This window comes from Cellulomonas sp. P24, from assembly GCF_024704385.1.
Classification (GTDB): Bacteria; Actinomycetota; Actinomycetes; order Actinomycetales; family Cellulomonadaceae; genus JAJDFX01.
Window position 1 is genome coordinate 2,694,585 of record NZ_JAJDFX010000002.1, and the last position, 56,656, is coordinate 2,751,240.

At 71.8% G+C, this 56,656-nt stretch carries 53 protein-coding genes, 1 tRNA gene and 1 pseudogene (2 of these 55 only partly in view); 31 read left to right on the top strand and 24 right to left on the bottom strand.

Features of this window, described 5'->3' with window-relative positions; all coding sequences use genetic code 11:
- The 4 genes from LJB74_RS12555 to LJB74_RS12570 form a co-directional block, all read left to right on the top strand.
- Positions 1-1,664, top strand: the 3' portion of a protein-coding gene (locus LJB74_RS12555; RefSeq protein WP_259308854.1) for a ribonucleoside triphosphate reductase. Its footprint begins 478 nt before the window's first position; only the last 1,664 of its 2,142 coding nucleotides appear in the window; its start codon lies off the left edge, out of view; the stop codon is at positions 1,662-1,664.
- Positions 1,661-2,416: an anaerobic ribonucleoside-triphosphate reductase activating protein gene (locus LJB74_RS12560; RefSeq protein WP_259308855.1), complete on the top strand. Its 756-nt coding sequence runs from the start codon at positions 1,661-1,663 to the stop codon at positions 2,414-2,416. The genes LJB74_RS12555 and LJB74_RS12560 overlap by 4 nt, the downstream gene beginning before the upstream one ends.
- 117 nt (positions 2,417-2,533) lie before the next feature.
- Positions 2,534-2,869, top strand: coding sequence for an STAS domain-containing protein (locus tag LJB74_RS12565; protein ID WP_259308856.1), 336 nt, complete (start codon positions 2,534-2,536; stop codon positions 2,867-2,869).
- Between the two features lie 233 nt (positions 2,870-3,102).
- Positions 3,103-5,394 carry a sodium-translocating pyrophosphatase gene (locus LJB74_RS12570; protein WP_259308857.1) on the top strand — a complete coding sequence of 764 codons (2,292 nt, stop codon included), beginning with the start codon at positions 3,103-3,105 and terminating at the stop codon, positions 5,392-5,394.
- A gap of 217 nt (positions 5,395-5,611) precedes the next feature.
- Here the strand turns inward: LJB74_RS12570 and LJB74_RS12575 are convergent, their stop codons facing one another.
- Complete coding sequence (locus LJB74_RS12575; protein WP_259308858.1) at positions 5,612-6,433, bottom strand: hypothetical protein; 822 nt, start codon at positions 6,431-6,433, stop codon at positions 5,612-5,614.
- A 146-nt stretch (positions 6,434-6,579) separates the two neighbouring features.
- On the opposite strand from LJB74_RS12575, the gene LJB74_RS12580 reads away from it, so the two are divergent.
- From LJB74_RS12580 to LJB74_RS12625, 10 genes are all read left to right on the top strand, one after another.
- Positions 6,580-8,136, top strand: a complete 1,557-nt coding sequence (locus LJB74_RS12580; RefSeq protein WP_396125164.1) for a methyltransferase — start codon at positions 6,580-6,582, stop codon at positions 8,134-8,136.
- Between the two features lie 86 nt (positions 8,137-8,222).
- Complete coding sequence (locus tag LJB74_RS12585; protein WP_259308860.1) at positions 8,223-9,377, top strand: efflux RND transporter periplasmic adaptor subunit; 1,155 nt, start codon at positions 8,223-8,225, stop codon at positions 9,375-9,377.
- Positions 9,367-9,552: a hypothetical protein gene (locus tag LJB74_RS12590; RefSeq protein ID WP_259308861.1), complete on the top strand. Its 186-nt coding sequence runs from the start codon at positions 9,367-9,369 to the stop codon at positions 9,550-9,552. Before LJB74_RS12585 ends, LJB74_RS12590 begins: the two co-directional genes overlap by 11 nt.
- Entirely contained in the window at positions 9,549-10,271 is a 723-nt protein-coding gene (locus LJB74_RS12595; RefSeq protein ID WP_259308862.1) for an ABC transporter ATP-binding protein, read from the top strand. Before LJB74_RS12590 ends, LJB74_RS12595 begins: the two co-directional genes overlap by 4 nt.
- On the top strand, positions 10,268-11,464 hold the full coding sequence (locus tag LJB74_RS12600) for an ABC transporter permease (RefSeq protein ID WP_259308863.1): 1,197 nt from the start codon (positions 10,268-10,270) through the stop codon (positions 11,462-11,464). Before LJB74_RS12595 ends, LJB74_RS12600 begins: the two co-directional genes overlap by 4 nt.
- A 115-nt stretch (positions 11,465-11,579) precedes the next feature.
- Positions 11,580-12,140, top strand: a complete 561-nt coding sequence (locus LJB74_RS12605) for a DUF5666 domain-containing protein (RefSeq protein ID WP_259308864.1) — start codon at positions 11,580-11,582, stop codon at positions 12,138-12,140.
- A 231-nt stretch (positions 12,141-12,371) separates the two neighbouring features.
- On the top strand, positions 12,372-13,691 hold the full coding sequence (locus tag LJB74_RS12610; RefSeq protein ID WP_259308865.1) for an efflux RND transporter periplasmic adaptor subunit: 1,320 nt from the start codon (positions 12,372-12,374) through the stop codon (positions 13,689-13,691).
- Entirely contained in the window at positions 13,688-14,410 is a 723-nt protein-coding gene (locus tag LJB74_RS12615) for an ABC transporter ATP-binding protein (RefSeq protein ID WP_259308862.1), read from the top strand. Before LJB74_RS12610 ends, LJB74_RS12615 begins: the two co-directional genes overlap by 4 nt.
- The gene (locus LJB74_RS12620; RefSeq protein WP_259308866.1) at positions 14,407-15,612 is read left to right on the top strand and encodes an ABC transporter permease; all 1,206 of its coding nucleotides are present in this window, start codon (positions 14,407-14,409) and stop codon (positions 15,610-15,612) included. The genes LJB74_RS12615 and LJB74_RS12620 overlap by 4 nt, the downstream gene beginning before the upstream one ends.
- Before the next feature lie 183 nt (positions 15,613-15,795).
- Entirely contained in the window at positions 15,796-16,371 is a 576-nt protein-coding gene (locus tag LJB74_RS12625) for a DUF5666 domain-containing protein (RefSeq protein WP_259308867.1), read from the top strand.
- A gap of 253 nt (positions 16,372-16,624) precedes the next feature.
- Here LJB74_RS12625 and LJB74_RS12630 read toward each other — a convergent pair whose 3' ends face one another.
- From LJB74_RS12630 to LJB74_RS12645, 5 genes are all read right to left on the bottom strand, one after another.
- A complete protein-coding gene (locus LJB74_RS12630) occupies positions 16,625-17,941 on the bottom strand; it encodes a hypothetical protein (RefSeq protein WP_310650845.1) in 1,317 nt (438 codons plus the stop codon).
- Positions 17,860-18,720: a glycosyltransferase family 39 protein gene (locus LJB74_RS20640; RefSeq protein WP_310650846.1), complete on the bottom strand. Its 861-nt coding sequence runs from the start codon at positions 18,718-18,720 to the stop codon at positions 17,860-17,862. Before LJB74_RS20640 ends, LJB74_RS12630 begins: the two co-directional genes overlap by 82 nt.
- Positions 18,717-20,021, bottom strand: coding sequence for a bifunctional glycosyltransferase family 2/GtrA family protein (locus tag LJB74_RS12635; RefSeq protein WP_259308868.1), 1,305 nt, complete (start codon positions 20,019-20,021; stop codon positions 18,717-18,719). The genes LJB74_RS20640 and LJB74_RS12635 overlap by 4 nt, the downstream gene beginning before the upstream one ends.
- Before the next feature lie 106 nt (positions 20,022-20,127).
- A complete protein-coding gene (locus tag LJB74_RS12640; protein ID WP_259308869.1) occupies positions 20,128-21,759 on the bottom strand; it encodes a cell wall metabolism sensor histidine kinase WalK in 1,632 nt (543 codons plus the stop codon).
- A complete protein-coding gene (locus tag LJB74_RS12645) occupies positions 21,756-22,541 on the bottom strand; it encodes a response regulator transcription factor (protein WP_259308870.1) in 786 nt (261 codons plus the stop codon). The genes LJB74_RS12640 and LJB74_RS12645 overlap by 4 nt, the downstream gene beginning before the upstream one ends.
- Before the next feature lie 226 nt (positions 22,542-22,767).
- Here LJB74_RS12645 and LJB74_RS12650 point away from each other — a divergent pair, with 226 nt between their 5' ends.
- The 3 genes from LJB74_RS12650 to topA all read left to right on the top strand — a co-directional run bounded on the left by LJB74_RS12650 (position 22,768) and on the right by topA (position 27,074).
- Entirely contained in the window at positions 22,768-23,184 is a 417-nt protein-coding gene (locus tag LJB74_RS12650; protein ID WP_259308871.1) for a hypothetical protein, read from the top strand.
- Complete coding sequence (locus tag LJB74_RS12655; protein ID WP_259308872.1) at positions 23,181-24,149, top strand: phosphatase PAP2 family protein; 969 nt, start codon at positions 23,181-23,183, stop codon at positions 24,147-24,149. Before LJB74_RS12650 ends, LJB74_RS12655 begins: the two co-directional genes overlap by 4 nt.
- A 159-nt stretch (positions 24,150-24,308) precedes the next feature.
- Complete coding sequence (gene topA, locus LJB74_RS12660; RefSeq protein WP_259308873.1) at positions 24,309-27,074, top strand: type I DNA topoisomerase; 2,766 nt, start codon at positions 24,309-24,311, stop codon at positions 27,072-27,074.
- 83 nt (positions 27,075-27,157) lie between these two features.
- Here topA and LJB74_RS12665 read toward each other — a convergent pair whose 3' ends face one another.
- Both LJB74_RS12665 and LJB74_RS12670 read right to left on the bottom strand, forming a co-directional pair.
- Positions 27,158-28,126, bottom strand: a complete 969-nt coding sequence (locus tag LJB74_RS12665; RefSeq protein ID WP_259308874.1) for a PKD domain-containing protein — start codon at positions 28,124-28,126, stop codon at positions 27,158-27,160.
- Positions 28,123-28,548: pseudogene (locus LJB74_RS12670) on the bottom strand (DUF6318 family protein); the annotation flags it as partial. The gene LJB74_RS12665 and the pseudogene LJB74_RS12670, both read right to left, overlap by 4 nt.
- Positions 28,549-29,022: 474 nt before the next feature.
- Here LJB74_RS12670 and LJB74_RS12675 point away from each other — a divergent pair.
- The 3 genes from LJB74_RS12675 to LJB74_RS12685 are packed head-to-tail and all read left to right on the top strand — an operon-like array spanning position 29,023 to position 31,865.
- Complete coding sequence (locus LJB74_RS12675) at positions 29,023-30,027, top strand: Gfo/Idh/MocA family protein (protein WP_259308876.1); 1,005 nt, start codon at positions 29,023-29,025, stop codon at positions 30,025-30,027.
- A 36-nt stretch (positions 30,028-30,063) separates the two neighbouring features.
- Complete coding sequence (gene tmk / locus LJB74_RS12680; protein WP_396125229.1) at positions 30,064-30,729, top strand: dTMP kinase; 666 nt, start codon at positions 30,064-30,066, stop codon at positions 30,727-30,729.
- Complete coding sequence (locus LJB74_RS12685; protein ID WP_259308878.1) at positions 30,726-31,865, top strand: DNA polymerase III subunit delta'; 1,140 nt, start codon at positions 30,726-30,728, stop codon at positions 31,863-31,865. Before tmk ends, LJB74_RS12685 begins: the two co-directional genes overlap by 4 nt.
- Before the next feature lie 76 nt (positions 31,866-31,941).
- Here LJB74_RS12685 and LJB74_RS12690 read toward each other — a convergent pair whose 3' ends face one another.
- Genes LJB74_RS12690 through LJB74_RS12705 form a run of 4 tightly spaced genes read right to left on the bottom strand, consistent with a single transcriptional unit; the run spans position 31,942 to position 34,695 of the window.
- Positions 31,942-33,120: a HAMP domain-containing sensor histidine kinase gene (locus LJB74_RS12690; RefSeq protein ID WP_259308879.1), complete on the bottom strand. Its 1,179-nt coding sequence runs from the start codon at positions 33,118-33,120 to the stop codon at positions 31,942-31,944.
- Entirely contained in the window at positions 33,117-33,812 is a 696-nt protein-coding gene (locus tag LJB74_RS12695) for a response regulator transcription factor (protein ID WP_259308880.1), read from the bottom strand. The genes LJB74_RS12690 and LJB74_RS12695 overlap by 4 nt, the downstream gene beginning before the upstream one ends.
- Positions 33,809-34,144 (bottom strand): hypothetical protein, encoded by a 336-nt coding sequence (locus tag LJB74_RS12700; protein WP_259308881.1) that lies wholly within the window; start codon positions 34,142-34,144, stop codon positions 33,809-33,811. The genes LJB74_RS12695 and LJB74_RS12700 overlap by 4 nt, the downstream gene beginning before the upstream one ends.
- Positions 34,141-34,695: a hypothetical protein gene (locus LJB74_RS12705; protein WP_259308882.1), complete on the bottom strand. Its 555-nt coding sequence runs from the start codon at positions 34,693-34,695 to the stop codon at positions 34,141-34,143. The genes LJB74_RS12700 and LJB74_RS12705 overlap by 4 nt, the downstream gene beginning before the upstream one ends.
- Positions 34,696-34,902: 207 nt before the next feature.
- Here LJB74_RS12705 and LJB74_RS12710 point away from each other — a divergent pair, with 207 nt between their 5' ends.
- A complete protein-coding gene (locus LJB74_RS12710) occupies positions 34,903-36,456 on the top strand; it encodes an alpha/beta hydrolase (RefSeq protein ID WP_259308883.1) in 1,554 nt (517 codons plus the stop codon).
- Between the two features lie 106 nt (positions 36,457-36,562).
- Here LJB74_RS12710 and LJB74_RS12715 read toward each other — a convergent pair whose 3' ends face one another.
- Entirely contained in the window at positions 36,563-37,363 is an 801-nt protein-coding gene (locus LJB74_RS12715) for a VOC family protein (RefSeq protein WP_259308884.1), read from the bottom strand.
- A 159-nt stretch (positions 37,364-37,522) separates the two neighbouring features.
- On the opposite strand from LJB74_RS12715, the gene LJB74_RS12720 reads away from it, so the two are divergent.
- The 4 genes from LJB74_RS12720 (at position 37,523) to LJB74_RS12735 (ending at position 39,414) form a co-directional block, all read left to right on the top strand.
- Positions 37,523-37,595 (top strand) — tRNA-Thr (locus LJB74_RS12720).
- Between the two features lie 192 nt (positions 37,596-37,787).
- Positions 37,788-38,279: a hypothetical protein gene (locus LJB74_RS12725; RefSeq protein WP_259308885.1), complete on the top strand. Its 492-nt coding sequence runs from the start codon at positions 37,788-37,790 to the stop codon at positions 38,277-38,279.
- Between the two features lie 56 nt (positions 38,280-38,335).
- Complete coding sequence (locus LJB74_RS12730) at positions 38,336-39,037, top strand: maleylpyruvate isomerase family mycothiol-dependent enzyme (protein WP_259308886.1); 702 nt, start codon at positions 38,336-38,338, stop codon at positions 39,035-39,037.
- Positions 39,038-39,159: 122 nt separating this feature from the next.
- Positions 39,160-39,414 (top strand): hypothetical protein, encoded by a 255-nt coding sequence (locus LJB74_RS12735; protein ID WP_259308887.1) that lies wholly within the window; start codon positions 39,160-39,162, stop codon positions 39,412-39,414.
- 98 nt (positions 39,415-39,512) lie between these two features.
- Here the strand turns inward: LJB74_RS12735 and LJB74_RS12740 are convergent, their stop codons facing one another.
- From LJB74_RS12740 to LJB74_RS12750, 3 genes are all read right to left on the bottom strand, one after another.
- The gene (locus tag LJB74_RS12740; RefSeq protein ID WP_259308888.1) at positions 39,513-39,884 is read right to left on the bottom strand and encodes a hypothetical protein; all 372 of its coding nucleotides are present in this window, start codon (positions 39,882-39,884) and stop codon (positions 39,513-39,515) included.
- A 163-nt stretch (positions 39,885-40,047) separates the two neighbouring features.
- The gene (locus tag LJB74_RS12745) at positions 40,048-41,148 is read right to left on the bottom strand and encodes a Gfo/Idh/MocA family protein (RefSeq protein ID WP_259308889.1); all 1,101 of its coding nucleotides are present in this window, start codon (positions 41,146-41,148) and stop codon (positions 40,048-40,050) included.
- A complete protein-coding gene (locus tag LJB74_RS12750) occupies positions 41,133-41,819 on the bottom strand; it encodes a ThuA domain-containing protein (RefSeq protein WP_259308890.1) in 687 nt (228 codons plus the stop codon). The genes LJB74_RS12745 and LJB74_RS12750 overlap by 16 nt, the downstream gene beginning before the upstream one ends.
- Positions 41,820-42,103: 284 nt before the next feature.
- Between LJB74_RS12750 and LJB74_RS12755 the strand changes: the two genes are divergently transcribed.
- Positions 42,104-44,812, top strand: coding sequence for a bifunctional FO biosynthesis protein CofGH (locus tag LJB74_RS12755; protein ID WP_259308891.1), 2,709 nt, complete (start codon positions 42,104-42,106; stop codon positions 44,810-44,812).
- Between the two features lie 116 nt (positions 44,813-44,928).
- Here the strand turns inward: LJB74_RS12755 and LJB74_RS12760 are convergent, their stop codons facing one another.
- A complete protein-coding gene (locus tag LJB74_RS12760) occupies positions 44,929-46,095 on the bottom strand; it encodes a MarP family serine protease (RefSeq protein WP_259308892.1) in 1,167 nt (388 codons plus the stop codon).
- A gap of 500 nt (positions 46,096-46,595) precedes the next feature.
- Between LJB74_RS12760 and LJB74_RS12765 the strand changes: the two genes are divergently transcribed.
- Both LJB74_RS12765 and LJB74_RS12770 read left to right on the top strand, forming a co-directional pair.
- Positions 46,596-47,549, top strand: coding sequence for an ice-binding family protein (locus tag LJB74_RS12765; RefSeq protein ID WP_259308893.1), 954 nt, complete (start codon positions 46,596-46,598; stop codon positions 47,547-47,549).
- Positions 47,516-48,235, top strand: a complete 720-nt coding sequence (locus LJB74_RS12770; RefSeq protein ID WP_259308894.1) for a class F sortase — start codon at positions 47,516-47,518, stop codon at positions 48,233-48,235. The genes LJB74_RS12765 and LJB74_RS12770 overlap by 34 nt, the downstream gene beginning before the upstream one ends.
- 72 nt (positions 48,236-48,307) lie before the next feature.
- On the opposite strand, the gene LJB74_RS12775 is transcribed toward LJB74_RS12770, so the two are convergent.
- Both LJB74_RS12775 and LJB74_RS12780 read right to left on the bottom strand, forming a co-directional pair.
- Entirely contained in the window at positions 48,308-49,324 is a 1,017-nt protein-coding gene (locus LJB74_RS12775; RefSeq protein WP_259308895.1) for a class I fructose-bisphosphate aldolase, read from the bottom strand.
- A gap of 93 nt (positions 49,325-49,417) precedes the next feature.
- Entirely contained in the window at positions 49,418-50,293 is an 876-nt protein-coding gene (locus tag LJB74_RS12780; protein ID WP_259308896.1) for an NAD(P)-dependent oxidoreductase, read from the bottom strand.
- 145 nt (positions 50,294-50,438) lie between these two features.
- Between LJB74_RS12780 and LJB74_RS12785 the strand changes: the two genes are divergently transcribed.
- The gene (locus LJB74_RS12785) at positions 50,439-50,720 is read left to right on the top strand and encodes a DUF1876 domain-containing protein (RefSeq protein ID WP_259308897.1); all 282 of its coding nucleotides are present in this window, start codon (positions 50,439-50,441) and stop codon (positions 50,718-50,720) included.
- 69 nt (positions 50,721-50,789) lie between these two features.
- Positions 50,790-51,008, top strand: coding sequence for a hypothetical protein (locus tag LJB74_RS12790; protein ID WP_259308898.1), 219 nt, complete (start codon positions 50,790-50,792; stop codon positions 51,006-51,008).
- Positions 51,009-51,245: 237 nt separating this feature from the next.
- Here the strand turns inward: LJB74_RS12790 and LJB74_RS12795 are convergent, their stop codons facing one another.
- The 4 genes from LJB74_RS12795 to LJB74_RS12810 all read right to left on the bottom strand — a co-directional run bounded on the left by LJB74_RS12795 (position 51,246) and on the right by LJB74_RS12810 (position 55,888).
- Entirely contained in the window at positions 51,246-52,481 is a 1,236-nt protein-coding gene (locus LJB74_RS12795) for a bifunctional diguanylate cyclase/phosphodiesterase (RefSeq protein WP_259308899.1), read from the bottom strand.
- A 119-nt stretch (positions 52,482-52,600) separates the two neighbouring features.
- Positions 52,601-53,458, bottom strand: a complete 858-nt coding sequence (locus LJB74_RS12800) for an NAD(P)-dependent oxidoreductase (protein ID WP_259308900.1) — start codon at positions 53,456-53,458, stop codon at positions 52,601-52,603.
- Positions 53,459-53,630: 172 nt separating this feature from the next.
- Complete coding sequence (locus LJB74_RS12805) at positions 53,631-54,671, bottom strand: alcohol dehydrogenase catalytic domain-containing protein (RefSeq protein ID WP_259308901.1); 1,041 nt, start codon at positions 54,669-54,671, stop codon at positions 53,631-53,633.
- Between the two features lie 101 nt (positions 54,672-54,772).
- Positions 54,773-55,888, bottom strand: coding sequence for an FAD-dependent oxidoreductase (locus LJB74_RS12810; protein ID WP_259308902.1), 1,116 nt, complete (start codon positions 55,886-55,888; stop codon positions 54,773-54,775).
- A gap of 231 nt (positions 55,889-56,119) precedes the next feature.
- On the opposite strand from LJB74_RS12810, the gene LJB74_RS12815 reads away from it, so the two are divergent.
- Complete coding sequence (locus LJB74_RS12815) at positions 56,120-56,329, top strand: PspC domain-containing protein (RefSeq protein WP_259308903.1); 210 nt, start codon at positions 56,120-56,122, stop codon at positions 56,327-56,329.
- Between the two features lie 172 nt (positions 56,330-56,501).
- On the opposite strand, the gene LJB74_RS12820 is transcribed toward LJB74_RS12815, so the two are convergent.
- Positions 56,502-56,656, bottom strand: partial view of an ABC transporter permease gene (locus LJB74_RS12820; protein ID WP_259308904.1) — the 3' portion only. Its footprint extends 2,401 nt past the window's final position; 155 of the gene's 2,556 nt are visible here — the last part of the coding sequence; its start codon lies beyond the right edge, outside the window; the stop codon is at positions 56,502-56,504.

Sequence of the window (56,656 nt, forward strand, 5' to 3'; positions counted from 1 at the left end):
GCGCCCACCGCGAGGGCGACCTCCACATCCACGACCTCGACATGCTGGCCGGCTACTGCGCCGGGTGGTCGCTGCGCACGCTGCTCGAGCAGGGCCTCAACGGCGTCCCCGGCAAGGTCGAGGCGCGGGCCCCGAAGCACTTCAGCTCGGCGGTCGGGCAGATCGTGAACTTCCTCGGCACGATGCAGAACGAGTGGGCCGGCGCGCAGGCCTTCAGCTCGTTCGACACGTACATGGCGCCGTTCGTGCGGCTCGACAAGCTCAGCTACACGGAGGTGCTGCAGGGGATCCAGGAACTCGTCTACAACCTCAACGTCCCCTCGCGCTGGGGCACCCAGACGCCGTTCACGAACCTCACGTTCGACTGGAGCTGCCCGGAGGACCTCCGCGCGGACGTCCCGGTGATCAACGGCCAGGAGGTCGACTTCACCTACGGCGACCTCCAGGTCGAGATGGACATGATCAACAAGGCGTACATCGAGGTGATGACCGCGGGCGACGCGTCCGGGCGTGTCTTCACCTTCCCGATCCCGACGTACAACATCACCGAGGACTTCCCCTGGGAGTCCGAGAACGCGAATCTGCTCTTCGAGATGACCGCCAAGTACGGCCTGCCGTACTTCCAGAACTTCATCAACTCCGAGCTCAAGCCGAACCAGATCCGCTCGATGTGCTGCCGTCTGCAGCTCGACCTGCGCGAGCTGCTCAGGCGCGGCAACGGGCTGTTCGGGTCGGCGGAGCAGACCGGGTCCCTCGGCGTCGTGACGATCAACTGCGCGCGGCTCGGCTACACCCACCGAGGCGACGAGGTCGGCATGCTCGACGCGCTGGACCGCCTGATGGTCCTCGCGAAGGAGTCCTTGGAGCTCAAGCGCAAGGTGATCCAGCGGTACATGGACGAGGGCCTGTTCCCGTACACCAAGCGCTACCTGGGCTCCCTGCGGAACCACTTCTCGACGATCGGCGTCAACGGCATCAACGAGATGATCCGGAACTTCACCGCCGACCGCGAGGACATCTCGACCGACGAGGGGCACGCGCTCGCCGTCCGGCTCCTCGACCACGTCCGCGGGCGCATGGTCGAGTTCCAGGAGGCCACCGGCCACATGTACAACCTCGAGGCCACGCCGGCCGAGGGCACCACGTACCGGTTCGCCAAGGAGGACCTCAAGCGGTACCCGGACATCCTGCAGGCCGGGTCGCAGGAGAACCCGTACTACACGAACTCCTCGCAGCTCCCGGTCGGCTTCACCGAGGACCCGTTCGAGGCGCTCGAGCGCCAGGACGACCTGCAGACCAAGTACACCGGCGGCACGGTGCTGCACCTGTACATGGCCGAGAAGGTCTCGTCCGCCGAGGCCTGCCGTGAGCTCGTCAAGCGGTCGCTGTCGACGTTCCGCCTCCCCTACATCACGGTCACCCCGACGTTCTCGATCTGCCCGAACCACGGGTACCTCGCGGGCGAGCAGATGACGTGCCCGCGCTGTGCGGAGGAGCACCCGGACGCGGAGCCGGTGGTGTGCGAGGTCTGGACCCGGGTGATGGGCTACCACCGCCCCGTGAGCTCGTTCAACGTCGGCAAGAAGGGCGAGCACGCCGAGCGCGTCCACTTCACCGAGGCAGCCGTCGCCCGTTCTGCGCCCGCATCGGTCCCCGTCGCATGACCACAAACGACTCGTCCGACCTGGCGCGGGTGGCCGCTCGCGCCAGGTCGGGGGCGCTCGGTCCCGGGCGCGCGCCGTCGAGCGCCGGACGCGGGGGTGCCGTCCTGAGCGATGACCCGGAGGGGCTCCAGATCGCCGGCCTCACGAGCCTGTCGACGTGCGACTGGCCCGGACGGCTCGTCGCCACCGTGTTCCTCCAGGGGTGCCCGTGGTCGTGCACGTACTGCCACAACCCTGAGCTGATCGACCCGCGTGTCCCGGGCGAGGTCCCGTGGGCCCAGGTGCGCAGCCTGCTCGCGCGTCGCGTCGGGCTGCTCGACGGTCTGGTGTTCTCGGGCGGGGAGCCCACCCGCCAGCCGATGCTCGGAGCGGCGATGCGGGAGGTCAAGGAGGCCGGCTTCGGCGTCGGCCTCCACACCTCGGGTGCCTACCCGCGGCGGCTCGCGTCGGTGCTCGGGCTCGTCGACTGGGTCGGCCTGGACATCAAGGCCCCGGCGGAGCTGTACGAGGCGATCACCGGTGTGGGCCGTAGCGCGCACGCCGCGTTCGAGAGCCTGCGCCTGGTGCTCGACTCCGGGGTCCCGGTGCAGGTCCGGACCACGGTGGACCCGACCGTCCTCGACGAGGAGGACGTGGCTCGCCTCGTCCGGGTGCTCCGGCACCTCGGCGTCCAGGACCACGTGCGCCAGGAGGTCCGGACCCTCGGGACGCGGCAGGAGTACCAGGACGCGCTCGCGGCGGTGCGCGCCTGAGCTGTCTCCGGACCGGGGCATTTCGGACTCGTCACACTGCCTGGCCCGGTGCGCCCTCGGTGCACGTCGTGCCCCTGGTTGAATGGCCTCCTCGGCGCGAGTGGAAAGAGGGCAGTCGTGGACGTGCAAGTGACCAGCCGCGACGTCGGCGACCGGACGGTCGTCTCTGTCTCCGGTGAGATCGACGTCTACACGGCGGCCGTCCTCAGGGAGCAGATCGGCACCTTGATCGAGGACGGGCACCACGACGTGGTCGTGGACCTGACCGAGGTCCGGTTCATGGACTCGACCGGCCTCGGCGTGCTCGTGGGTGCCCTGAAGAAGGTGCGGGGTTTCGGCGGACGCCTCCAGCTCGTGATCGACTCCGAACGCCTGCTCAAGGTCTTCCGCATCACCGCGCTCACCCAGGTCTTCACGATCCACGAGACCCTCGACGAGGCCCTCGCCACCTGACCCCTCTCCGCGAGATCGTGACTGCGCGCCGAGATCGCACAGTCCGATGTGCGATCTCGGCGCGCAGTCACGATCTCGGCGGGGTGTGGGGGCGGGAGTGATACCCGTTGGGGTATTTCGGGGCGGGGGCCGACACCGACACGTCTGCTGCGTAGACTTCGGCGGACCGGGCGGCAACGGAGCCTCCCGGGGTGGCGTGCTCGGGGGTCCGCAGCCGTCGTCGAGGAGGATGCATGCTCACGCTCGGGACCACGAGCCTCACCATCGTCGGCGTGATCGCCGCCGTCGCCGTCGCCGCACTCGTGTTCGCGGTCGTGCTGCGCCGGCAGGTGCTCGCAGCAGGCGAGGGCACAGCGAAGATGCAGGAGATCGCCACAGCGGTCCAGGAAGGCGCCGCGGCGTACCTCAACCGTCAGTTCCGTACTCTCGTCCTGTTCGCCGTCGTCGTGTGCGGGCTGTTGTTCCTGCTCCCGGGAGACGGCGCCATCAAGCTCGGACGCTCCCTGTTCTTCCTGATCGGCGCGGGTTTCTCGGCCTCGATCGGGTACCTCGGCATGTGGCTCGCGACCCGCGCGAACGTGCGCGTCGCAGCAGCGGCGACCCGGCCGAACGGGCGCGCGGAGGGAGCGCGCATCGCGTTCCGGACCGGCGGTGTCGTCGGCATGAGCGTGGTCGGACTGGGTCTTCTCGGTGCCGCGACCGTCGTGCTCGTGTACCGGGCCGACGCGCCGGCTGTGCTCGAGGGCTTCGGCTTCGGCGCCGCGCTGCTGGCGATGTTCATGCGCGTCGGCGGCGGGATCTTCACCAAGGCCGCCGACGTCGGGGCCGACCTGGTCGGCAAGGTCGAGCAGGGCATCCCCGAGGACGACGCGCGCAACGCGGCGACGATCGCCGACAACGTCGGGGACAACGTCGGTGACTGCGCCGGCATGGCGGCGGACCTGTTCGAGTCCTACGCGGTCACGCTGGTCGCCGCACTCATCCTCGGCAAGGCGGCCTTCGGCGAGCGCGGTCTCGTGTTCCCGCTCATCGTCACCGCCATCGGCGCGGTGGTCGCCGTGCTCGGCGTCGTCATCACGAAGGTCCGCGGGACGGAGAGCGGGCTCGCGGCGATCAACCGGGGGTTCTACATCTCGGCGCTGGTCGGGGTGCTCCTCGCCGCCGTCGCGGCGTTCATCTACCTGCCGTCGAGCTTCGCCGACCTGACCAACTCGACCGCCGGCCTCGCAACCCACTCCGGCGACCCGCGCTTCGTCGCCGCCGCCGCCGTGGCGATCGGCGTCCTGCTCGCCGGCGTGATCCTCTGGGTGACCGGGTACTTCACCGGGACGACGTCCAAGCCGACGCTGCACGTCGCACGGACGTCGCTGACGGGCGCGGCCACCGTGGTGCTGTCCGGCATCGGTGTCGGGTTCGAGTCCGCGGTCTACACCGCGGGCATCATCGCCGCGGCGATCTGCGGGGTGTTCCTCATCGCGGGTGGCTCGGTGTGGCTCACGCTCTTCCTCATCGCCCTCGCCGGCTGCGGGCTCCTCACGACCGTCGGCGTGATCGTCGCGATGGACACGTTCGGACCGGTGAGCGACAACGCGCAGGGCATCGCCGAGATGTCCGGGGACGTCGACGAGGCAGGTGCGCGGATCCTCACGGACCTCGACGCTGTGGGCAACACCACCAAGGCCATCACCAAGGGCATCGCGATCGCGACGGCCGTGCTTGCGGCGACCGCGCTGTTCGGCTCCTACGCCGACGCCGTCCGCACGGCACTCAGCGCCGCCGGCGGAAGCGCCGTCGGGGACATCCAGTCCGCGATGACCAGCTACGAGATCATCTCGCCCATCACCCTGGTCGGCGTGATCCTCGGCGGCGCCACCGTGTTCCTGTTCTCCGGTCTCGCGATCGACGCGGTGACCCGCGCGGCCGGCGCGATCGTGTTCGAGGTGCGGCGCCAGTTCCGCGAGAACCCCGGGATCATGACGGGTGAGACGCGGCCGGAGTACGGGCGGGTCGTCGACATCTGCACGCGGGACTCGCTGCGCGAGCTCGCGACGCCCGGGCTCCTCGCGGCGTTCGCGCCGATCGCGGTCGGGTTCGGGCTCGGCGTCGGCCCGCTGGCCGGGTTCCTTGCCGGTGCGATCGCCACCGGGGTCCTGATGGCCGTGTTCCTCGCGAACTCCGGCGGTACCTGGGACAACGCGAAGAAGATCGTCGAGGACGGCAACCACGGCGGCAAGTACTCCGACGCCCACGCGGCCGTCGTCATCGGTGACACCGTCGGTGACCCGTTCAAGGACACCGCCGGACCGGCGATCAACCCGCTCATCAAGGTGATGAACCTCGTCGCCGTCCTGGTGGCACCGGCGGTCGTGCAGGTGAGCATCGGCACGGGGGCGAACGTATGGGTGCGGCTCTCGATCGCGACCGGTGCGGCGGCGATCGCGTTCGGCGCGGTGATCGTCTCGCGCTTCCGGGCCGCCAAGGTCGACCGGGAGAGCCAGCTCGAGCGCGAGCTGGAGCTGGTCTGACCGACCAGGACGTCTGGTACCTGGCTCCCCGGACAGCCCGGGCGACGTGCACGACGCGTCGCCCGGGCTGTCCCGTGTCCGGGGGGCGAACGAGATCCGACGCCTGGCGTCGTGTCGCGTCGGCAGGCGGTCGCGTCAGACGGTGCGCTCGCGTGGACTGGCAGTCGTGCCGGCCGGCGGTCGAGTCAACCGGCGGCCGGCACGACCGCGGGTCCTGTCAGAGCCCGAGCTGCGAGGCGGGGACGACGTCCGCGGGCGCCGGTGCGGTGATCGGCTCCTGGGTGCCGAAGCCGCTGTAGTGCAGCTCCTGCGTCATGAACGTGCCCATGGTGATCGTCGTGCTGATCGGGCGGTCGTTCGCGTCCAGGTAGTACACGACGTCCATCGAGGTGGTGCCGGCGGTGGCCTTGAACTGGTCGAGCTCCTCAGAGGTCATCTCCCGCCCGAGGACCTGCGTCATCGCCGCCAGGTCCATCGTGAGCCTGTAGGCGGTCGCCTCGGTGCCGTCGACGGTCGTGGTGTCGCCCTTCGTGACGGTGAGGGCGTCACCGCTGAGCCCGGCGAACATCGCCGACGGCTCGATCGAGTCCTTCATCTGCGTCACGACGTCGGTGAGGCCGGAGCTGGTCGCGTCGGTGAGGTCGATCCACGTGCCGGTGGCGCCGACGAGCGCGCCGTCCATGTAGGCGTGACCGTCGGCCACGAGCATCCGCACGATCGAGCCGCCCGTGTCGACCGAGAAGTCCATGCCGAGATCGGCTGCCGAGGTCCCGACGAACCGGCCCGACCCGTTGACGGTGACCCCTGAGGTCGTCGCGGTGTACGTGAAGGCGTAGGAGCCGGCGGCCAGCAAGGCCGCACTGGTGCGGCTGATGAACGACGCGCCGGTGAGCTCTGCCGTCGGGGTGGCGGATGTCGACGCCTGCGTGCGGGTGGCGCCGTTCGCGGTGCTCTCGACGGTCGAGGTTCCGCCTCCGCATGCGGCCAGGAGCAGGGCGAGAGCTCCGGCCAGAGCAGCCGGGACGAGTGGACGGCGCATGATTCCCCCAGAGATGGCGTGCTGGTGTCGGCGGCCAGCGTAGGAGCGGGCCATAGCAGCAGCACAGCGAAAGCACAACGATTCGGTGACGGTCTCGGCGCCGTGGCAGGTCTGCCGCGCGGCACGCGCCCGACATCTGCGGAAGGATGCGGCAGGTGAACGACCTCCTGCACGACCGCGACCTGCTCGGACGCCTCCATGACGATCTCGCCGGTGCCGGGTACACGGTCGCCGGGGTCGACGGGTTGCTCGGCCCGCTCGCCTCGGCCGCGCTGCACCGTGAGGAAGCGGTCCCCGCTCTCCGGGCCACGGATCCGTCGGGCCCGGCCGGCGCGGATCCGGGCAGCACCCTCGTGCGCGCGTTCGTCCTCGGCCGCGCGGTGACCCGCCGGGCGCTGGACGCCGCGCTCCCGACCGTCGGCACCGCCGGCGCCGAGCGGCTCGGGCTCGTGGTCGCGGCCGGCGCAGCACCCGACGATGCTGTCCGCGCGGAGGTCGACCTGCGCCCCTACTCCGCCGCCGACGCGGCCGGGACGGTCGACTGGTGGATCGCGTCGGACCTCGGCGAGCTCGCGACGGGACGGAGTCTGCGGACCGACCACGTGCTCGGCGTCGGGGGTGCGTCGACGACGCTCGCCCAGGTCACGGTGCGCACACCCCGCGACCGGGTCCTCGACCTCGGGACCGGTTGCGGCATCCAGGCCCTGCACGCGACCCGGCACGCAGGCGCCGTCGTCGGCACCGACATCTCGGACCGGGCGCTCGGCCTCGCCCGGTTCAACGCGCTGCTCGCGGGGGTCTCCGACCGTGTGGACCTGCGACGGGGGTCGATGCTCGCGCCCGTCACCGGGGAGCTGTTCGACCTGGTCGTGTCCAACCCGCCGTTCGTCATCACGCCGCGGGCGCCGGGCGTCCCCGCCTACGACTACCGTGACGGCGGGCGTGCGGGCGACGCGATCGTCGAGGAGCTCGTGACGGGGGTCGGCGCGGTGCTGGCGCCCGGTGGCGTCGCCCAGCTGCTCGGCAACTGGGAGGTCCGGCGCGGCGAGGACTGGCACGAGCGGGTCGGGTCGTGGCTCGACAGGTCGGGCCTGGACGGCTGGGTGGTCCAGCGTGAGTGGCAGGACCCGGCCCAGTACGCCGAGACCTGGATCCGGGACGGGGGGACGACGCCGGAACGGGACCGTGCCGCATGGGACCGCCTGTACACCGCCTGGCTCGACGACTTCGCGAGCCGGGACGTGGACGGCATCGGGTTCGGCATCGTCACGTTGCGACGACCGGTCGCGGGGGGCCCCACGATGCGGCGCCTCGAGGAGCAGACGGGGACGGTGCACCAGCCGCTCGGTGCGGTGATCGCGGCCGGGCTGGCGGCCCACGACTGGCTTGCGGTCCGCGACGACGCGGCGCTCGCGGCCGAGCGGCTCGTGGTGTCCGCCGACGTCACCGAGGAGCGGTACCTGGTCCCGGGCGCGAGCGACCCGAGCGTGGTCCTGCTGCGTCAGGGCGGCGGCTTCGGCCGGGCGGTGCGCGCAGGGACGGCGCTGGCCGGGTTCGTCGGGGCGTGCGACGGTTCGCTCACGGTCGGCAGCCTGGTGGCGGCGCTCGGTGACGTGCTCGGTGCGCCTGCCGGTGACGTCGCGGCGGACGTGCTGCCGTCCGTCCGCGGGCTCGTCCGGGACGGGTTGCTGCTCGCGGTCTGAGCCCCGACGCGGGGGCGCGGTGCCTCACAGGAGGGTCACAGGGTTACCTGGCGGTAGGCATAGACCACCTGGCCAGGGTGAGGTGCATGACCCGACGTCGACGTCTCATGATCAACAGCGCGCTGGTGGGGGTGCTCGCCCTGATGGGCGGGGGCACCTGGTATGCGCTCCATCCCTCGAGTGCCTCCGCGGACTCCGCGACCACGGCCCGGACGGCGACGGTCGCCACGGGTGACGTCAAGGCGACGATCTCGGCCTCGGGCAACCTGGCCGCCGCGACGACAGCGAACGAGAAGTTCTCGACGTCGGGGACGATCGCGACGATCGCGGTGTCCGTGGGCGACGTGGTGACCGCCGGTCAGGTGCTCGCGACGCTCGATCCCACCGACGCGCAGAACGCGGTGACCCAGGCCGAGGCGTCGGTGAGCGCGGCCGAGCAGCAGCGCACGACGGCGAACCTCCAGCTGACGGCGGCGAAGCAGTCGCTCGCCGAGGCGCAGACCGCGCTCGCGACGACCGTGACGAGCACCGACCCGACCACCGGGACGACGACCACGACCACCAAGGGCTCCGAGTCGCAGGTGACGAGTGCCAAGGCGCAGGTCTCGAGCGCGACCAGCCAGGTCACGCAGGCGAACGCGCAGGTGACGTCCGCGGAGGCGACGCTCGCGACGGCGAAGGCGAACCTGGCCGGCACGACGCTCACCGCGTCGATGCCCGGGACCGTCACCGCGGTGAACGGAGCGGTGGGCGACTCGAGCGGCGGCTCGTCCAGCGGGTCGACGGGGACGTCGTCCAGCACGTCCTCCAGCACGACAACCACCGGGCTGATCACGATCGCCGACACGTCGGTGTTCACCGTCAGTGCGGCGTTCGCGGAGGCGGATGCGGCTCAGCTGTCGGTGGGTCAGGTGGCGGACGTGACGTTCCCGGCGGTGTCGGGCGTGACCGCGACGGCCAAGGTCACGGCGATCTCCCCGAGCGGGACGACGACCAACAGCGTCGTCACCTATGCGGCCACGATCACGCTCGACAGCGCACCGACCGGTGTGCGCCTGGGTCAGACGGCGGATGTGTCGGTGACGACGGCGAGTGCGAGCGGGGTGCTGTATCTGCCGAGTCAGGCGGTGACGGTGGGGGGCGACGGATGCGGCGTCGGGGACGACGTCGGGCACGGTGACGTTGGTGGGGACGGATGGGTCGAGGACGGTCACGCAGGTCGTGGTCGGGGTGCAGGGTGACTCCACGACGCAGATCGTCTCGGGGGTCAAGGCCGGCGACAAGGCCCTGATCTCCCTCGACACCGCGATCGGCACCACCACGTCCACGACGACGACCGGTGGACTGAGCGGGCTGTCGGGCGGGGGCATGCCGGCCGGCGGCTTCCCCGGCGGAGCACCGGGGGGTAACGGATGACCGCGGTGCTGGATGTGCGGGGTGTGCACAAGGTGTATGGCGAGGGGGAGCGTGAGGTTCGGGCGGTCGATGGGGTGGATCTGGTGGTCCAGCCTGGGGAGTATGTGGCTCTGATGGGGGCGTCGGGGTCGGGTAAGTCGACGATGATGCACATTCTGGGGTGTTTGGACGTGCCGTCGGCGGGGTCGTATCTGTTGGACGGGACCGATGTGGCGTCGTTGAGTGAGCGTCAGCTGTCGGTGGTGCGTAATCAGCAGATCGGTTTTGTGTTCCAGTCGTTCAATCTGGTGCCGCGGATGTCGGCGCGGGCGAATGTGGAGCTGCCGATGTTGTATGCGGGGGTGGGGCTCTCGGAGCGGCGGGCGCGGTCGGCTGCGGCGTTGGAGATGGTGGGGTTGGCTGATCGTGCTGATCATGAGCCGAATCAGCTCTCGGGTGGTCAGCAGCAGCGGGTGGCGGTGGCGCGGGCGTTGGTGAATGCGCCGGCGTTGATCCTGGCGGATGAGCCGACGGGGAATCTGGATACGCATGCGACCGAGGAGATTCTGGAGATCTTCGGGCGGTTGAATGCGATGGGTCGCACGATCGTGCTGATCACTCATGAGGATGAGGTGGCGGCGCACACGGGTCGGGTGGTGCGGATGCGTGATGGGCGGATCGTGTCCGATGAGCCGCGTGATCCGGCGCGTCATGCGGCGGTTCCGGTGGGTGTGCGGTGAACGGGTGGGAGATTCTGCGGTCCTCGTTGCGGGGGATGACGTCGAACAAGATGCGGTCGGCGTTGACGTTGCTGGGGGTGTTGATCGGGGTCGGGTCGGTGATCTTGTTGGTGGGGGTCGGGTCGGGGTCGGCCAAGGCCGTGGCTGATCAGATCGATTCCTTGGGCACCTCGACCCTGACCGTGCGTGCGTCGGGTGGAGGCGGGGGCATCCGCTTCCAGAACCTCACGACGGACGTCTCGGATGCTCTCGCCGACCAGGAGTCCGCTCCGGACATCGCAGCCGTGGTGCCGGAGGTGACGACGTCGCAGACGATCACCGCCGGGACGGTGTCCACGACAGCGCAGATCGTCGGGACGACGGCCGACTACTTCGCCGTCACGAACTCGACCATCGCCCAGGGGACCTCGTTCTCGGCGAACGACTACACGACCGCGCGCCGCGTGGTGGTGATCGGCGCTGAGCTGGCGACCACGCTCTTCCCGGACGTCGATCCGGTGGGCCAGACGGTGATCATCGGGTCGACGCCGTACGTGGTGAACGGGGTGATGGCGGCCAAGGACTCGACCGGGTTCGAGAACACGAACACGGTGCTGGTCGCGCCGTTGACGCGGGTCCAGCAGTCGATCTCCGGCTACGGCGACCTCAGCTCGATCGTGCTGCAGGCCACCGGGTCCGACACGGTCGACGCGGCGAGCGCCGAGGCGTCCACGATCATCAACTCGGTCCTGAAGATCACCGACTCGTCGGATGCGACGTACTCGATCTCGAACCAGAGCCAGCTGTTGTCGGCGCGCACGTCCACGACGTCGACGTTCACCGCGATGCTCGCGGCGGTGGCGGGGATCTCGCTGCTGGTCGGGGGGATCGGGGTCACGAACATCATGCTCGTGACGGTGACCGAGCGGACCCGGGAGATCGGGATCCGCAAGGCGTTGGGCGCGACCCGTGGGGCGATCCTGGGCCAGTTCCTCACCGAGGCGACCCTGCTGTCCCTCATGGGTGGCGTGCTCGGGGTAGCCGCCGCGGTGATCGGGTCGCAGTTCTCGATCATGGGCGTCAAACCCTCGATCGTCACGTCCTCGGTCGCGCTCGCCCTGGGCGTGTCGATGGCGATCGGGATCTTCTTCGGCGGCTACCCCGCTGCCCGCGCCGCCGCCATGAGACCCGTCGACGCCCTCCGGCACGACTGACCCGCCGGCCGGTCCACCCGGACCCTCCGACCAGCACCACCCCAGCGGGCCGGCCACCGGCCCCCGCACCCTCGAGCACCGGTCGACCATCCGGTGCCTGACGAAAGGAACGACGATGACCAGCAGCACTCCGGCCGGGGACCCCGGCGCCACTCCCGAGGACCTCCTGAGCCAGCGCCCCGCGGCGCTCGAGCAGCGGGCGGTCGAGCGCCAGGTCCCGCGCAAGAAGCCCGGTCTGACGGCCGTGCTCGGCAGCGTCGTCGCTGCCGGCGCCCTGTTCGCCGGCGGGCTCCTCGTCGGTCACGCGACCGGGTCGAGTGCGACGACGAGCCAGGCCGCAGGGGTCTTCGGTGACCCGGCGAGCCGGCCGAGCGGCGACTCCGCGTTCGGCGGCGGCGGGCTCGGCGGCGGCTTCACCTCGGGTGAGATCACGGCGATCGACGGGAACACCGTGACGCTCAAGGCGAGCGACGGCAGCACCGTGACGGTCAGCACGACCGACGGCACGACGGTCACGACGACGACCGACGCGAGCGTCGCGGACCTCGGCGTCGGAGACACCGTGACCGTGATCGGCTCGACCGACTCGAGCGGGACCGTGACGGCGCAGGCGATCACCGAAGGGGCGAGCGGTATCGGCGGCGGACAGATGCCCGGCCAGGTGCCGGCGAGCTGAACCCGAACGGCGCCGGGACCGGTCGACGCACCGACCGAACCCGGCGCGGGCGGGCACGGGTCGACCTGGCCGATGTCCCTGGTAGAACGACCGGAGCGGAGGTGAGGCGCGGAGCTGACCTGTTCACAGGTCAGCCACAGACGTGTCCTACAGATGTTCCATCTTGAGGGTCGACTCTCCACGTTGTGACTAGACGCAGACGCCTCATGATCAACAGCGCGCTGGTGGGGGGTGCTCGCCCTGACCGGTGGTGGCACATGGATAGCGCTCCATCCCACCAGCGCCTCGGCAGGGTCCTCTGCGACCACGGTCCGGACGGCGACGGTCGCCACGGGTGACGTCAAGGCGACGATCTCGGCCTCGGGCAACCTGGCCGCCGCGACCGTCGCGAACGAGAAGTTCTCGACGTCGGGGACGATCGCGACGATCGCGGTGTCCGTCGGCCAGGTGGTGACCGCCGGTCAGGTGCTCGCGACCCTCGACACCACCAGTGCCCAGAACGCGGTCACCCAGGCCGAGGCCGCGGTGAGCACGGCCGAGCAGCAGCGCACCACGGCGAACCTCCAGCTGACGGCGGCGAAGCAGTCGCTCGCCGAGGCGCAGACCGCCCTCGCGACCACCGTGACGACCACCGACCCGGTGACCAAGGCCGTCACGACCAGCACCAAGGGCTCCGAGTCGCAGGTGACGAGTGCCAAGGCGCAGGTCTCGAGCGCGACGGGTCAGATCGACCAGGCGAACGCGCAGGTGACGTCCGCGGAGGCGACACTCGCGTCCGCGAAGGCTGCCCTGGCTGCCACGACCCTGACAGCCTCGATCCCGGGAACCGTGACGGCCGTCAACGGTGCGGTGGGCGACGCGAGCGGCGGCTCTTCGGCCGGCTCGTCGAGCGGGTCGACGGGCGGCTCGGCAGGCGGGACGTCGTCCAGCGCGTCATCGAGCTCGAGCGGGTCCGGGCTGATCACGATCGCCGACCTGTCCACGATGACGGTCAGTGCGGCGTTCGCGGAGGCGGATGCGGCTCAGCTGTCGGTGGGTCAGGTGGCGGACGTGACGTTCCCGGCGGTGCCGGGCGTGACCGCGACGGCCAAGGTCACCGCGATCTCCCCCACCGGCGTCACGACGAACAACGTCGTGACCTACCCGGCGACGATCACGCTCGACTCGGTGCCCGCGAAGGTCAGGCTGGGTCAGACGGCGGATGTGTCGGTGACGACGGCGAGTGCGAGCGGGGTGCTGTATCTGCCGAGTCAGGCGGTGACGGTGGGGGCGACGGATGCGGCGTCGGGGACGACGTCGGGCACGGTGACGTTGGTGGGGACCGATGGGTCGCGGACGGTCACGCAGGTCGTGGTCGGGGTGCAGGGTGACTCCACCACGCAGATCGTCTCCGGGGTCAAGACCGGCGACAAGGCCCTGATCTCCCTCGACACCGCGATCGGCACCACCACGAGCACCACCACGCTCGGTGGGTTCCCGGGCGGTGGGTTCCCCGGCGGTGGGTTCTCCGGTCGGACCGGTGGGTTCAGCGGAGCGCGGGGTAACGGATGACCGCGGTGCTGGATGTGCGGGGTGTGCACAAGGTGTATGGCGAGGGGGAGCGTGAGGTTCGGGCGGTCGATGGGGTGGATCTGGTGGTCCAGCCTGGGGAGTATGTGGCTCTGATGGGGGCGTCGGGGTCGGGTAAGTCGACGATGATGCACATTCTGGGGTGTTTGGACGTGCCGTCGGCGGGGTCGTATCTGTTGGACGGGACCGATGTGGCGTCGTTGAGTGAGCGTCAGCTGTCGGTGGTGCGTAATCAGCAGATCGGTTTTGTGTTCCAGTCGTTCAATCTGGTGCCGCGGATGTCGGCGCGGGCGAATGTGGAGCTGCCGATGTTGTATGCGGGGGTGGGGCTCTCGGAGCGGCGGGCGCGGTCGGCTGCGGCGTTGGAGATGGTGGGGTTGGCTGATCGTGCTGATCATGAGCCGAATCAGCTCTCGGGTGGTCAGCAGCAGCGGGTGGCGGTGGCGCGGGCGTTGGTGAATGCGCCGGCGTTGATCCTGGCGGATGAGCCGACGGGGAATCTGGATACGCATGCGACCGAGGAGATTCTGGAGATCTTCGGGCGGTTGAATGCGATGGGTCGCACGATCGTGCTGATCACTCATGAGGATGAGGTGGCGGCGCACACGGGTCGGGTGGTGCGGATGCGTGATGGGCGGATCGTGTCCGATGAGCCGCGTGATCCGGCGCGTCATGCGGCGGTTCCGGTGGGTGTGCGGTGAACGGGTGGGAGATTCTGCGGTCCTCGTTGCGGGGGATGACGTCGAACAAGATGCGGTCGGCGTTGACGTTGCTGGGGGTGTTGATCGGGGTCGGGTCGGTGATCTTGTTGGTGGGGGTCGGGTCGGGGTCGGCCAAGGCCGTCGCCGCCCAGATCGACTCCCTGGGCACCTCCACCCTCACCGTCCGCGCCGGCGGCGGCGGGAGCAGCTCTGGTGGGATCCGCTTCCAGAACCTCACGCTCAAGGTCGCCGACGCCCTCGCCGTGAAGTCCGAGGCGCCGGACATCAAGGCCGTCGTCCCCGAGGTCACCACCTCCCAGACGGTCACTGCCGGGAGCGTGTCGACCACCGCGCAGATCGTCGGGACGACCGCCGACTACTTCACCGTGACCAACTCACCGGTGGCCCACGGCACGTCCTTCACCGTGAACGACTACACGACCGCGCGCCGCGTCGTCGTCATCGGGGCGCAGCTCGCCACGACCTTGTTCCCCGGTGAGGACGCCGTCGGGAAGACGGTGATCATCGGGTCGACGCCGTACGTGGTGAACGGGGTGATGGCGGCCAAGGACTCGACCGGGTTCGAGAACACGAACACGGTGCTGGTCGCGCCGTTGACGCGGGTCCAGCAGTCGATCTCCGGCTACGGGAACCTCAGCTCGATCGTGCTGCAGGCCACCGGCTCCGGAACCGTCACGGCCGCCCAGACGGAGGCCGCGACCGTCATCGACAGCACGCTCAAGATCACGAACCCGTCGGATGCGACGTACTCGATCTCGAACCAGAGCCAGCTGTTGTCGGCGCGCACGTCCACGACGTCGACGTTCACGGCGATGCTCGCGGCGGTGGCGGGGATCTCGCTGCTGGTCGGGGGGATCGGGGTCACGAACATCATGCTCGTGACGGTGACCGAGCGGACCCGGGAGATCGGGATCCGCAAGGCGTTGGGCGCGACCCGTGGGGCGATCCTGGGCCAGTTCCTCACCGAGGCGACCCTGCTGTCCCTGATCGGTGGGCTGCTGGGCGTCGCAGGAGCGGTGATCGGGTCGCAGTTCTCGATCATGGGCGTCAAACCCTCGATCGTCACGTCCTCGGTCGTGCTCGCCCTGGGCGTGTCGATGGCGATCGGGATCTTCTTCGGCGGCTACCCCGCCGCCCGCGCCGCCGCCATGAGACCCGTCGACGCCCTCCGGCACGACTGACCCCGCGTCCGCCGCTCGCGCCACCGACCGACCTGAACCGACCAGCTCCAGCCGACCAGCTCCAGCCGACCATCTCGACCCGACCAGTTCCACCCGACCACGAACCACGAGAACTCGGGGCGACCTGCCGCTCCGGCGGAGCCCGCCGGTCGCCCTCGCTCGATCCAGACGAAAGGACCCACCATGACCAGCTCGATCCCCGCCCCCGAGGGCTCGCCGGAGGACCTGCTCGCCCAGCGCCCCAGCGGGATCCAGACCCCTCCGGCCGGGCCGGCGCCACGGACCAGGCCCGGGCTGACGGTCGTGCTCGGGACCGTCGTCGTCGCCGCGCTGCTCTTCGCCGGCGGGCTCGTCGTCGGGCATGCGACGAGCGCGTCGGCGGCCACGGCCACCGGACGCGGGGGTGCCGGCCTCGCCGCCGGCAGGTTCGCCCCCGGAGGTGCACGGGAAGGATTCCCGGGCGGCGCCCAAGGGGGCTTCGCCGGCGGCGGGTTCACGTCCGGTGACATCACGGCGATCAGCGGGACGACCGTCACGATCAAGGCCGCCGACGGCACCACGACCACTGTCACGACCACGCCGAGCACGACGGTCTCGAAGACCGTCACGACGGATCTCTCGGGCCTCAAGGTCGGTGACCGCGTCACGGTGATCGGCCAGAAGGACGCGAGCGGGAACGTCGCGGCCCGCGCGATCAGCGAGGGCAACGGCGCGTTCGGCGGAGCGCGCGGCGGTTCGGCCCCCGCACCGACCAGCTGACCCGAGGTCCCGGCACCTCCATCCCCTGCGCGCAGGACTCGTCATGACTCCGGTGCTCTCCCGGACGTGCGGCGCCCCGGGGAGCCCGTGGTCGCTGCGCCCACGGAAGGAACCACCATGACCGAGAACAACGAGCCCGCTCCGGCGGTACCCACCCCCGCCCCCAGCTCCTGATCGCGACGAACGACGGCGGTGCGGGGCTGTCGCGCCCCGCACCGCCGTCGTCGTGCTCGGCGAGCTCGTGCCCGACCGGTCAGGCCGATGTCGTGTCGGTCGACGTCGTGGACGTGGACGCGGTCGCCGTCAGGTCGTACAGCGTCGTCCCGTCCACGGTCTGGGCGGTGAAGGTCGCCTCGACCCACGCCGTGATCTCGCTCGAGGTCGACGAGCCGCCCCGCGACTGACCGAAGCTGCCCCCGGCGATGAAGTAGTGGATCTTCCCCGCCGCCACGTCGGCCTGGAACTCCGCGAGCGTCGGCGACGGGTCGGACCCGTTGAAGCCGCCGATCGGCATGACCGACCTCTCGGTCGCGAGCTGGTAGCCCGCAGCGTTGTTGGCGCCGACGGTGGCCGCGACCCACGTGTACGCGTCGGCGTTCTCGAGGAGCAGCGAGGTCAGGGCCGCGCTCGGCGACGAGCCGTTGAGCAGGCCACCCATACCGGTGCCGCCCGCCTGGCCACCGCCAGGGAACGCGCCGGTCGTCCCACCCTGCGGCAGGCCGCCAGGTGCCGTACCGCCCGGTGCCATTCCTCCCGCCGTCCGGCCGCCCGGAGCCTGACCACCACCCGGGAACCCGCCGCCGAACCCGCCGACGCTGCCGGTGACCGTCGGTCCCGCGGTCACGATCGACCCGGTGTGCCCGGTGGAGACCGTCTGCAGCGTGTAGGCCGTCGGCCCGGCGAGGCCGGCGACGAGGGACAGGACGAGGCCGGTCCGCAGCACGGTCGGCCCGTACCACCGGCCGATCACCAGGGTCGCGGCGCCGACGAACCCGACGACCAGCACCGCGTACCGCAGCCACGGCAGCCAGTCGGCGGACCGTGAGAGCAGGACGAACGCCCAGACGGACGTCAGCAGCGTCAGCCCGGCGGCCAGGGGCAGGGCCCAGAGCTCCGCCCGGCGCTCCCAGAGCAGCCCGCCACCGATACCGATCAGAGCCGCGATCGCCGGCGCGAGCGCCACGGTGTAGTACGCGTGGAAGATCCCGGCCATGAAGCTGAAGGTCAGGGCGGTGACGACGAGCCAGCTGCCCCACACGAGCAGAGCGGCACGCGTGCGATCGGTCCGTGGGGTGCGTCGACGCAGCCACAGGCCGACGCCGAGCAGCACGAGGGCGGCCGGGACGAGCCAGGTGATCTGCCCGCCGAACTCGCCGTCGAAGAGACGCGTCAGCCCGGTGCTGCCCCACATGCCGCCGGCGGTGCCACCACCGCCGACGGATCCCGTCTCGCTGCCGGTGAGGCGGCCGAACCCGTTGTACCCGAACGTCAGCTCGAGGAACGAGTTGGTCTGCGACCCCCGACGTACGGCCGCATCGAGGCCGGGACGAGCTCGACGAGCGCGACCCACCAGCCGGCCGCCAGCACGAGGGCCCCGACGGCCAGGAAGCCGTCGCGGATGCGTCGACCGAGGGACACCGGTGCGGCGACGAGGTAGGCGAGCGCGAACCCGGGCAGGACGAGGAACGCCTGCAGCTGCTTGGTCAGGAAGCCGAGACCGACCAGCGCACCGGCGAGCACCATCCAGCGGGTGCGGCCGTCCTCGATCGCGCGGAGCGTCGCCCAGGCCGCCAGGGTGAGGAGCAGGACGAGGAGCGCGTCCGGGTTGTTGAACCGGAACATCAGCGCCGCGACCGGCGTCAGGGCGAGCACGGCGCCGGCGAGCAGGGCCGCACCGGCCGACGCGTGCCGACGGACGCTCGCGTAGAGGACGCCGACGGTCGCGACCCCCATCAGTGCCTGCGGCACCAGGATCGACCACGACGAGAGGCCGAAGACCCGTACGGACAACGCCATGATCCACAGGCTCGCCGGCGGCTTGTCGACGGTGATCGAACCGGCGGCGTCGGAGGCCCCGTACAGGAAGGCCGTCCAGCTCGTCGAGCCGGCCTGCACGGCCGCCGAGTAGAAGCTGTTCGCCCACCCGGACGCCGAGAGGTCCCATAGGTACAGGACCGCGGTCAGCAGCAGGAGCCCCACGAGAGCGGGTCGCTCCCATCGAGGGCGGGCGGGGCTGCCAGGGGTCGCGACGGCGTCGCGGGGCCCGGCGAGCGGGGCACCCGGCAGCCCGGGGATATCGTTCCCGGTGGGGCCGGGTGATGCGGGGTGGTCCACGAGGTGCGTGCTCATCGGACAGGTCCTTCCATGGGGGCCCCGGTCGGGGCAGGGGACGACGCGCGGTGCGAGCGGAAGACCCAGCCGCGCAGCAGGACGAATCGCAGGACGGTCGCGCCGAGGTTGGCGACGACGACCACCGCGAGCTCGACGGCCCGCGGGGCCGACGGGGCGGTCGTCTGCAGGATCCACAGCGAACCCGCGCTGAGCGCCCAGCCGAGGGCGAACACCACGAGCCCCTGCCCTTGGTGACGCAGGGCGGCACCCGGGCCGCGGATCCCGAACGTCAGGCGACGGTTGGCGGCCGTGTTGGCCACGGCGGTGACGAGCAGCGCAGCGAAGTTCGCTCCTTGGGGGCCGAGAGGCCCGCGCCACCACCAGAACAGCACTGCGTACGCGACGGTGGACAGGCCACCGACGATCGCGAAACGGACGAGCTGGTGCAGCAGGCTCGTGCCCGGCGCGGGGCGCTGACGGTCGCCGATCAACGGCAGGTGCCCGCGGATCTCGCTCAGCGGGAGCCGACCGGACGTGAGTTCGCGCAGCAGCCGTGCCACCCCGCGCAGGTCCGCTGCAGCGGTCGCGACGATGTCGACGCGGGAGTCGGGGTCGTCGACCCAGTCGACCGGGACCTCGTGGATCCGCAGCCCGGCGCGTTCGGCGAGGACGAGCAGCTCGGTGTCGAAGAACCAGCCGGTGTCCTCGACGAGCGGCAGCAGCTCGCGCGCGGCATCCGCCCGGATCGCCTTGAAGCCGCACTGCGCGTCGGAGAACCGGGCCGAGAGGGCGCCGCGGAGGATCAGGTTGTACGTCCGGGAGATGAGCTCACGCTTGGGTCCGCGGACGACGCGGGACGTGCGGCTGAGCCGTGAGCCGATCGCCAGGTGCGAGTGACCGGAGACCAGCGGCGCGACGAGCGGCAGCAGCGCGGCGAGATCGGTGGACAGGTCGACGTCCATGTAGGCGAGGACCTGCGCGTCGGACGCGAGCCACACGGTGTGCAGCGCGCGACCGCGGCCCTTCGCGTCCAGGTGCTCGACGCGGACCCCGGGGAGCTCGGTGGCGAGCCGCCGAGCGATCGCGAGGGTCCCGTCGGTGCTGGCGTTGTCGGCGATGGTCACCCGTGCCGGGTAGGGGAAGGACCGGTCGAGGAACGCGCGCGTCGTCCGCACGGCACGCTCGAGGCCCGTCTCCTCGTTGAAGACCGGGATCACCAGGTCCAGGACGGGTGACGCGGTCGCGCCGGGCGAGTCTGTGGCCGGAGAGGGCACGGCCCGGTCCGCGCCCGCGGGTTCCTGCGTCGTCGTGGTCTGCATGGTCACCACGCTCCCCGCTGGTGCTTCGACGCCGCCGAGGACCGGCTGTGACCGGTCTGTGCGAGGCGCGCCGCCGCGCGCCAGGGCGCCCCTGCGGGCGCGGGGGTCAGGCGGCGGGGAGCCGCACCGTGAACAGCGTGTCCCCCGGGGTGCTGGCCGCGGTGATCGTGCCGTGATGGGCCTGCACGACGGCGTGGGCGATCGCGAGCCCGAGACCCGTCGACCCACCGACCCGGTTGCGGGACGAGTCGCCGCGCGTGAAGCGCTGGAAGAGGTTCGGGAGCAGGTCGGCCGGTATCCCCGGTCCGTCGTCCGCGACCTCGATCACGACCTCGTCGTCGTCGCGGCGGACCGAGACGGTGACCGTGGTGCCGGCGGGCGTGTGGACCCGCGCGTTGGAGAGCAGGTTGACGAGGACCTGCCGCAGGCGGTTGTCGTCGCCGTGGACCAGGGCGGGCAGGGCGTCGTCCCCCGCCTCGTTGCCGAGGTCGACGTCGTCCGGGACGTCCTCGCCGACGACGACCCCGGGGATCGCCCCCTCGACCGTCTCGTCCTCCGCACCGGGAAGCTCGAGCCGCCAGGCGTGGTCCGGCCCGGCGGCGTGCGCGTCGGCCACCGCGTCGAGCGCGAGGGCGACCAGGTCGACGTCGCCGTGCTCGAGCTCGCGCCCCGCGTCGAGGCGGGCGAGGAGCAGCATGTCCTCGACCAGGGCGCTCATCCGGAGGGACTCGGCCTGGACCCGTTCGAGCGCGTGCACCGCACTCTCGGGAAGGTCGTCGGGCAGCCGTCGGACGAGCTCGGTGTACCCGCGGATCGAGGCCAGCGGCGTGCGGAGCTCGTGGCTCGCGTCGGCGAGGAACTGCCGGAGCTGCGTCTCGCTCTCGTGCCGCGCGCGGAGCGCGTTCTCGACGTGGCCGAGCATCAGGTTGAGCGCCGACCCGACCCGGCCGACCTCGGTGCGAGGGTCCGTGTCGGCGTCCTCGACGCGTTCGCCGATCGCGACCGCACCGCGCGACAGCGGGAGCTCGGACACCCGGGTGGCCGTCGCGGCGACCCGGTCGAGCGGGCGCAGCGAGCGCCGGACGAGTGCCATGCCACCGACGACGGCGAGCAGGACCCCGAGCGCGGCGACGACGAGCTCGGTCAGGACGTAGCTCTGCACCGTCGACGCGGTCGACGCGAGGGAGGCGGCGGAGACGAGCGTGTCACCGCGCGACGTCTCGGTCCCCAGGACGCGGTACGAGCCGAGCGACCCGAGCGAGACCGTCCGCAACGTGCCGTCGGCCGGGATGGACGTCAGCACGGACCGCTGGTCGGCGGTCAGCTCGACCCGGCTGCCGTTCTCGTCGATGTAGCCGGCGAAGACGACCCGCCCGTCCCGGATCACGGCGGAGATGGTCCCGGCTGCCAGTCCCGGTGCATCGAGCGGGCCACGGGAGGCCTCCGGCGTGGTCGCGATCGTCGGGCCCGTCACGCCTGACGACGGTGACGGGTTCTGGAGGGCGGACGGCAGAGGCGCCGGGGCCTGACCCTGGACGGCTTCCCCTCCGTGGAAGAGGGCGGACCGTCGGCTCTGCTCGAGCAGCTGGGTGTCGAGCTTGCTCACCAGCTCGGAACGGAGCGCGATCGCGGACGTCACCGCGAGCACCGCGCACACCGTCACGACGAGGAAGGCCACCACACTGACGAGCTGACGCCGGAGCGTCCAGGGCCGACGATCGGCCGACCGTGATCTCACGCCGCGCTGGGACCTGTTCCCGACGCACGCGAGGCCGACGGGGCCGGCTTGAGGACGTAGCCGACGCCTCGCAGCGTGTGGATCATCGGCTCGCGTCCTGCGTCGATCTTGCGCCGCAGGTAGGAGACGTACAGCTCGACGATGTTCGCCTGGCCGCCGAAGTCGTAGTTCCAGACCCGGTCGAGGATCTGGGCCTTCGACAGGGCCCGGCGCGGGTTGCGCATCAGGTAGCGCAGGAGCTCGAACTCGGTCGCGGTGAGGGTGATCTCGTCGCCGTCGCGCTCGACCTCGTGCGAGTCCTCGTTGAGGATGAGGTCCCCGACCACCAGGAGCGCCTCGTCCTGGGCGGTGACCGCACCGGTGCGCCGCAGCAGCGCGCGCAGCCGCGCCACGACCTCCTCGAGGCTGAACGGCTTGGTGACGTAGTCGTCGCCACCGGCGGTGAGCCCGGCGACACGGTCCTCGACGGCGTCGCGGGCCGTGAGGAACAGCACGGGGACGTGCGGGGTGTTCGCGCGGATGCGGCGCAGCACCTGCAGGCCGTCGATGTCCGGGAGCATCATGTCGAGCACGACGACGTCCGGCTGCAGCGCCTTGGCGGTCCGGGTGGCACTGTTCCCCGTCAGGGCGATCTCGACCTGCCAGCCCTCGTAGCGCAGGGCCGTGGCGAGCAGCTCGGCGAGGTTCGGCTCGTCGTCGACGACGAGCGCGCGGATCGGGCTGCCGTCGGGGCGCGTGAGCTTGCCACGGTCAGCTGCGGTGCTGGTGGAGGCTGTTGTCATGGTCATCACCCCAGTGTTCCGGCGGAGGCTGTGGCATGCCTGACGTCTGCCTGTGAGAAGCCTGAGATCGCCAGTCTACGTCGTGGCGCACTTCCCAGCGTGCTGACGTGCTCCCCTCAGGGCCGTCACAGTCGGCAGCGGAAGCGTCGGTGTCGCAGCGAGATCTGCTGCTCGTTCCCGGGGTCGCCCCGGGGACGAGTTCCATCCCCTCTCGGAAGGACACCCCATGTCAACGATGATCGCGGCGGCACGACCCCACGACGTCGACGTCGAGTCGTGGGTCACTGCGACGATCCGTCCGGCAGGGAGCTTCGGGCGGGACGACGTCCCTCGGCTGCACCAGATGCTCGAGGGGTTGTGCGGGTGCGCGTCGCTCGTCGTGCTCGATCTCGAGGCCACCCGGCTGCGCAGCGCACGTGCCGCCCGGGTGATCGAGGAGGCGGCGGACGGCCTCGAGCAGCGCGGGGGCTGTCTGCTGTGCATCAACGTCGACGGCGACACGCGGGCGCGCCTCGTGCTGGCCGGCCACCACGCCGTGCTCGTCGACAGGGGAGCGCCTGCCGATCCGCGGCTCGGGTTCGTCGGCGGTGGGGCCGTCCCGGCTCCGCGGGGCGACGGCTGGTCGCCTACCGTGGTGGGGTGACCGCCACCGACCAACGGACCACCGCCGCGCGCGGGTACCGCCGTGCCTCGCACGCCGGCGTGCGCCTCGGCCTGCTGACGGCGATCGTCTCCGCGATCGGCGTCTGGGGCTGCTGGCAGGTGTTCGTCAACTCGTCCGCAGGGCAGCGGGTGGACCAGGCCGCGCTCACGGGGGCGCTGTACGGACGCAGCCACCTGTGGCCCGTCGCGCAGCAGGTGCTCGACGTCGTCTCGGTGGCGTTCATCGCGATCGTGCTCCTCACCGTCGTGCTGATCGCGGCGATGCGCCGCCGGTGGATGCTCGCGATCCAGGTGACCGTGCTCCTCGCCGGGGCCAACGCGACGACGCAGCTGCTGAAGGTGGACGTCTTCCCGCGGCCCGACCTCGGGCAGGCTCCTTCCTACGGCAACACGCTCCCGAGCGGCCACACGACGGCAGCGGCCTCGGTCTCCGCGGCCCTCCTGTTCGTCGTGCCGCCCCGGATGCGCCCGTGGGTCGCGATCGTCGGTGCGTCCTACACCGCGGCGACCGGGGTGTCGACGCTCATCGGGCAGTGGCACCGGCCGAGCGACGTCCTGGCGGCGCTGCTCGTCGTGCTCGCGTGGAGCGGGCTGGCGTCGGCGCTCGTCGCGACCGGGATCGACGCGCCGCTCAGGGGAACGCCGACCGGATCGGTGCGCCGGGTCGCGGCCGGTCGACGCGCGGAGTCGACGCCGGTGGTCCTCCTCGGTGCGGTCGCCGCGCTCGCCGGGGTGCCGGCCGTCGTCGCGCTGCGCCGGACCTGGGACTCGACCGGGCCCGTCGAGTCCGGGACCGCGCTCGTGACGGCCTACGCAGGAGGCGCCCTCGGGGTGGTCGCCGCGACCTTCGCCGCGTTCGCTCTGCTGCTCGTCGTCCGTCGGACCGCAGGCCGTCCGACGGCGCCCGACACCCCACAGCGCACGTCCAGTGTTCTTCCCGCTTGACGGAAGGTCGTAGGCTCCCCCCTCGACGGCGCTCTCTGCGGTGGGCGGCCCTGGCTGCTCGGCGGTCGAGGCGGTCGGCCGCGCAGAGCATCGTGCGCACGACCCCGCACACCTCGGTACCCCCACCGCTCAGAACACGGTTCACGGAAGCAGGTCCCCATGTCCGCTCCTCGCAAGCTGGTCATCGTGGAGTCCCCCGCGAAGGCACGCACCATCGCGGGCTACCTCGGTGCGGGCTTCGAGGTGGAGGCGAGCGTCGGGCACATCCGCGACCTCCCGCAGCCGTCGGAGATGCCGGCGGACATGAAGAAGGGCCCGTACGGCAAGTTCGCGGTCGACGTCGACAACGGCTTCGATCCGTACTACGTGGTGGACGCCGACAAGAAGAAGAAGGTCGCCGAGCTCAAGCGCCTGCTCAAGGACTCGGACGAGCTCTACCTCGCGACCGATGAGGACCGCGAGGGCGAGGCGATCGCCTGGCACCTGCTGCAGGAGCTCAAGCCGAAGGTCCCCGTCAAGCGGATGGTGTTCCACGAGATCACCCGGGAGGCGATCCACCGGGCCCTGGAGAACACGCGCGACCTCGACACCCGGCTGGTCGACGCCCAGGAGACGCGTCGCATCCTGGACCGCCTCTACGGCTACGAGGTCTCCCCGGTGCTGTGGCGCAAGGTCCGCCAGGGTCTGTCCGCCGGCCGCGTCCAGTCGGTCGCGACGCGCCTCGTCGTCGAGCGCGAGCGCGAGCGGATGGCGTTCTGCGCGGCCGACTACTGGGACGTGTCGGGCGAGTTCGCCGCCACGGTCGGGCCCGACGCGGGTGACGCGTTCCGCGCGCGGCTGACGAGCCTGGACGGGCGTCGTGTGGCGAGCGGCCGCGACTTCGACGACCGGGGTGCGCTCCGGTCGGCCGACGCCGTCCACCTGGACGAGGCTGCTGCCGGCGCGCTGGTCGCCGCCCTCGACGGTGCGGACGTCACGGTCCGCAGCCTGGAGACCAAGCCGTACACGCGTCGTCCCGCCGCGCCCTTCACGACGTCGACCCTCCAGCAGGAGGCGTCCCGCAAGCTGCGCTTCGGCTCCCGGCAGACGATGCGGACCGCGCAGACGCTGTACGAGAACGGCTACATCACCTACATGCGTACCGACTCGCCGGTGCTGAGCGCGCAGGCGATCGAGGCCGCGCGCCGCCAGGCCGCCGAGCTGTACGGGCCCGAGTACGTCCCGGACGCGCCGCGGGTGTACACCGCGAAGAACAAGGGGGCGCAGGAGGCCCACGAGGCGATCCGTCCGGCCGGTGACGCGTTCCGCACCCCGGCCGAGGTGTCCCGTGAGATCTCCGGGGACCAGTTCCGCCTGTACGAGCTGATCTGGAAGCGGACGGTCGCCTCGCAGATGGCCGACTCGCGCGGGTCCACGGCGTCGGTGAGGCTCGCTGCTCTCGCGCCCGGCCTGGGTGCGGGCGGTGCCGCGCAGGAGGCGGTGTTCTCCGCCTCCGGCACGGTCATCACGTTCCGCGGCTTCATGGCGGCGTACGAGGAGGGGCGTGACGTCGACCGCTACACCGACGGCACCGAGGACGCGAACACCAAGGACAAGGACGACACGCAGACCCGCCTGCCGCAGCTCGCCGAGGGGGATGCGGTCGACTCGCGGGGTCTCGAGTCCGACGGGCACCACACGTCACCCCCGCCCCGGTACACCGAGGCGAGCCTGATCAAGGCTCTCGAGGAGCGTGGCATCGGCCGGCCCTCGACGTACGCCGCGACGATCTCGGTGATCCAGGACCGCGGGTACGTGACGTCACGTGGCCAGGCACTGGTGCCGAGCTGGCTGGCGTTCGCCGTCACCCGACTGCTCGAGGAGCACTTCGACTGGCTCGTCGACTACGACTTCACGGCCGAGATGGAGAACGACCTCGACGCGATCGCCGCCGGGGAGAAGGAGCGCGTCGCCTGGTTGACCCGTTTCTACTTCGGTGACGGCACCGGCCGCACCGAGGGCGAGGGCCTGCGTCACCTGGTCGACGACCTCGGCGAGATCGATGCGCGGGAGATCAACTCCATCCCGATCGGCGAGGGCATCACCCTGCGTGTCGGTCGCTACGGGCCATACCTCGAGGGTCCCCCGGAGACCGCCGACGGCGAGCCCCGACGTGCGTCGGTGCCGCAGGAGCTCGCCCCCGACGAGCTCACCGTCGAGAAGGCCCTCGAGCTGTTCGAGACCCAGGTGGACGGTGACCTGGTGCTCGGCGACGACCCGTCGACGGGGACGACGATCGTGGCACGGTCCGGCCGCTTCGGTCCGTACGTGACCGAGCTGCTGCCCGAGCCCGAGCTCGACCCGGGCCTGTCGGCAGCCGCGAAGAAGAAGGCCCTCGCAGCCGCACCCAAGCCGCGCACCGCCTCGTTGCTCAAGTCCATGCAGCTCCAGACGATCACGCTCGAGGACGCCCTGCGGCTCCTGTCGCTGCCGCGGGTCGTCGGGATCGACCCGGAGTCCGGCGAGCCGATCACGGCGCAGAACGGTCGCTACGGGCCGTACCTGAAGAAGGGCACGGACTCGCGGACGCTCGCGTCCGAGGAGGCGATGTTCGACGTCACTCTCGAGGAGGCGCTCGCGATCTACGCGCAGCCCAAGCGCGGACGTGGTGCGACCACGACCCCGCCGCTGCGCGAGCTCGGCACCGACCCGACCTCCGAGCGCCCGATCGTCGTCAAGGAGGGCCGCTTCGGCGCCTACGTGACCGACGGGGTGACGAACAGGACCCTGCCGCGCGACGTCACCCCGGAGTCGATCACGCCGGAGCAGGCCGTCGAGCTCCTCGCCGAGAAGCGCGCCCAGGCCCCGACCAAGAAGAAGCCGCCAGCCCGCAAGCCCGCCGCGAAGAAGCCCGCCGCGAAGAAGCCGGCCGCCGCCAAGAAGTAGCGGCGCCCCCTCCGACGCCTTCCCGACCGGGTGTTCCTGTCACCCGGTCGGTCGGGTTGTGTGTTGTCGAGTGGAGCGTTCTGTCAGCGACACGCGGGCGTGTCGTGGCAGAACGCTCCACTTGACGACGCACGGCGGGTGCGTGGGCACGTGGAGGTGGGATGTGTGGGTTGGTGCAGGGGGTCGGCGACGAGGTGGGATCGGGCGGTGTAGACCGTCAGTGGGTTGGCGGTGGTGGTTGTGGTGGCGGTGCCGGGGACGGGTTCCCAGGTGGTGGTGCCGGTGAGCTGGTAGTCGGCGACCCAGGTGGTGGTCAGGGTGATCGTGTAGGTCCCGCCGTGGGGGTACTGGTAGGCGACGGTCTGGTGGGGGAAGGGGCGGCCGGGGTCGGTGGTGGTCAGGGGCGTGGAGCCGTCGGCGAAGTCCCAGGTGAACCGGATGGGGCGGGCGGTGATGGTCACGGGTTGGCCCAGGACGGTGGTGTGCAGGGTCTGTGGGTCGGGTGTGGTGTAGACGACGGTGTCCATGTTGACCATGACCCATCCGTTGGGGGGGATGGAGACCGGTGAGGGGGTCAGGGGCAGGTTCTGCAGCTCGGTGGCCAGGGTGGCGGTGAGGTCGGGGTCGGTCACGCAGGTGGGGTCGGCCACGCGTGCCCATGCGGACCAGCCGGTGGGTCGGGTGGGGTCGCGTTCTTGGCGGTACAGGGCGTCGAGGGGGTGCTGGCCGTCGGGGCAGGTGTGTGGTGCGGGGAACGTCGGTCCGTCCTCGCAGGTGAAGTCCGCGTCGTGCAGGGGGACGTCGGTGCCCTGGTTGTCGGTGCACACGACCATCGCCGCCCGCCGCCACCGCACATCACCCTCCGGAGCAGTCGCCTTGCGCGGGGTGGCGGCTGCCGTTCCCGCGGTGGCCGCGACATCAACCGACGAGGAGCGTGCATAGGCGCCGATCGAGGGATCGACTTCGGGGCCGACATCTGCCCGGGCGGCTGGTGACATGCACAGGAGCGCGACCACGGCAACCGTCGTGCGGCTCGTCCGGTGGCGGGTCATGAGGCACCGACGAGGCGCACGACCGTGGCGATCGTCCACGAACCCTTGTAGTAGACGGTCGCGAATCTCGCCGTGTCCGTCTGCTTGTCGAGCCAGCCTGCTGTCTCACCGGTCGCGTCGAGTCTCCTAGCTGGGGCTTGGGTCGTCCGCAGGTCGACCGGGTATCCGCCGATGAAGTCGTCGAGCTCGTGGACGGTGACGACCTCGGCGGTGATGTCGCCGCCGGTGAAGGACCCTCCGGCCGAGTAGACGGACTGGACGTACTCGGCGGTCGAGGTGCAGAACTGGCAGTCCGGGTAGCTCATGGCGTTCCACTCGGTGAGGTCGCCGGTCTGGAGCACGTAGCCGTAGAGCTCGATGAAGTAGACGGCTGCGGCGGCGGCGCCGTTGGCGTCCATCGTGGACATCGCGGCCGGTCGGGTGGGGGGCGGGGCGGGCGGGTGGTGTCGGGGTCGGTGTGCTCGTCTGGCTCGGTGCGGGGGTCGTGGGTGTGGTGGGCGGCGGTGGTGTCCCGGTCGTGCACCCGGTCAGGGCGAGGCTCACCCCGAGAGTCACCGCGGCGGCGAGGGTTCTGGCCGGTCGGATGTGCCGTCGGGCCCGGTCGTGCCGTCTGGTCTGGTCGTGTCGTCCTCGCGCGATAAGTCCCACGTCGCCCCCTGCACCTGTACCCGCACCTGCGCCGGTGTCCGTTTTGTCCGCTCGGAACCTACCAACCACGCAGCCCCGCACATCGGCCCAATGTCCCGGTCTGTGGACAACCCGCCCGACCCGCCCGGTCGAGTGGAGCGTTCTGTCGCGACACGCCCGCGTGTCGCTGACAGAACGCTCCACTCGACAGCAGGGGGCGGGGCGGGAGGGGCGCGCTCAGGGGACGGGTGGGCGATAGGTTGGGGGCCATGGCACACGTCGAGGACCCGCGCACCGCTCCGCCCATCCGCTGGGGAATCCTGGGGGCCGGCAGCATCGCCGGCACGTTCGCCGACGCGGTCAACCGGCACACACGGGCCCAGCTCGCCGCCGTCGGGTCGCGCAACAAGGACCGTTGCGAGCGGTTCGCCACCGCGCACGGCATCCCGACCACGCACATCGGCTACCGCGACCTCGTCGAGGACGACCGCGTCGACGCCGTGTACGTCGCGACCCCGCACTCGGAGCACCGGGAGCACGCGCTGCTGGCGATCGCCGCCGGCAAGCACGTCCTGGTCGAGAAGTCCTTCGCGCGCAACACCGGTGAGGCCGAGGAGGTGCTGGCCGCCGCACGGGCCGCCGGGGTGTTCGTCATGGAGGCGATGTGGACGCGGTTCCTCCCGCACATCGCCAAGGTGCACCAGCTCGTCGACGCGGGCGAGATCGGGGAGATCATCAACATCTCCGCGGACTTCGGGCACGCGTTCACGTTCAACCCGGCCGGACGGCTGTTCGACCCGGCGCTCGCCGGCGGCGCGCTGCTCGACCTCGGCGTGTACCCGGTGTCGTTCGCGCACGACTTCCTCGGGGCACCCGACGCGGTGCGCGCCGTGGGCACCCTGACGGAGACAGGCGTCGACGGGCAGGCGTCGATCGTGCTGTCCTACGGCGACCGCGTCCAGGCCACGCTGTCGACCACGCTGTGGTCGTCCACCCCGACGACCGCCTCGATCTCCGGGACCGAGGGGTCGGTGACGATCGCGGGTGAGTTCTACCGTCCGACGTCGTTCGTCGCGACCCGGAACGACGGTGCCCGCTGGCAGTTCGACCAGCACGCGGACGGCGGCATGCAGTACGAGGCTGCCGAGGTCGCACGTCGCGTGGCCGCCGGCGACACCGAGAGCCCGCGGATGTCCTGGCAGGGCACCCTCGACGTGATGCGCACCCTCGACACCGTCCGCGAGCAGATCGGGGTCGTGTACCCGGGGGAGTGAGTGACACCGGCGCCGGATACCCTGGGCGCCGTGACGATCCACGTGCCGGCCGCCCCGTCCGCACCGGACGGCCCGGGCTTCTTCCTCTCGTTCGAGGGCGGTGACGGGGCCGGCAAGTCGACGCAGCTCCACCTGCTCGCGCGGTGGCTGCGCGACACCCTCGGTCGCGAGGTGGTCACGACGCGTGAGCCCGGCGGGACCACCCTGGGCGTCGAGCTGCGCAATGCCGTGCTGCACGGCGAGGACGTCGACCCCCGCACCGAGGCGCTGCTGTACGCGACGGACCGCGCGCACCACGTGCACACCGTGATCCGGCCCGCCCTCGAGCGCGGGGCGGTCGTCCTGACCGACCGCTACCTGGACTCGTCGGTCGCCTACCAGGCAGGTGGGCGTGAGCTCTCGGCCGCGGAGGTCGAGGACCTCTCGCTGTGGGCCACCGGTGGCCTGCGCCCGCAGCTCACTGTGCTGCTCGACCTCGACCCGGACATCGGGCGCGGGCGGCTGACGGGTGCGCCCGACCGCCTGGAGCGGGCGGGGGACGACTTCCACTCCCGCACGCGTCAGGCCTACCTCGAGCGGGCCCGGACCGCGGCAGCCGACGGACGCCAGCCGTGGCTCGTCGTCGACGCGTCCCGCCCGGTCGACGAGATCCAGTCGGAGATCCGCGCGCACGTCGCCGTGGCTCTCGGCCTCGCACCGTGACCGGGACCGTCTGGGACGACCTCGTCGGCCAGGAGCCCGCCGTCCAGGTGCTGCGTCGCGCGGTCGAGGACCCGACGGCGATGACGCACGCCTGGCTGATCACCGGTCCGCCCGGCTCGGGTCGGTCCAACGCCGCCCGTGCCTTCGCCGCCGCCCTGCAGGACCCGAGCGGTGCGCTCTCGTCGCACGCGTGCGCGACGGCGCTGGCCGGGACGCACCCCGACGTGACCGTCGTCGCGACCGAAGGCGTGGTGATCCGCGCCGACGTCGCCCGACCGCTGGTCGAGCTCGCCCAGCGCTCGCCCTCCGAGGGTCGGTGGAGGGTGATCATCGTCGAGGACGCCGACCGCCTGAACGAGACGTCGGGCAACGTGCTCCTCAAGGCGATCGAGGAGCCGCCGCCGCGGACGGTGTGGGTGCTGTGCGCCCCGAGCCCGCAGGACGTCCTCGTGACGCTCCGCTCCCGCAGCCGATCCGTCGCGCTCCGGGTCCCGCCGGTCGAGGCCGTCGCGGACCTGCTCGTGCGCCGCGACGGGGTCGAGCCCGGGCTCGCGCTGGTCGCCGCGCGCGCGGCGCAGAGCCACATCGGCATCGCGCGTCGTCTCGCGCGTGACCCGGAGGCCCGGGCGAGGCGCTCGCGCGTGCTCGCGCTGGCGGCATCGGTCCGTGGTGTCGGTGACGCGGTGCTCGCCGCCGGTGAGCTGGTCGACGTCGCCCAGACCGAGGCGAAGGCGGCGACCGAGCACCGGGACGCGGCGGAACGGACCGAGCTGCTGAGATCGATGGGGGCCGAGGCGTCGGCCACCCTGCCGCCGGCGCTGCGGTCGCAGGTGCGCCAGCTCGAGGAGGAGCAGAAGCGCCGGGCCACCCGGTCGCAGCGCGACGTCCTCGACCGCGCGATGCTCGATCTCCTGTCGTTCTACCGGGACGTGCTCGTCGTCCAGCTCGGTGCCGAGGTGGACGTCGTCAACGCCGAGCACGAGGACCAGGTCCGGGCCGTCGCTGCGAGCAGCAGGCCCGAGCAGACGGTGCACCGGATGGACGCGATCGGCCTGGCGCGCACCCGGCTGTCGGGCAACGTCGCTCCGCTCCTCGCGGTCGAGGCGATGATGATCGCCCTGCGCCCGCAGGTCTAGGCGGAGGCGCGGGCGCGACCCGGGACCTGGTCGGCGATGTCGATCACCTCAGGGCGCGTCGGCGAGGTCGATCGCTTCAGGGTGCGTCGCCGAGGTAGACCGTGAACGCCGCGCCCCCCTCCGGCGCTGGGCCGGCGACGATCGCTCCGCCGAGGCGCTGCACGAGCCCGTGCACGAGCGACAGCCCGATGCCGACACCTCCGGGGCGGTCGTCGCGGTACCGCTCGCCGAGCACGCCCGGCTCGAACGCGACCGCGTAGTCCTCGGCGGCGAGTCCGGGGCCGCCGTCGCGGACCTGGAGAACGGCCCGCGTGCGCTCGGGGTCCGCCGGGCTCGGGTCGCGGAGCGAGAGCACGACGGGGGCGCCCCGCGGGGCCAGTCGCAGCGCGTTCTCGGCGAGACCGTCGATCACCTGCCGGAGGCGTGCGGGGTCGGTGCGCAGCACGATCGCGTGCCCGGGCCGCTCGACCCGGAGGTCGACGTCGCTGCCGGCCCGCGTGCGCCACACGGTCTCGGCGTGCCCGAGGAGGGCATCGAGGTCGACCGCTGCGAGGTCCAGCCGGAAGTCGTCCGCGCCGAGACGGGCAAGGTCGAGCAGGTCGCGCACGAGCCCCTCGAGCCGCTGGGACTCGGCGAGGATCACTCGTCCCGCCTGCCCGGCGTCCGCACCGGTGACGACCCCGTCCGCGATCGACTCCGCGAAGCCGCGGACGGCGGTCAGCGGGGTGCGCAGCTCGTGGGACACCGACAGGAGGAACCGGCGCTGGCGGTCCTCGCTGTGCTGCAGGGCGTCGGCGAGCTCGTTGATGCTCACGGCGACGTCCGCGATCTCGGGCGGGCCCTCGACGGGCACCCGGAGGTCGCGGCGTCCGGCACCCATCGCACGCGCGGTCTCGGTCGTCCGCCGGAGCGGGCGCGTGAGGACGCGCGCCAGCGAGCCGCCGGCGGCCGCCCCGACCGCGAGGCCCACACCCATGGACAGCAGCAGGGACTGGACGACGATCGGGCGACGCTCGACGGTGCGGGCGGCGCGGTTGAGGGCCGCGTCGGGGGTACGCAGGTCCTGCACCGCCTGCCGCAACGTCACCGGCTCGCTCGCGCGCTCGGCGGCAACCAGGGCGCGTGCGGTCGCGGCGCTCGCGAGCACGGCGGCGACGAGGGCGACACCGACGCACAGGAGCGTGATCCGCGTCGTCACGGACATCGCGTGCGCGTGCGGCACGTGGGCGTCCGGGGCCGGGCCGAGCGTGCTCATCGGCCGTCTCCGCGAGCATCGGCGGCGTACCCGACGCCTCGCACCGTCCGGATCGGGCACCCGGCACCGAGCTTCGTCCGGAGCTGGGACACGTGGACGTCGACGGTGCGGCTGCCCGCAGCGGCGCTGTACCCCCACACCGTGGCGAGGAGCTCGTCCCGCTGCCAGACCCGACCCGGGTGCCGCATGAGGTGCGCGAGCAGGTCGAACTCGGTCGCGGTGAGGTCGACCTCGTCCCCGTGGTTCCACACGCGGTGCTGGGCGACGTCGAGGGTGACGTCGCCCAGCACGACGCGCGGGTCGTCCATGCCGTCGGGTCGGGCGCGACGCAGGACGGCCCGCACGCGTGCGACGAGCTCGCGGGGGCTGAACGGCTTGGTGATGTAGTCGTCCGCCCCGAGCTCGAGGCCGAGCACGCGGTCGACCTCGTCGTCGCGTGCCGTGACGAACAGCACCGGCGTGTGGTCGCCGCTCGCGCGCAGTCGACGGCACACCTCGATGCCGTCGATGCCCTGCAGGCCGATGTCGAGCACGACGGCGACCGGGTGGTGCGACTGGATCGCCTGCAGGGCGACGGAGCCGTCGGCGTAGGTCTCGACGCCGAAGCCGTCGCGACCCAGGTAGAGCCGGAGCAGGCTGGCGACGGCCGGGTCGTCCTCGGCGACGACGACGAGCCCGGTCGTCGCGGTCACTTGGCGGGGTCCTGGGCCATGTCGCTCTCCACGTCCTTCGTGAGCGACTCGGCGTCGCTGAGGGCTGCCTGCAGCTCGTTCACGTCATCTTGACCGATCGTGGCCGTCGACGGGGAGACCTGCGCCTCGGAGGACGTCGTGCCGGGCGCGCCGGTGTCCGCCGATCCACCGGTGGTGGCGCTCCCCGTCACCGCAGCGGGCACGGCGAGGTGCGGGGAGCGTGCGTGGTCGCCGCAGGCGCTCAGCGTGGTGGCGAGGGTGACGGCGACGACCACCACCCCGACCGTGCGCACGCGGGTGGCGGCGACGTCGCGTCGGTTCCCGGTCCTCACGAGCTCGTCCCGGTGCCGGTCTGGGCCGCGACCGGCGCGCAGATGTTCCGCTCGACCACGGTGAGGCGATCGGCGCGCTTGGTCAGCTCCGCGACGCGGTCGGAGCGCAGCGTCGCGCGGTCGTCGAGCCGCTTCGCCGCGTCAGCGTGACCAGCCGCCCGCTGGTCGGCGGCGCGGGCCTGCAACCACGCGACGGACCCGTGGACGTCGCTGCCGCCCTGGATCCGGGCCAGGGCCGCAGCGATGCGCTTCTGGACGTCCGGGACGCGGGCGCACATCGCCTGCACCTGCGCGAGCTCGCGGGTGATCGTGACCGTGCTCCCGTTCACGACCACGCTCGGCGTCGAGGTCGAGGTCGAGGTCGAGGTCGAGGTCGGGGCCGGGGTGCCGGTGGTGTCGGCGACGACGGTGCGAGCGGCGTCGGTGGCCGTCGTGACCGGTGCAGCCCACGTGGACGAGGCGGTCGCCGTCAGCAGCGCCCCGATGCCGAGTGCGGCTGCGGCCGTCGCCGCGGTGCGGCGTCCTGCCCGGAAGCTCTTCAGTGCCGTCATGGTGATGCTCCCTGTCTCCTGCGCGCCGGTCCGTCCGGCACGCTCCTCACGGTGGCCGAGCGTGATCAGCGGCGGGTTCGGCGAATGTTCGGGTCGTGCAAGGCGTTCCTGTGCGTGCGCCGTGAATCCGGGTCGCCGGCCGCATCCGCGACGGCGGGCGAGGCGTTGAGGGCGTGTCGCTCAGGACAGTTCGTTAGCGTGTCCTCCGTGCGTCCACCCTTCGCCCTCGCTCGGGCTGTTGCTCTCGTCTCCGTCGGTGTCGTCGTCCTGGCAGGGTGCACCGCCCCCAAGCACCAGGTGACGTTGCCGACCTCGGGGAGGACGTCGTCGAGCGGACCGTCCGCGCAGGCGAGCAGCGGTCCCGCAGGGTTCGACAAGTACTACGGCCAGACGATCGACTGGACGACGTGCGGCAGCCTGCAGTGCGCGACGATCGAGGCGCCGATGGACTGGTCCGACCCGTCGAGCCCCTCGATCTCCCTGGCGATGATCCGTTCGGTGGCCACCGGCAAGACGGTGCTCGGCTCGCTGCTCGTCAACCCGGGCGGACCGGGAGGGTCGGGCGTGGACCTCCTCTCGAGCGGCAACTTCCTGCCGACCGTCGGCGCGGACCTCAAGGCGGCGTACGACATCGTCAGCTTCGACCCGCGCGGCGTCGGGCGGTCGTCGGCGGTGAAGTGCCTGGACGCCTCCGGGATGGACCAGCTCAACGCGGCGACGTTCGACTTCTCGAAGGACTCCCAGGTGGCCGCCGCGGAGGCGCTCTACGGGAAGTTCGCTGCGGCGTGCAAGGAGAACACCGGCCCGCTGCTCGCGCACGTGGACACCGTGAGCGCCGCACGCGACATGGACCTCATGCGGGCGGTGCTCGGCGATGCGAAGCTGACGTACCTCGGGTACTCCTACGGGACCCAGCTCGGGGCGACGTACGCGGAGCTCTTCCCGACCAAGGTCGGCCGGATGGTGCTCGACGGCGCGATCGACCCGACGCAGACCTCGACCGAGATGGCGATCGGGCAGGCGAAGGGCTTCGAGGGTGCCCTCCGGGCTTACGTGAAGGACTGCGAGGCCGGCGCGGACTGCCCGTTGACGGGCACGGTCGACCACGGGCTGCAGCAGATCCATGACCTCACCGAGCGGGCCAAGAGCACCCCGCTGCCGACCGGGACGTCACGCCCGCTGACGGGCTCGCTCGCGTTCTACGGCATCGCCGTGACGCTGTACACGCAGGAGAACTGGAAGTACCTCACCCAGGCGCTCCAGCTCGCGCTGCAGAAGAACGACGGCTCCGGGCTGCTGTCCCTCGCGGACTACTACTTCGACCGCAACAAGGACGGCACGTACTCCTCGAACACGACCGAGGCGTTCCTGGCGATCAACTGCCTCGACGAGCCGTCCGACTCGAACCTCGCCGCGATGCGCGCCGAGGACGCCCAGATCGTCGCCGCGGCACCGACCCTGGGGTCGTTCTTCGCGTACAGCGGCACGATCTGCAAGGACTGGCCGTACCCGAAGGTCCAGTCGCCGACGTCCTACCACGCGGCCGGCGCCCCGCCGATCGTCGTCATCGGGACGACGAACGACCCGGCGACGCCGTACGCGTCGGCGCAGGCGCTCGCCAAGGAGCTCGACTCGGGTGTGCTGCTGACGTACCAGGGTGAGGGACACACCGCGTACGGGCGCTCCAACAGCTGCATCCTCAACGCCGTCGACGAGTACTTCGTCTCGGGGACGGTGCCGCCGGACGGCAAGACCTGCTGAGGAGCAGCGCACGCGGGTGTGGTGCGCCCGGCGCTGAGGCCAGGTCGCGACGTCCGGTCCGGTGCGGCCCAGTCGGTCAGTCGCTGCCGTCCGGGGTTTCGACCGGTCAGTCGCCGCCCTCGCCGGTCTCGGTCGCGTCCGACATTCCCATCAGGGCGAACGTCTCTCCGGTGGGGCCGGTGACGACCGCCATCCGACCGTAGGGCGAGTCCCACGGCTCCCGGACCAGGCTCCCGCCGTGCTCGGTGACGAGCGCGACCGAGGCGTCGGTGTCGCCGGTCGCGAAGTACGTGAGCCAGTGCGAGGGCAACGGACCCGTCTCCGCGCCGATCGCGCCGATGCCGCCCCGGGTCACGCCGTCGACCTCGAACGTCGCATAGACGAAGTCGCCGCCGCTCATGTCGGTGTACGTGTAGCCGAACACCGCGGCGTAGAAGGCCGTCGCGGCCGCGAAGTCGGTGGTCATGACCTCGTTCCAGATCACCGCGCCGGGTTCGTTGGCGATGGTCGCACCCGTGTGGGTCCCGGACTGCCAGATGCCGAACACCGCACCGGTCGGGTCGGCGAACACGCCCATCGACCCGAAGTCCATGACCGCCATCACGGGGGCGAGCACGGTACCGCCGGCGGCCGTCACGGCCGCAGACGTGGCCTCGGCGTCGTCCGTCGCGAGGTAGGTCAGCCAGGCCGGCGGCATGCCCTGCTGCTCCGGCATCTGCTGGGCGATGCCGGCGACCTTCTCGCCGCGCAGCTCGGCGTTGGCGTAGTACCCCATCTCGGCCGGGCCATCGGCGACCGACCAGCCGAACAGGGTGCGGTAGAAGTTCTGCGCGGTCACCCGGTCGGGGACCGAGAGATCGGTCCAGGCGGGGGTTCCGGCGGGCCAGGCCTCGTGTCGAATGCTCATCGCTGTGCTCCGTCCATGGGGTGGGCGCGGTCGATCTCCGACGATGCGCCTGCCCGTGCGGACTCGCAACAGGTGGCTCGGTGTCGCCGCTTTGGAGGCAGCCGACTTGATCGGTACAGTAAGCGACGGTTCATCGGGAGCGGCGCTTCCGGGGTGCTGGCCGCCTTAGCTCAGTCGGTAGAGCGTCTCACTCGTAATGAGAAGGTCATCAGTTCGATTCTGATAGGCGGCTCCGTGAGGAGAGGCCCTGTCACCTGCAGGTATGCAGGCGGCGGGGCCTTCGTCGTGTCGCGGTGCCTGCCCGTGGGTGCGACCGGGTCGGCGGAGCCTGTGGCCCCGTCGATCGATCTCGTCCGCGCGTCGTTGCGCACGGCTGACCGGGCCGGCGCGCGCCCACTCACGGGGACTTGCTAGATTCGCCACCATGTTCCGTAGGGCAGACGGACGACGATTCCGCGCGACCGCACTCTCGCTGGCAGTGGCAGCGAGCGTCGCGGGCTGCAGCCAACCGGCTCCTCGGGCGTACGACGAGGTGAACGCCGTCGCGGAGCAGCTGAGCCTGCGGACCGTCGGACAAGCCATGTACACCGGTGAGTACGGCGGTGACGCGGCCGGCGGCACCCCGACCGAGGTCATGGTGTTCAACGGCGCCGGGGCGCGCGCGACGGTCGAGGCCCGGATGCACAACCTGGGCTACACGGCGCCGACGTCCGCCGACGGGTGGTGGGTCCCGCCGGCGCCGTCACCTGTCGTCGTGATCGTCGTCGACCTGCCGCCCGGCGCGACCTACCCGGTGGGTCCGCGGTCCTCCAAGGTCGTCCATCGACACGCCACGGAGGTCCTGATCCAGGACCGGGGTGCTCGAGGGACGACGCCGGCGCCGACCCAGACACCGACCGCGACGGCGACGGGCTGACCGGAAGCTGCGCTCCCGTGCCGGGACGTGTGGGCGGGACCAGGGATGATGACCGCATGGCGACGCACGACCTGGACCATCTCGACGAGCTGATCAGCGCCCAGGCGCAGTTCCTGGCGACGATCGGCGAAGTCGATCCGGCGACGCCCGTGCCCTGGTGCGGGGGCTGGCTCGCGCGCGACCTCGTCGTCCACCTGGCGAGCGTCCACCACTGGGCGGCCGCGCAGGCGCGCGGCACTGACGAAGCGCCTCTTGCGCAGGGGACGCGCGCGCTCGAGGACTTCTACCGCGCGTGCGCCGACGAGCTGCGGGACACGCTGGTCGAGCTGGGTCCGGATGCCGTCGGGATGACGTTGCTCGGCCCGGGTCCGGCGTCGTTCTGGCGCCGTCGGCAGCTCCACGAGACGGTCGTGCACCTCTGGGACCTGCGGACCGCCGGTGGACTCGGGATCGACGTGCGCCCCGAGGTGTGGGCGGACACCGTGGACGAGGTCGTGACCGTGATGCAGCCCCGTCAGGTGCGTCTGGACCGGATGCCGCGGCTGCCGTCGCCGATCGAGCTCGTGGCCACCGACATCGATCGCGTCTGGCGGCTCGACACCGCTGACGACGGACCAGCCGTCGCCCGGGTGCACGCTGCGGCATCGGTCCTGGCCCTGATCCTGTGGGGGCGGCGGTCGCCGGAGGACGCGGACGTCGAGGTCGCGGGGGACGGTGCAGCGCTGCGCGCGGCGCTGGTCGGACCGCTCACGCCCTGACGGTCGGATCGCCTTCCCTCTCCCTTCCGTCTTGCCGGCCGCCACGACTCTCGGCGGCGATCACGCGCGCGCGTGCGCTCGACCCTTGACTCGGCGACCGGCAGCGTACCTACGGTGAGGCCGTGGATCTCCCGAGAGCGCGACCTGTCGACGTGCGCGTCTACGTCGGGCCGAGCGAGGTGGAGCTTCGGCAACGTGCCCGAGAGCGTGTCCTCTACCTGCTCTCGTGGGTGGCCTGGCTCGCGGTCGGAGCTGCAGCGCTCAGGTGGCACATCTCGCTCTGGTGGCCCTTCTCCGTCGGGCTCGCGCTGATCGTCGTGCGCTCCGTCGTCGACTGGCGCAGGCGCCGGAGAGTGCGCGGCGACCGCGACGCGTGAGCATCGCCCGGGCCCGCCGCGATCGGGAGGAGGCTCCCGACCGCGCCCACCCTCGACGTGAGGTCGCTCTCGGCCGGCACGTCGTCGCGCCCGGTGTCTCACCTGATGCGAGCAGGGTCCGGCGAGGACCGGCGCCGATCCGTGAAGTACGCGTTCGCCTGGTTGATCTTCAGGGCGAGGTCATGGGCCTGACGCAGTCTCTTGGCCGGGGCCTCGACGAGGATCCGGGTGTCGTCGGCCGTCGTGATCTGCAGGACGACCGGCGTGGAGATCTCCGGCGTCGTTCGGGGGGTCTCCGTGCCATCGGGCGACGCGCGACCGGTCGTCACGCGGCCGACGGATCCCTCCACGACCTCGGCTCGCATCCCGAGCACGGACCACGTGCTCGACCCGTGATGGAGCGTGTCACCGGTGAGCGCGTAACCGGCGAGGGACGCGACAAATCTGCCCTCCTCGATCCATTCGCGCATCCCCATGACATCCACGGTAGGCACGAGCCCCCAGGGGAAGACGAATCGCGAGCGGGTGAACCGCTCCACAGCGGAGGCATAGCACCACGAATCGACCGTGCCCGGGCGGGTGAGGGTGTCGATCGAGTCGACGAGCACCCGCACGGTCGACGACGGCTCTCGCTCAGGCGCCCGCTCCTGACGACGGCACGTGGGTGAGCGGGACCGCCGGCGGGACGAGGCATGTGCTCGAGACCTCCAGGCGCGCGTGCTCGACCACCGAGCGGAGCACGGTCTCCATCGTGTCCAGGACGTGGAGCCCGAGCTCGGCGGTGGCGCGCCCCGTGCGGCGGTCGTGGCTGCGGGCCACGTCGATCAACCCGCAACCGCGCCCGGCCCCGACGTACCCGGCCGACGGTGCCACCGGCTGCCACGTGCCGCCGACGGCGTGCACCAGCACGTCGCCGTCGAACCGGTTGGGGTCCGGTACCACCATCGACCCGGCCTCGCCGTGGACCTCGATGCGGGGGGCGGTCGACGCCGGTGCGTCGAAGCTCATGACGATCGTCGAGAGCACGCCGGAGTCGTGCTCGAGGATCGCCGTGACGTGGCTGTCCACCGTGACGCCGATCCGTGCACCGGCTCGCGGTCCGGAGGCGATGATGCGCTCGTCGCGCGTCCGGCTGCCGGCGCCGTACACCGCCGCAACCGGTCCGAGCAGCGTGATCAGGGCCGAGAGGTAGTACGGGCCCATGTCCAGCAGCGGGCCGCCCCCGGGCGCGTAGTAGAAGTCCGGGGCGGGATGCCAGCGTTCGTGCCCGGCGGCCGCCATCGTGGCGGTGGCGAAGACCGGGCGGCCGAGCACCCCTGCGTCGAGCACCGACCGCGCGGTCTGCAGGCCGGTGCCGAGCACGGTGTCGGGGGCGACACCGAGGGCCACCCCGGCGTCCCGGGCCGCGGCGGCCACCCGTTCGGCGGCGGCGAGGCTCGCGCACAGCGGCTTCTCCGTGTACACGGAGCGACCGTTCGCGATCGCGGTGAGCGCGACCTCCTCGTGCAGCGCAGGCGTGGTGAGGTTGAGGATCCACTCGACCTCGTCCATCGCGTAGATGTCGGTGATGCCGACCGCGCGGGTCCCGTAGGTCTGCGCGGCAGCCTCCGCGCGCGCCGCGTCGAGGTCCGTGACCGCCACGACGGTGAGGTCGTCGGCGGCGGTGAGCGTGGTCAGGTACTGCGTGCTGATGTTGCCGCAGCCGACGACGCCGACTCTCAGCGGCTCGCCCACGTCATCCCTCTCTCGATCAGGGTGCGGACGGTCGGGTGCTCCAGCACGTCGATGCTGTGCCCGGGGGTGACGACGCAGATCCGGCCCTCTCCCCACTGGCGGGTCCACACGGACGGGCAGGTGACCTCGCGATGCCAGGGGTGCCAGGCCGGCGCGGGGTGGGTCGTGGTGGCGAGCACGTCGCAGAGACCATCGGTCAGCACCCAGTACTGCTCGGTGGTGAGCTCGAAGGACTCGAGGCCGGCGACGACGGGGTGGTCGGACCGTTCGGGGACGAGGTCCACCCGGTACGGCAGGAAGTTGTCGGTCTCGTCGCCGTGCAGATCCTCCGGCGCCTTGCTCGGGTGCGTGGCGAACTGCCCGCCGATGAGGTGCAGGTAGTCGGAGCTGGCCCGGAAGGAGTCGGCGATCCCCCCGTGCCACCCCATCATCCCGGTGCCGGCTGCGATGGCGGCGCGCAGTCCGGCAACGGCCTCCCGGGATGCGGTGCCCATCGTGTAGCACTGGACGATGAGATCGACCTCGGGCATCCGCTCGTCGGCGTAGACCTCCGGGGTGGACTCGATCCGAACCGCATACCCGGCGGCCTCGAGGAACGGGATGAACAGGTCCGTCGCCTGGACGGGCGCATGCCCCTCCCAGCCGCCGCGAACCACGAGAGCCTGCCGCATGTGGTGCCTCCTTCGGGTGCTCCGACCTCGTCGTGTGAGCGTTCACCGAGACTACGTCCGCCGCACCCGCCCGCCGCCTCGTCCGCGCCGACGCCGCCCGCCGCTGCGGGCCGAACCTGCTGGTCGAGCGTCGGTGCCCCGCGCGCTTGACCCTCTGCGCGCCGCGAGGCAGTGTGGGACCACTTCCTCCCGCCACGACGCCTGGACTTGGGCCGAGCGAACCGGTTTGTGACACGTCCATCCGCGCGCGCCCGTGCTGCGCGCCCCCGGCCCCGTGAGGTCCCATGTCCGTCGAGCAGTCGTTCGTGCCGTCGTCCTCCGCCCTCCGCCGTGCGCTGCGCCGCGCCGACGACGGGGTCACCCTGGACCGCACCGAGGCGGAGACCCTGTTGCATGCCCGTGGCGCCGACCTCGACCGGCTGCTCACCGCCGCCGGTCGGGTGCGTGACGCGGGCCTGGACCGCGCCGGTCGCCCCGGGGTGATCACGTACTCGCGCAAGGTCTTCATCCCGTTGACCCACCTGTGCCGGGACCGCTGTCACTACTGCGCGTTCGTCCAGACCCCGACCCAGCTCGCGCGTGAGGGCAAGGCGCCGTACCTCTCGCCGGACGAGGTGCTCGCGATCGCATCCGAAGGAGCGGCCCTCGGCTGCAAGGAGGCGCTGTTCACGCTCGGCGACCGGCCGGAGGACCGCTGGCCGGCGGCACGCGAGTGGCTCGACGCGCACGGCTACGACTCGACGCTCGCATACCTGCGGGCGATGGCGATCCGGGTGCTCGAGGAGACCGGCCTGCTCCCGCACCTCAACCCCGGGGTGATGTCCTGGGAGGAGATCCAGCGGCTCAAGCCCGTCGCGCCGTCGATGGGCATGATGCTCGAGACGACGAGCAGCCGGCTCTGGACCACGCCGGGCCAGGCGCACCACGGCTCTCCGGACAAGGACCCGGAGCTGCGGCTGCGGGTCCTCGAGGACGCCGGGCGCTCGGGCGTCCCGTTCACCACCGGTGTACTGCTCGGCATCGGCGAGACGTACGCCGAGCGGGTCGACGCGATGTTCGCGATCCGCGCCTCGGACCGGCGCCACGGGCACGTGCAGGAGACGATCGTCCAGAACTTCCGTGCGAAGGATCGCACCGTCATGCGGGCTGCCGACGACCTCGCCACCGAGGAGTACGCCGCGGCCGTCGCGGTCACCCGGCTCGTGCTCGGACCGAGGGCGCGCGTGCAGGCCCCGCCCAACCTGACCGACCCGACCGAGCTCGGTCTGCTGGTGCGCGCGGGGATCGACGACTGGGGTGGGGTGAGCCCGCTGACCCCGGACCACGTCAACCCCGAGCGACCGTGGCCGCACGTCGACGACCTCGCACGGCTCACGGCCGAGGCCGGCTTCACGCTGCGCGAGCGGTTGACGGCGCACCCGCACTACGTCCGGGCCGGTGAGCCCTGGATCGACCCGCGGGTCCTGCCGCACGTGCGCGCGCTCGCGGACGGTGACGGGCTCGCGGTCGAGGGCCGGGTCCCGGTCGGGCGCCCGTGGCAGGAGCCCGACCCGCAGTGGGGGTCGTCCGGGCGCGTCGACCTGAACGTCGAGATCGACACGATCGGTCGCACCGGGGACCGCCGGGGAGACTTCGACGCGGTCTATGGCGACTGGGAGGCGCTCCGCGAGGAGGTCCTCGGCGCAGACGAGGCACGTGCAACGGCCGCGGACGGCGACGGTGCCGCACCGGCGTCCGACGACGACGCGGCCCCGGGGCGGTCGACTCCCGCCCGTCGCGCCGCCGGTCCGGTCCCGCTCACGTCCGGTTCCGACCCGGCGGTCCGTGCCGCGCTCCTGCGCGCCGAGTCCGACCCGGCGGGTCTCACCGACGCCGAGTACCTCACCCTCTTCTCCGCTCAGGGTCCCGATCTCGAGGCGCTCGCCGGTCTCGCCGACCGCATCCGCGCGGACGTCAACGGCGACGTCGTGTCCTACGTCGTCAACCGGAACATCAACTTCACCAACGTCTGCTACACGGGCTGCCGGTTCTGCGCGTTCGCCCAGCGGCGCACCGACGCGGACGCGTTCACGTTGTCGATCGCGCAGGTCGGGGACCGGGTCGACGAGGCCTGGTCGATCGGGGCGACGGAGATCTGCATGCAGGGCGGCATCCACCCGGACCTGCCCGGCACCGCGTACTTCGACCTCGCGCGCGAGGTCAAGGCGCGCCGCCCGGACATCCACCTGCACGCCTTCAGCCCGATGGAGATCGTCAACGGTGCGTCGCGCACCGGTCTGTCGTTCCGCGACTTCCTCACGGCTGCGCGTGAGGCGGGCGTCGACACGATCCCCGGGACGGCCGCCGAGATCCTCGACGACGACGTCCGCTGGGTGCTCACCAAGGGCAAGCTGCCGGCCGCCACGTGGGTCGAGATCGTCACCGCCGCGCACGAGGTCGGGCTGCGGTCCTCGGCGACGATGATGTACGGCCACGTGGACAACCCGACGCACTGGGTCGGCCACCTGCGCACCCTCGCCGCGATCCAGGACCGGACCGGCGGCTTCACCGAGTTCGTCCCGCTGCCGTTCGTGCACATGAACGCGCCGGTCTACCTCGCCGGTGTCGCCCGGCCCGGTCCGACCGTCCAGGAGAACCGTGCGGTCCACGCGATCGCCCGGCTCATGCTGCACGGCCGGATCGACCACGTGCAGACGTCCTGGGTCAAGCTCGGCGTCGAGGGCACGCACGCGATGCTCCGGGGTGGCGCCGACGACCTCGGCGGCACGCTCATGGAGGAGACGATCAGCCGGATGGCCGGCGCCGACAACGGCTCCGAGAAGACCATCGCGGAGCTCGAGCAGATGGTCGGCGAGATCGGTCGCACCCCGCAGCAGCGCACGACCGAGTACGGCGTGCCGAGCGCCGAGCGCGTCGAGACGGCCCGGAAGTTCGCGGACATCGGGTTCGCGGCGACCGGCCGGTCGCTCAAGGTGCTGCCGATGGCGCTCTGACCGCAACCTGACCGTGCCGGTGCTGACCTGGCGCTGCGTCGGCGGCGCCGTGAGAGCGCCGTAACGGCGCTCCGGCCGCGCGCCCCTGACGGCCCGAGCCTCGTCGTCCCGTCAGGTCACCCGGCGCTGCAGGCGCCCGTCGCCACGGGTGCCGTCGACGCGAGCGACGCCTCCACCTGAGGTGCCACCTCACCCCAGACGAGCGCGTAGCCGACGTTCTCCTGGCTGACGGACTTCGCGAACACGATGCCGATCACGCGCCCGTCCGTGCCGATCAGCGGTCCGCCCGAGTTGCCCGGCTCGATCGTCGCGGCGACCTCGTAGATGTGCCGGCGGACCGTGCCCTGGTCGTAGATGTTCTGCCCGATCGCCGTCATCTCGGACAGGATGACGGCGTCGTTCGCCCGGAGCGATCCGCCGCCCGGGTGGCCGAGGACCGCAGCGGAGGAGCCCGAGGCGACGAGGTCGGGGTCGGTGGCGATCGCCGGGTCCCGGAGCGACGGGACGTGGAGTACGGCGACGTCCTCATCCGGGTCGAAGTGCACGACCGTCGCCTCGTGCTTCCCGGTCGGGTCCTCGACGACGAGTCCGTGCACGCCGGCGACGACGTGCGCGTTGGTGACCACCACGCCGGGGGAGACCACGAACCCGGACCCCTCGACCAGCCCGCCGCAGCCGATGCCGACGACCTTCACGACCGACCGCTCGGCCGTCAGGACCACGGCGGGGTCGACGGGTGCGCCTGGGGTGACCGGCGTCGGCTGCGGCTCGCCGGCGAGGAAGACGTTCGGGAACCCGTTCGGACGGATCAGGGCGCGCAACCGCGAGACGATGTCGGGCGGCGCGGGGAGCGTCGCGTTGAGCGCCTGGATGATCGGCGACGACTGGACCTGCTTGCCGAGGTCGTAGGCCGTGACGTTGGTGAGCCCGGAGGCCAGCAGCCAGGCGAGGACGAGCACCATCGCGGCCTGCAGCGCGGCGCCGAGGGTCCGGGTGATCGGGCCGAGGTGCAGCCGGTCGCTCGCGTGGTCGAACCGGCGTGCCACGGCGCTGCCGATCGCGGCGCCGAGCGTGGCGAGCGCAGCGGTGCCGAGGATCGCGACGGCGAGCTTCGCGAGGGGCTGGTCCACCAGCTGCATCCCGTACGGCACGAGCCTGACACCGAGCAGGAAGCCGCCGACCAGACCGGCCGTCGGCAGCACGACCTGCCCGAGGCCGAGCTGGTACCCCCGGACGGCGCCGATGATCAGGGCGACGACGATGAGCAGCGTGACGAGGTTCATGTCCTCTTCCGTCGAGTCGTGGACCACGCGGCACGACCCGAGCATCCTGTGCCGCCGGCGGACCGGGCTCGGTACGGGGTCGGGCGCGCGGCCGAGATCGAGCGGGGCCGTCATGGTGGGCTGATGTGCGGACCCTGGGCGTCACGATACCGAGTCATCCTGGCGTCTGGCTCGGCACCGGGTGGGCCGACGGGGGGCTCGGACGTGAAGGTTGATCCGGAGGGCCCGGACGTCGTGGTGCTACGCTCGAACGACCACGACGACCTCGGCGCTCTGCTGGGGATCCCCGGCGATGGCGCGACAGATCGCGACCGGTTGGGGAGCGTGCAGCGGTTGCCCGAGCATCAGGTCCGGGCACAGGCGCTACGGCCATTCCGCCCAGGAACTTCCTTTCCGTTCGTGCGCCCGGCATTCGGTCGATGCGTGTGAACCTTCGGCACACCCGTCAGCTCGACGGGCCGTTCGTCGCCTCTCCGAGGCCGACCAATGAAGGATCCACCATGACTCCTGTCCACGGACTCTCCCGCATCGCACACACTCGTCTGGGTGCCTCGGCACTGATGGCGGTCGGGCTGGTGGTGGCGCTTCCCGGCGTCGCGCATGCGGCCGCGCTCCCGGTCCCTCTCGGCACGGCCGACCCGTTCGTCGTGCTCGCAGGATCGGCGATCACGAACACGGGCGCGACGACGCTCAACGGTGACGTGGGGCTGTCGCCGGCCGACGGGTCCTTCGTGACCGGCTTCACCCCGGGGGTGACCCTGAACGGCACCCTTCACGCTGCCGATGCGGTCGCGCTCGGTGCCCAGAACGACCTCACGGCGGCGTACCTCAACGCCGCCACGCAGTCGCCGGCCACGGCGATCCCGACCGAGCTCGGCGGCACGACGCTCCAGCCCGGCGTCTACAGCGCGGGCACGTACGGGCTGACCGGCACGCTCACGCTCGACGCAGGCGGCGACCCGGACGCGGTCTTCGTGTTCACGGCGGCGTCGACGCTGATCACCGCATCAGCGAGCTCGGTCGCGCTGATCAACGACGCGCAGGCGTGCCACGTCTTCTGGCAGGTCACGAGCTCGGCAACGCTGGGCAGCGGCTCCCACTTCCAGGGGACCATCCTGGCGTTGACCAGTGTCTCTCTCGGTACCGGGGCGACGGTCGACGGCAGGGTCTTGGCGCGCAACGGCGCGGTCACGCTGCAGGGGAACACGATCACCCGGCCTGTCTGCGCGGCCCCGGCAACCACGCCGGCAACCACACCGGCAACCACGCCGGCAGCATCGGGCTCGGTCAGCCCGAGCCAGGTCACTGCGGTCCCGGTCGGTGCGGTCTCGACCGGTGACGGCAGCACGAGTGGTGGCTCGGGCCCCGTCGGGCTCGCGGTGATCGGCGCGCTCGCGGTCGCCGGGGCAGGCGGAGTGTCATGGTTCGCCGTGCGCCGCCGGTCGAACGCCTGAACGCGCGGCGCGGTCCCGGCCCATCGGGTGCGCGACCGCGCCGGGGCGTCGGCGCACGAGCAGCGCGACTCGCGCTGCTCGTGCTCGTGGGTCTGAGCACGGGCGCGTGCTCGACCCTGTCCGCTCCTGGGCCGACGGAGCCGGCCGTCGTGCCGGTCGCGAGCGCGCCGAGCTCGGCCCCACCGGTCGCGAGCGTGCCCCGCTCGTCGTCGAGTCCCGTCGAGCCCGTGCACCTGAGCAGATCAGCGCCGGTCCGTCTCCAGATTCCGGCGATCGGGGTGGACTCGACCCTCATGCCGCTCGGGCTGAATCCGGACGGGACGATGCAGGTGCCGCCGAGCGGCTTCCCGGCGGGCTGGTACACCGGTGCGCCGACTCCGGGTGAGCTCGGCCCGGCCATCATCGCGGGCCACGTCGACTGGAACGGTCCGGGCGTCTTCTTCGAGCTCCGACGCATCGTGCCCGGCGACAGGATCTCGGTCACTCGCGCCGACGCGGGTGTCGCCGTGTTCCGCGTGACCCGAGTCGCGGAGTATCCGAAGGACGCGTTCCCCACCGCGCTCGTCTACGGGGACATCGACCACGCCGGGTTGCGTCTGATCACCTGCGGCGGCTCGTGGGACGCGACGACGCACCACTACGAGGACAACACCGTCGTCTTCGCCGAGCTCGTCCCGCCGGCGTGACGGTCGTGGCACGGGCGCGACGTGGTGGCTCTCGAGCGGTGCGCGGCGCGACGGCTCACCGTCGGCGTCCGGTCAGGAGGTCTCCAGCTCCGCCGAGTACGTCCCGTGGCGAGCAGCGCCGTTGAGGGCGGCCCGGTGCAGCAGCGCCTCCTGCGCCGCACGCCGGTTCGCGGGATCGCCCCGCCACGCCCGCAGGACCGGGCCCTGGAGCGCGCGTCCGAACGAGAAGCTCAGCTCCCACGGGTGCGGCCCACGCCGGTTCATTGCGTTCAGCCGCGCGGTCGCCTGTGCGTCGGTCTGCCCGCCGGAGAGGAACACGAGCCCCGGTACCGCGGCGGGGACCGTGCGCCGCATGGTGTCGATCGTCGCCACGGCGATCTCGTCGTCGGTCGCCTGGACCGGGCAGTCCTGGCCCGGGAGGACCATGTTCGGCTTGAGCAGGGTCGCCTCGAGCACGACGCGGTGCCGCGCGAGCTGGGCGTAGACCTCGCGGAGCGTCGCCTCGGTGACCTCGGCGCACCGGGCGAGCGTGTGGTCGCCGTCCATGAGGACCTCGGGCTCGACGATCGGGACGAGCCCGGCCTCCTGGGCGAGGGCTGCGTACCGGGCCAGGGCGTGCGCGTTCGCCTCGAGGCACGTGCTCGACGGCCGACCATCGCCGATCCGGATCACGGCACGCCACTTGGCGAAGCGGGCGCCGAGGGTCACGTAGTCGGCGAGCCGACCGCGGAGACCGTCGAGCCCGGCCGTGACGACCTCGTCGGGGAAACCGGCGAGGGGCTTCGTGCCGCCGTCGACCTTGATGCCCGGGACGACGCCCTGGTGGAGCAGGAGCTCGGCGGTCGGCGTGCCGTCGTCGGTCTGGTGACGGATCGTCTCGTCGAAGAGGATCACGCCGCTGATGTGGTCGCCCAGCCCGGGGGTCGTGAACAGGATCTCGCGGTAGGCGCTGCGCGACGTCTCGGTCGACTCGACGCCGATCCCGGCGAAGCGCTTGGCGATCGTCGGTGTGCTCTCGTCGGCGGCAAGGATCCCCTTCCCCGAGCTGACCAGCACGTGCGCGGTCAAGACCATGGCATCGAGGTCCATCGTGGCCACCTTCTTCGGGAGCTGTCCCTCCACCGTCGAACCTGCTCCCTGACGCGCGCGAGAGACCTTCGTCCTCCACGACCCCGGTCGTGGTCAGCGGTGTCGCGCGACCTCGATGATGCTGCTCTCGTTGAGCTCGCCGAGCCCGGACGCGACCAACCGGTCCAGGCCGGCCAGTGCCGTCCGCCCGAGCGCCGCGGGCAGCCCGAGCGCCTCGGCGAGAGCGACGCCGTACGCCGCATCCTTGCGGCGGAGCGCGCCGGAGAACGTGACCTCGCGGTCGTGGTCGCCGCTCACCATGCGGAGCGCGTTGCGCACGACCTGGGGGCTCGCCGCCTGGCCGCTCGCGATCGCCCGGGCGACCTGGTCGAGATCCAGCCCGGCACGCTCGGCCAGCGCGATGCCCTCGGCCGCGGCGGCGATCTGGACCGCCCCCATGAGGTTGATCATCAGCTTGTAGACGGTCCCCGTACCGACGGGCCCGAAGTGCAGGACCTCGGTCGCGAGCGCGGCGAGCAGCGGCTCGGCCGCACGCAGGTCGGCCGGGTCGGACCCCACCAGGAGCGTCAACCGTCCGCCGGCGGCGGCGTCCGGGAGGCCGGTCACCGGACAGTCGACGTAGCGGCGACCCGTCGCGCGGACGGCCGCTGCGAGCTCGAGGACCCACCCCCAGGACAGCGTCGAGCACTCGATCGCCAGCGCGTCCCCGGCCGGGTCCGCCGCGAGGACGCCGTCCGGTCCCAGCCAGGCCGCGCGCGACGCGTCGTCGTCGCTGACCATGCACACGACCGCGTCGACGCCCTCCGCCGCCGCGCGTGGGCTCGGTGCGAGCCGCGCGCCGGCCCGCACGAGATCGGCGGCCTTCTCCGGGGTGCGGTTGTGCACGACGACGTCGTGACCGGCGGCCAGGAGCCGGCCCGCCATCCCGTGCCCCATCCGACCGAGACCGATGAACGCGACGCGTGACATCCCGCCACTGTAGGTCGGCCGACCACGGCCGCGGCGAGTCGTCCGCTCGGCTGTCGCAGCCGCCCGGACGGGCCTACCGTCAGGAGTAAGGACCCACGTCCGCACCATGGGCGAATGGCGCGGACCACCTCGGGAGGAGCTCGCCATGGTCCACACCTGGAACGTGAAGATCCATCTCTTCGACGCCGATGAGGTCCGCTCCGACGACGAGATCACGACCGCCCACGCGGTTCTGACGACGTCATCCGGGACGACGCTCGAAGGGTATGGTCGCGCCCGCCGGAACCCGGTCGACCGCGACATCCCCGAGATCGGTGAGGAGCTCGCGGCAGCCCGCGCCCTGCGCCACCTGGCCGACCGGCTCCTCAAGGCGACGACGGACGACATCGAGCAGATCGAGCACCACAAGGTCCACCTGCACATCTGACCTCCGCTGTCGCCGCCCGCGCCTCGCTCTCCTCTGGACAGGGTGCCTGCGCGGGAGGATCGTCGAGTGATGGGCGAGGTCGTGGCACTGGCGCGGACAGGGACCACCGCTGTGCCCGACGTGCGTCGTGACCGCCGCGAGCTTCAGATCAGCTGGCACGAGGTCGACGACGTGTTCGTCATCAGCCTGTGGCGCGCGGGGCGCTGCACGGGCACCGTCCGCATCGGGCCGGAGGCCGCCGCCGAGGTGATCGGTGCGCTCGCGGACGGTCTCGCGGAGAGAGGCTGACGTCGTCGTCGGCGGACCGAGGCCCCGGCACCGACCGTGCAGGCGCGGCATCGGACGTGAAGGCGCTCCCGAGCATGCCAGCCACGCAGGGGGGCAGGGGCCGACTCGCTCGGGAGCGCTGAGTACAAGTATCGGTCATCCAGGTGGGTGCCTTGAGCCATTCGAGGGATTCACAGCAAACTCTCACGAAGTCCGGCTGCGGGGCGCGTGCCGTCAGCGGCGCGCGGGTGCGCGCGGTCACCTCTGCGTGATCGAGATGTGCGCCTCGAGCTCCTCGGCGGGGACCGGTCGCCCGACGAGGAACCCCTGCCCGCGCCGGCACCCGATCGCGCGCAAGGCGTCGAGCTGCCCACGGGTCTCGATGCCCTCGGCGACCAGGGAGGTCCCCATCGCGTGCGCGAGCATCGCGATCCCGGAGATCACTGCTGCGCTGCGGGAGTCCGTGTCGACCTCCTTCACGAACGATCGGTCGATCTTCACGATGTCGATCGGCAGCTTCTGCAGGTAGGCCAGCGACGACAACCCGGTGCCGAAGTCGTCGAGGGCGATCCGCACCCCCAGGTCACGGAGCTCGACGACCCGGTCGAGCGCGCTGCTGAAGTCGCGGATGATCGCGGTCTCGGTGATCTCCACGCAGAGGTGCTCGGCCTTGAGCCCCGAGTTCGTGAGAGCGGAGGCGACGTGGGTGACGACACCGGGGTCGTCGAGGTGCGTCGCCGAGATGTTGACCGCGACCGTGAGGGTCCGGCAGGCCGACCCCTCCGCGCGCCACCGCGCCGTCTGGCGCGTGGCCTCGCCGAGGACGAACACCTCGAGCGGCACGATCAGGCCGGTGCGCTCGGCGAGCGGGATGAAGTCCGCCGGCGGGACCAGTCCCCGATGCGGGTGCTGCCACCTGACGAGGGCCTCGACCCCGACGACCTCCTCGCTGTCGAGCTCGAAGATCGGCTGGTAGTGCACCACGAGCTCGTGGTGGTTGAGGGCGGCGCGCAGCTCGCGGGCGTCGTGCGCGTCGCGGACCTTGGTGAGGATCGCGACGCGTGACTCGTGCGACAGCCACGAGACGAGCAGGGCGATCGCGACGAAGATGAGCAGTCGTCCCATCCAGTTGCCGGTGGACTGCTCGACGGCGCCCTCGACGTCGAGCAGGCTCAGCGGACCCGAGACGATCCCTGCGGCGATCGCGGTGAGCAGGGCCGTGTGCCAGCGGAACCGGGTCGCGGCGATGAGGATCGGGAGGTAGAAGGCCTGGGGCGCGACGGACTCGGTGCCACCGGCGAGATACGTGACGAGCCACGCACCGGCGAGCGTGATCAGGATGATGACGGCCGCGAAGAACGACCGGGCCCGGTGCGAGGCGTAGAAGGCACCCGTCAACCGGCTCTCGATCGCGGAGGGGAACCCGTCGTGCGTGGTGCGGTCGTCGTGGGCGCGATGCCCGTCCGCGGCGTCCTGTGCCGGGCCAGCCGTCATCGCGCCCCCTCCCAGACACCGCAGCGCATGACCTACCGGCCACCAGCATGTTCCCGCGCCCGGCCCGGCGCAAGGTCAGGGCCATGCGGACGAGACGCTGACGGCCCGTCGACCAGGGGCTACCGCGCGGCAGGCCCGACGTGGTCGCGCCACGAGTGGGCCGGCTCGAACCCGAGCAGACGTCGGGCGCCGTCGATCGCGAGCAGCGTCTCGAACTCTCCGAGCGGGCGCGTGATCTCGACGTCCGGGAACACCTCGGCGAGCAGGTCGGCCGACGGGCGGTCCATGATCGTGTCCGCCGCCGCGATGATGACGTTGCTCGACCCGGTGACGTCGGCCTCGAGAGCGAGCCGGAACGCCGCCGCGACGTCGCGGGAGTCGATGTACCCCCACAGGTTCCACGACCGGAGCCGCGCGTCGCCCCAGTACCCGGGAACCGCCGCGTAGTCCTCCGGCCGGAAGATGTTCGACAGCCGCAGCCCGACGAACGGGATGCCGGACCACGCGGAGATGTGCTCGGCCATCTGCTCGCCGACCACCTTCGACAGGGCGTAGGTGGACGTCGGCACCGGGAAGTGGTCCTCGTCGACCGGGGCGTAGCGCGGAGGCACGTCGAACGGCAGCCCGAGGGTCGTCTCGCTCGAGGCCCAGACGACCCGCTCGAGCCCGAGGCGCTGCGCGGCGAGGAAGACGTTCGCGTTCGCGGCGTTGTTCGCGTTCAGGGTGTGCGGTGCGGGCGCGTGGCCCGGGGCCGGGATGTTCCCCAGGTGCACCACCGCGTCGGCCCCGGCGAGGACCTCGAGCGCCTGCCCGTAGTCGGTCAGCTCGGCCCGCAGCAGGGGCACGCCCAGCAGCCCGGGGTCGCCGGTGGGTCCGACGGCATCGGTCGCGACCACGTGGTAGCCGTGGGCGAGGAGGTCGGCGACGACGGCGCGTCCCGCCTTCCCGAATGCTCCGGTGACGGCAACGGTGGTCATCGATCCTCCTGGTGGCGGGGTGGCGGGGTGGCGGGGTGGCGGGGTGGCGGGGTGGCGACGGACGTGCGGCAGGAGTGGGGAGCCTCGGTCGTCCGAGGCTCCCCACGGTAGTACGTGAGCGGGACCCTGGCCGCTCGCCCTGCACGGACGCCCGAGCGCCCGGCCCGGGTCGCTACCCGACGGTCACCAGGGTCTTGACCACCCCGGGGGCACGGTTCGCCATGTCCGCGAACGCGAGCTCGATCTCGTCGAACGGACGCTGGGAGGTGAACATCGGCGTGGGGTCGAGCCGGCCCTGCGCGATCATCGCCAGCAGCATGTCCATGTGCCTGAGGTCGCCCAGACCGCTCCACCAGGAGACGTTCTTGAAGAGGAGGTCGGCGAACGGCAGCTGGATCGGACCGGCCGGGATGCCGACGACGCTGATGCGGCCTCCGACGACGACGACCTGCCCGGCGAGGGTGATCGTGCCCTGGAGCCCGACCGCCTCGACGACCGCCTCCGCGCCGCGACCCGACGTGAGCTCGGCGACCTGGGCCGCGACGTCGCCGTCGGCCGCGAGCGTGTGGGTCGCACCGAGGGCACGCGCCACCTCGAGGCGGTCCGGGAGCGCGTCGACCGCGATCACCGCACGCGGTCCGTACAGGCTCGCGGTGTGCACGGCCGAGAGTCCCACGGGCCCGCAACCGAGCACGAGCACGGTGGCACCGGGTGCGGTGACCGCGTGCGAGACGGCCGTCCACCCGGTCGACAGCACGTCGCCGACGGTCAACGCCTGCGCGTCGGTGACCGGCTCGGGGACGATGCTGAGGTCACGGTCCGCCCACGGGACCCGGATCAGCTCGGCCTGCGCGCCGCCCCACCCGCCCCACGCGTCACCGGAGCCGAGGACGCCGCCCCGGTCGCACCGTTGCGTCTGCTCGGCGCGGCAGGACGCGCACGTCCCGCACCAGGGTGCGGCAGGGCCGACGACGCGGTCGCCGACCTTCACCTGGGAGACCGCCGCCCCGACCTCGACGACGCGTCCGACGTACTCGTGCCCGAGGGCGAACCCCCAGGGGGTCGGGAGGTGGCCGTGGACGAGATGGACGTCGGAGCCGCAGATCGTCGTGGCGGAGACCTGGACGATCACGTCGGTCGGCGCCTGGATCTCGGGGTCCGGGGCCTCGATCAGACGGACGGATCCCTGGGCGTCGCAGTACATCTCGCGCATGGTGCACACCTTCCCTGGTTGGCCCCTGCTCTCCTCACGCTAGGCAGGGGGCGCCGACCGGCGAGGGACGAAGGTCCATGCGGTGCGTGCGTACGGCAGGGTCAGCGCGGGAGGGTGAGCGGATCCCGTCCGAACAGGTCGGCCATCGGCCCGGTCATGAGGTCGGACCCCTTGATGGCGCTGGTCTCCTGCGGGCCGCGCATCACCCGTGCCCCGGACTCGTCGACGAGCTGCGACGCGCCGCCGGCAGGGCCGAGCGGCAGCACGATCAGCTCCGGCGCCGGGGTGTAGGTCGCGGTGGCCGGACGGCCGGCGATGAGCGAGGCGATGTTCTCCGCGACGACGGCGGCATGCGCTCGGGCGGCGCTGGCCCGCTTGCTCTCGGGGACGTCCGTGATGTCGCCGATCGCGAAGACCGACTCGTACCCGACGACGTTGAGCGTGTTGGTCACCTGGACGCGCCCGCCGCCGATCACCCGGCGGGAGAGCTCGGTGCCGAGGTAGTCCGTGGTGACCGATGCGTCGTGGCACCGGAACCAGACCTGCGCGCTGATCTCCTGGCCGGCCGTGGTCGCGACCGTGAACGGCTCGAACGTCCCGACGTCCGACGGGGGCAGGTACCCGAGGGCGGCCCCGAGCTCGAACACCACGCCCCGCGCCTCGAGCTGGCTCCGGATCGACTCACGCACCTCCGGCAGGAAGTCCCCGTTCGTGAGGATGTCGTCCTCCTGGTCGACGACGGTCACCCCGACGTTCCGGAACGACGAGGTGAGCTCGCCGGCGAGCTCGAGCCCGACGGGCCCGGCCCCCACGATCAGGACACGGTCGGCCACCGCCAGCGCCTCGCGCAGCCGCGCCAGCCGAGCCGCGGCCACGGACGTCTGGTTCTCGAGGAACTTCGCGGGGAACGGGTACCCGGTGCCGGTCGCGAGGACGAGGTAGTCGGTGTCGATCGCCTCGTCGGCCGAGAGCCGCACCTGGGTCGGGGTCGCGGTCCGTACCCAGTCGTGCACGATCCGGCCGTGGGTCAGCAGGCGGTCGTAGGGGATGAAGATGCGGTCCTGCCAGTCCGGGTCCACCGCGGCGCGCAGGGCGCCGACCGCGTGCACGAACGCGTCCTTCGGCTCGATCAGCACCACGTCGGCGACGTCGTCGAGGGCCTTCGCCACGGCGGCCCCGCCGTAGCCGCCGCCCACCACCACCACACGCTGCTGCATCGACAGTCTCCCCTCGGGTGACACCGCGGACCACGGGTGCGGGCGCGTCCTCCGATGATCGTACGAACAGCCACGTCAGGAGCGGGACGTACGGCCGCCGCGTCCGAGGACCCCGAGGTCGGCCGGTCGACGGACCGGGGTCGGATCAGGGCGTTCCCGGATGGTGCCGCACCCGTGCCGTTGAGAGCCTGGAGGGGTCAGAGCACCACGAGCACGAGAAGGGCGACGTCAGTGAACTCCATCCATGAGGCGATGGGCCGTGAAGGCCTCTACCGGCCGCGCGAGGGCCGTGTCCTGGGAGGGGTGTGCGCCGGCCTGGGCCGTCGGTTCGGTCTGGACCCGTGGCCCGCGCGACTCCTGTTCATCCTGCTGCTGATGATCATCCCCGGCAGCCAGATCCTCATCTACCCCGTCCTGTGGATCCTCATGCCGTCGGACTGATTCCCGCACCTTCGTCCTGCGCCAAGCTGCCCCGGGGCGGGGCCGCCCCAGCCGCCAGCCGCCCCAAGTCACCCCAGCCGTCCCGCGAGATCACACAGGAGGGCCGAGATCGCACCGTGCATGGTGCGATCTCGGCCCTCCTGTGCGATCTCGGCGAGGTGTGGTGGGTGGGTCAGTCGTAGGTGACGGCGTCGAGGACGGGGAGCCGGGCGGCACGGGTCGCGGGCCAGGCGGCGGCGAGGACGCCGACCACGGCCGCGAGCACGAGCATCCACGCCAGCTGCGCCCACGGGATCACCAGTGTCGTGAGGCCCGAGTCGGCGAGGA

Bases quoted from the DNA above. Each gene is read 5' to 3' on its own strand.
- LJB74_RS12560 (WP_259308855.1), top strand. From the start codon at position 1,661: ATGACCACAAACGACTCGTCCGACCTGGCGCGGGTGGCCGCTCGCGCC.
- LJB74_RS12570 (WP_259308857.1), top strand. From the start codon at position 3,103: ATGCTCACGCTCGGGACCACGAGCCTCACCATCGTCGGCGTGATCGCC.
- LJB74_RS12575 (WP_259308858.1), bottom strand. From the start codon at position 6,433: ATGCGCCGTCCACTCGTCCCGGCTGCTCTGGCCGGAGCTCTCGCCCTG.
- LJB74_RS12580 (WP_396125164.1), top strand. From the start codon at position 6,580: ATGCGGCAGGTGAACGACCTCCTGCACGACCGCGACCTGCTCGGACGC.
- LJB74_RS12585 (WP_259308860.1), top strand. From the start codon at position 8,223: ATGACCCGACGTCGACGTCTCATGATCAACAGCGCGCTGGTGGGGGTG.
- LJB74_RS12595 (WP_259308862.1), top strand. From the start codon at position 9,549: ATGACCGCGGTGCTGGATGTGCGGGGTGTGCACAAGGTGTATGGCGAG.
- LJB74_RS12605 (WP_259308864.1), top strand. From the start codon at position 11,580: ATGACCAGCAGCACTCCGGCCGGGGACCCCGGCGCCACTCCCGAGGAC.
- LJB74_RS12615 (WP_259308862.1), top strand. From the start codon at position 13,688: ATGACCGCGGTGCTGGATGTGCGGGGTGTGCACAAGGTGTATGGCGAG.
- LJB74_RS12625 (WP_259308867.1), top strand. From the start codon at position 15,796: ATGACCAGCTCGATCCCCGCCCCCGAGGGCTCGCCGGAGGACCTGCTC.
- LJB74_RS20640 (WP_310650846.1), bottom strand. From the start codon at position 18,720: ATGAGCACGCACCTCGTGGACCACCCCGCATCACCCGGCCCCACCGGG.
- LJB74_RS12635 (WP_259308868.1), bottom strand. From the start codon at position 20,021: ATGCAGACCACGACGACGCAGGAACCCGCGGGCGCGGACCGGGCCGTG.
- LJB74_RS12645 (WP_259308870.1), bottom strand. From the start codon at position 22,541: ATGACAACAGCCTCCACCAGCACCGCAGCTGACCGTGGCAAGCTCACG.
- LJB74_RS12650 (WP_259308871.1), top strand. From the start codon at position 22,768: ATGTCAACGATGATCGCGGCGGCACGACCCCACGACGTCGACGTCGAG.
- topA (WP_259308873.1), top strand. From the start codon at position 24,309: ATGTCCGCTCCTCGCAAGCTGGTCATCGTGGAGTCCCCCGCGAAGGCA.
- LJB74_RS12665 (WP_259308874.1), bottom strand. From the start codon at position 28,126: ATGACCCGCCACCGGACGAGCCGCACGACGGTTGCCGTGGTCGCGCTC.
- LJB74_RS12675 (WP_259308876.1), top strand. From the start codon at position 29,023: ATGGCACACGTCGAGGACCCGCGCACCGCTCCGCCCATCCGCTGGGGA.
- LJB74_RS12690 (WP_259308879.1), bottom strand. From the start codon at position 33,120: ATGAGCACGCTCGGCCCGGCCCCGGACGCCCACGTGCCGCACGCGCAC.
- LJB74_RS12705 (WP_259308882.1), bottom strand. From the start codon at position 34,695: ATGACGGCACTGAAGAGCTTCCGGGCAGGACGCCGCACCGCGGCGACG.
- LJB74_RS12715 (WP_259308884.1), bottom strand. From the start codon at position 37,363: ATGAGCATTCGACACGAGGCCTGGCCCGCCGGAACCCCCGCCTGGACC.
- LJB74_RS12725 (WP_259308885.1), top strand. From the start codon at position 37,788: ATGTTCCGTAGGGCAGACGGACGACGATTCCGCGCGACCGCACTCTCG.
- LJB74_RS12730 (WP_259308886.1), top strand. From the start codon at position 38,336: ATGGCGACGCACGACCTGGACCATCTCGACGAGCTGATCAGCGCCCAG.
- LJB74_RS12740 (WP_259308888.1), bottom strand. From the start codon at position 39,884: ATGCGCGAATGGATCGAGGAGGGCAGATTTGTCGCGTCCCTCGCCGGT.
- LJB74_RS12750 (WP_259308890.1), bottom strand. From the start codon at position 41,819: ATGCGGCAGGCTCTCGTGGTTCGCGGCGGCTGGGAGGGGCATGCGCCC.
- LJB74_RS12755 (WP_259308891.1), top strand. From the start codon at position 42,104: ATGTCCGTCGAGCAGTCGTTCGTGCCGTCGTCCTCCGCCCTCCGCCGT.
- LJB74_RS12760 (WP_259308892.1), bottom strand. From the start codon at position 46,095: ATGAACCTCGTCACGCTGCTCATCGTCGTCGCCCTGATCATCGGCGCC.
- LJB74_RS12765 (WP_259308893.1), top strand. From the start codon at position 46,596: ATGACTCCTGTCCACGGACTCTCCCGCATCGCACACACTCGTCTGGGT.
- LJB74_RS12770 (WP_259308894.1), top strand. From the start codon at position 47,516: ATGGTTCGCCGTGCGCCGCCGGTCGAACGCCTGAACGCGCGGCGCGGT.
- LJB74_RS12775 (WP_259308895.1), bottom strand. From the start codon at position 49,324: ATGGACCTCGATGCCATGGTCTTGACCGCGCACGTGCTGGTCAGCTCG.
- LJB74_RS12780 (WP_259308896.1), bottom strand. From the start codon at position 50,293: ATGTCACGCGTCGCGTTCATCGGTCTCGGTCGGATGGGGCACGGGATG.
- LJB74_RS12785 (WP_259308897.1), top strand. From the start codon at position 50,439: ATGGTCCACACCTGGAACGTGAAGATCCATCTCTTCGACGCCGATGAG.
- LJB74_RS12790 (WP_259308898.1), top strand. From the start codon at position 50,790: ATGGGCGAGGTCGTGGCACTGGCGCGGACAGGGACCACCGCTGTGCCC.
- LJB74_RS12795 (WP_259308899.1), bottom strand. From the start codon at position 52,481: ATGACGGCTGGCCCGGCACAGGACGCCGCGGACGGGCATCGCGCCCAC.
- LJB74_RS12800 (WP_259308900.1), bottom strand. From the start codon at position 53,458: ATGACCACCGTTGCCGTCACCGGAGCATTCGGGAAGGCGGGACGCGCC.
- LJB74_RS12805 (WP_259308901.1), bottom strand. From the start codon at position 54,671: ATGCGCGAGATGTACTGCGACGCCCAGGGATCCGTCCGTCTGATCGAG.
- LJB74_RS12810 (WP_259308902.1), bottom strand. From the start codon at position 55,888: ATGCAGCAGCGTGTGGTGGTGGTGGGCGGCGGCTACGGCGGGGCCGCC.